Annotated in this window: 50 protein-coding genes and 2 pseudogenes (2 of these 52 only partly in view); 34 read left to right on the top strand and 18 right to left on the bottom strand. The window is 73.2% G+C overall.

Annotated elements, in window-relative coordinates; genetic code table 11:
* Positions 1–2196 carry the 5' portion of a helicase C-terminal domain-containing protein gene (locus AB0946_RS12640; RefSeq protein ID WP_366760554.1) on the bottom strand. It extends 354 nt beyond the left edge of the window, so only the first 2196 of its 2550 coding nucleotides appear in the window; the start codon lies at positions 2194–2196; its stop codon lies beyond the left edge, outside the window.
* A gap of 97 nt (positions 2197–2293) precedes the next feature.
* Here AB0946_RS12640 and AB0946_RS12635 point away from each other — a divergent pair, with 97 nt between their 5' ends.
* Positions 2294–3283, top strand: a complete 990-nt coding sequence (locus tag AB0946_RS12635; protein ID WP_366760553.1) for a hypothetical protein — start codon at positions 2294–2296, stop codon at positions 3281–3283.
* A 148-nt stretch (positions 3284–3431) separates the two neighbouring features.
* The gene (locus AB0946_RS12630; protein ID WP_366760552.1) at positions 3432–4076 is read left to right on the top strand and encodes an HAD family hydrolase; all 645 of its coding nucleotides are present in this window, start codon (positions 3432–3434) and stop codon (positions 4074–4076) included.
* On the opposite strand, the gene AB0946_RS12625 is transcribed toward AB0946_RS12630, so the two are convergent.
* Positions 4040–4303: a hypothetical protein gene (locus AB0946_RS12625; protein WP_030989395.1), complete on the bottom strand. Its 264-nt coding sequence runs from the start codon at positions 4301–4303 to the stop codon at positions 4040–4042. The two genes, AB0946_RS12630 and AB0946_RS12625, sit on opposite strands and share 37 nt — an antisense overlap.
* A 166-nt stretch (positions 4304–4469) precedes the next feature.
* Between AB0946_RS12625 and AB0946_RS12620 the strand changes: the two genes are divergently transcribed.
* Positions 4470–4853 (top strand): cold-shock protein, encoded by a 384-nt coding sequence (locus AB0946_RS12620; protein WP_014673396.1) that lies wholly within the window; start codon positions 4470–4472, stop codon positions 4851–4853.
* Positions 4854–4878: 25 nt separating this feature from the next.
* Here the strand turns inward: AB0946_RS12620 and AB0946_RS12615 are convergent, their stop codons facing one another.
* The 4 genes from AB0946_RS12615 to AB0946_RS12600 form a co-directional block, all read right to left on the bottom strand.
* Entirely contained in the window at positions 4879–5724 is an 846-nt protein-coding gene (locus tag AB0946_RS12615) for a 1,4-dihydroxy-6-naphthoate synthase (protein WP_366760551.1), read from the bottom strand.
* Positions 5714–6466: a futalosine hydrolase gene (locus AB0946_RS12610; protein ID WP_366760550.1), complete on the bottom strand. Its 753-nt coding sequence runs from the start codon at positions 6464–6466 to the stop codon at positions 5714–5716. The genes AB0946_RS12615 and AB0946_RS12610 overlap by 11 nt, the downstream gene beginning before the upstream one ends.
* On the bottom strand, positions 6439–6936 hold the full coding sequence (locus AB0946_RS12605) for a DUF2771 domain-containing protein (RefSeq protein ID WP_366760549.1): 498 nt from the start codon (positions 6934–6936) through the stop codon (positions 6439–6441). The genes AB0946_RS12610 and AB0946_RS12605 overlap by 28 nt, the downstream gene beginning before the upstream one ends.
* 94 nt (positions 6937–7030) lie before the next feature.
* Complete coding sequence (locus tag AB0946_RS12600; protein ID WP_366760548.1) at positions 7031–8431, bottom strand: MFS transporter; 1401 nt, start codon at positions 8429–8431, stop codon at positions 7031–7033.
* Positions 8432–8698: 267 nt separating this feature from the next.
* Between AB0946_RS12600 and AB0946_RS12595 the strand changes: the two genes are divergently transcribed.
* Positions 8699–9625, top strand: coding sequence for a DUF3027 domain-containing protein (locus AB0946_RS12595; protein WP_366760547.1), 927 nt, complete (start codon positions 8699–8701; stop codon positions 9623–9625).
* Positions 9626–9630: 5 nt separating this feature from the next.
* Here the strand turns inward: AB0946_RS12595 and AB0946_RS12590 are convergent.
* Positions 9631–10050: pseudogene (locus AB0946_RS12590) on the bottom strand (ATP-binding protein); the annotation flags it as partial.
* 83 nt (positions 10051–10133) lie between these two features.
* Between AB0946_RS12590 and AB0946_RS12585 the strand changes: the two are divergent.
* Both AB0946_RS12585 and AB0946_RS12580 read left to right on the top strand, forming a co-directional pair.
* Positions 10134–11003: a helix-turn-helix transcriptional regulator gene (locus AB0946_RS12585; RefSeq protein WP_366760546.1), complete on the top strand. Its 870-nt coding sequence runs from the start codon at positions 10134–10136 to the stop codon at positions 11001–11003.
* Positions 11000–11194: a DUF397 domain-containing protein gene (locus tag AB0946_RS12580; protein ID WP_366760545.1), complete on the top strand. Its 195-nt coding sequence runs from the start codon at positions 11000–11002 to the stop codon at positions 11192–11194. The genes AB0946_RS12585 and AB0946_RS12580 overlap by 4 nt, the downstream gene beginning before the upstream one ends.
* Position 11195: 1 nt before the next feature.
* On the opposite strand, the gene AB0946_RS12575 is transcribed toward AB0946_RS12580, so the two are convergent.
* Complete coding sequence (locus AB0946_RS12575; RefSeq protein WP_366760544.1) at positions 11196–12821, bottom strand: alkaline phosphatase D family protein; 1626 nt, start codon at positions 12819–12821, stop codon at positions 11196–11198.
* Positions 12822–12963: 142 nt separating this feature from the next.
* Between AB0946_RS12575 and ppk2 the strand changes: the two genes are divergently transcribed.
* Positions 12964–13983, top strand: a complete 1020-nt coding sequence (gene ppk2 / locus AB0946_RS12570; RefSeq protein ID WP_366760543.1) for a polyphosphate kinase 2 — start codon at positions 12964–12966, stop codon at positions 13981–13983.
* A gap of 15 nt (positions 13984–13998) precedes the next feature.
* Positions 13999–14961 (top strand): YihY/virulence factor BrkB family protein, encoded by a 963-nt coding sequence (locus tag AB0946_RS12565; protein ID WP_366760542.1) that lies wholly within the window; start codon positions 13999–14001, stop codon positions 14959–14961.
* A 22-nt stretch (positions 14962–14983) separates the two neighbouring features.
* Here AB0946_RS12565 and AB0946_RS12560 read toward each other — a convergent pair whose 3' ends face one another.
* Entirely contained in the window at positions 14984–15478 is a 495-nt protein-coding gene (locus AB0946_RS12560; protein ID WP_366760541.1) for a hemerythrin domain-containing protein, read from the bottom strand.
* Between the two features lie 137 nt (positions 15479–15615).
* On the opposite strand from AB0946_RS12560, the gene AB0946_RS12555 reads away from it, so the two are divergent.
* From AB0946_RS12555 to AB0946_RS12545, 3 genes are all read left to right on the top strand, one after another.
* Entirely contained in the window at positions 15616–18774 is a 3159-nt protein-coding gene (locus AB0946_RS12555) for a molecular chaperone Hsp90 (RefSeq protein ID WP_366760540.1), read from the top strand.
* Between the two features lie 147 nt (positions 18775–18921).
* Complete coding sequence (locus tag AB0946_RS12550) at positions 18922–19680, top strand: calcium-binding protein (RefSeq protein ID WP_366760539.1); 759 nt, start codon at positions 18922–18924, stop codon at positions 19678–19680.
* Positions 19681–19883: 203 nt separating this feature from the next.
* Positions 19884–20714, top strand: a complete 831-nt coding sequence (locus tag AB0946_RS12545) for a hypothetical protein (RefSeq protein ID WP_366760538.1) — start codon at positions 19884–19886, stop codon at positions 20712–20714.
* A 16-nt stretch (positions 20715–20730) separates the two neighbouring features.
* Here the strand turns inward: AB0946_RS12545 and AB0946_RS12540 are convergent, their stop codons facing one another.
* Together AB0946_RS12540 and AB0946_RS12535 are read right to left on the bottom strand one after the other, a co-directional pair.
* Positions 20731–23127: an HAD-IC family P-type ATPase gene (locus AB0946_RS12540; protein WP_366760536.1), complete on the bottom strand. Its 2397-nt coding sequence runs from the start codon at positions 23125–23127 to the stop codon at positions 20731–20733.
* A gap of 72 nt (positions 23128–23199) precedes the next feature.
* Positions 23200–23466, bottom strand: a complete 267-nt coding sequence (locus tag AB0946_RS12535) for a DUF2530 domain-containing protein (protein ID WP_171155232.1) — start codon at positions 23464–23466, stop codon at positions 23200–23202.
* 150 nt (positions 23467–23616) lie between these two features.
* On the opposite strand from AB0946_RS12535, the gene AB0946_RS12530 reads away from it, so the two are divergent.
* Positions 23617–25068: an NCS2 family permease gene (locus AB0946_RS12530; RefSeq protein ID WP_366760535.1), complete on the top strand. Its 1452-nt coding sequence runs from the start codon at positions 23617–23619 to the stop codon at positions 25066–25068.
* A 10-nt stretch (positions 25069–25078) separates the two neighbouring features.
* Here AB0946_RS12530 and AB0946_RS12525 read toward each other — a convergent pair whose 3' ends face one another.
* On the bottom strand, positions 25079–25261 hold the full coding sequence (locus AB0946_RS12525; RefSeq protein WP_189884864.1) for a ribbon-helix-helix protein, CopG family: 183 nt from the start codon (positions 25259–25261) through the stop codon (positions 25079–25081).
* A gap of 155 nt (positions 25262–25416) precedes the next feature.
* Here AB0946_RS12525 and AB0946_RS12520 point away from each other — a divergent pair, with 155 nt between their 5' ends.
* The 3 genes and pseudogenes from AB0946_RS12520 to AB0946_RS12510 all read left to right on the top strand — a co-directional run.
* A complete protein-coding gene (locus AB0946_RS12520) occupies positions 25417–25854 on the top strand; it encodes a MarR family transcriptional regulator (RefSeq protein ID WP_171155238.1) in 438 nt (145 codons plus the stop codon).
* 26 nt (positions 25855–25880) lie between these two features.
* A complete protein-coding gene (locus tag AB0946_RS12515; protein ID WP_366760534.1) occupies positions 25881–27227 on the top strand; it encodes an MFS transporter in 1347 nt (448 codons plus the stop codon).
* 248 nt (positions 27228–27475) lie between these two features.
* Positions 27476–27616, top strand: a pseudogene (locus tag AB0946_RS12510) (MFS transporter); the annotation flags it as partial.
* A gap of 30 nt (positions 27617–27646) precedes the next feature.
* Here the strand turns inward: AB0946_RS12510 and AB0946_RS12505 are convergent.
* The gene (locus tag AB0946_RS12505) at positions 27647–28192 is read right to left on the bottom strand and encodes a GNAT family N-acetyltransferase (RefSeq protein WP_366760533.1); all 546 of its coding nucleotides are present in this window, start codon (positions 28190–28192) and stop codon (positions 27647–27649) included.
* Between the two features lie 40 nt (positions 28193–28232).
* On the opposite strand from AB0946_RS12505, the gene thpR reads away from it, so the two are divergent.
* A complete protein-coding gene (gene thpR / locus AB0946_RS12500; protein WP_366760532.1) occupies positions 28233–28805 on the top strand; it encodes an RNA 2',3'-cyclic phosphodiesterase in 573 nt (190 codons plus the stop codon).
* Between the two features lie 223 nt (positions 28806–29028).
* Here thpR and AB0946_RS12495 read toward each other — a convergent pair whose 3' ends face one another.
* The 3 genes from AB0946_RS12495 to AB0946_RS12485 form a co-directional block, all read right to left on the bottom strand.
* The gene (locus AB0946_RS12495; protein ID WP_366760531.1) at positions 29029–30024 is read right to left on the bottom strand and encodes an aldo/keto reductase; all 996 of its coding nucleotides are present in this window, start codon (positions 30022–30024) and stop codon (positions 29029–29031) included.
* Between the two features lie 56 nt (positions 30025–30080).
* Positions 30081–30665, bottom strand: a complete 585-nt coding sequence (locus AB0946_RS12490; RefSeq protein ID WP_366760530.1) for a Uma2 family endonuclease — start codon at positions 30663–30665, stop codon at positions 30081–30083.
* Between the two features lie 87 nt (positions 30666–30752).
* Entirely contained in the window at positions 30753–31436 is a 684-nt protein-coding gene (locus AB0946_RS12485) for a GDSL-type esterase/lipase family protein (RefSeq protein WP_366760529.1), read from the bottom strand.
* Between the two features lie 120 nt (positions 31437–31556).
* On the opposite strand from AB0946_RS12485, the gene AB0946_RS12480 reads away from it, so the two are divergent.
* Positions 31557–32537 carry a WD40 repeat domain-containing protein gene (locus AB0946_RS12480; protein WP_366760528.1) on the top strand — a complete coding sequence of 327 codons (981 nt, stop codon included), beginning with the start codon at positions 31557–31559 and terminating at the stop codon, positions 32535–32537.
* Between the two features lie 102 nt (positions 32538–32639).
* Here AB0946_RS12480 and serC read toward each other — a convergent pair whose 3' ends face one another.
* Positions 32640–33758 carry a phosphoserine transaminase gene (gene serC, locus AB0946_RS12475; protein WP_366760527.1) on the bottom strand — a complete coding sequence of 373 codons (1119 nt, stop codon included), beginning with the start codon at positions 33756–33758 and terminating at the stop codon, positions 32640–32642.
* A 327-nt stretch (positions 33759–34085) separates the two neighbouring features.
* On the opposite strand from serC, the gene AB0946_RS12470 reads away from it, so the two are divergent.
* From AB0946_RS12470 to AB0946_RS12405, 14 genes are all read left to right on the top strand, one after another.
* Positions 34086–37307: an FAD-linked oxidase C-terminal domain-containing protein gene (locus AB0946_RS12470; protein ID WP_366760702.1), complete on the top strand. Its 3222-nt coding sequence runs from the start codon at positions 34086–34088 to the stop codon at positions 37305–37307.
* Positions 37304–38077, top strand: a complete 774-nt coding sequence (locus AB0946_RS12465; protein WP_366760526.1) for a metallophosphoesterase family protein — start codon at positions 37304–37306, stop codon at positions 38075–38077. Before AB0946_RS12470 ends, AB0946_RS12465 begins: the two co-directional genes overlap by 4 nt.
* A gap of 143 nt (positions 38078–38220) precedes the next feature.
* Complete coding sequence (locus AB0946_RS12460) at positions 38221–39354, top strand: peptidoglycan bridge formation glycyltransferase FemA/FemB family protein (protein WP_366760525.1); 1134 nt, start codon at positions 38221–38223, stop codon at positions 39352–39354.
* Between the two features lie 191 nt (positions 39355–39545).
* On the top strand, positions 39546–40493 hold the full coding sequence (locus tag AB0946_RS12455) for an EamA family transporter (protein WP_366760524.1): 948 nt from the start codon (positions 39546–39548) through the stop codon (positions 40491–40493).
* A gap of 153 nt (positions 40494–40646) precedes the next feature.
* Entirely contained in the window at positions 40647–42359 is a 1713-nt protein-coding gene (locus AB0946_RS12450) for an NAD-dependent malic enzyme (protein ID WP_366760523.1), read from the top strand.
* Between the two features lie 129 nt (positions 42360–42488).
* Positions 42489–43283, top strand: coding sequence for a TIGR03084 family metal-binding protein (locus AB0946_RS12445; RefSeq protein WP_366760522.1), 795 nt, complete (start codon positions 42489–42491; stop codon positions 43281–43283).
* Positions 43280–44956 carry an acyclic terpene utilization AtuA family protein gene (locus AB0946_RS12440; RefSeq protein WP_366760521.1) on the top strand — a complete coding sequence of 559 codons (1677 nt, stop codon included), beginning with the start codon at positions 43280–43282 and terminating at the stop codon, positions 44954–44956. Before AB0946_RS12445 ends, AB0946_RS12440 begins: the two co-directional genes overlap by 4 nt.
* Positions 44953–46551: a carboxyl transferase domain-containing protein gene (locus tag AB0946_RS12435; RefSeq protein WP_366760520.1), complete on the top strand. Its 1599-nt coding sequence runs from the start codon at positions 44953–44955 to the stop codon at positions 46549–46551. Before AB0946_RS12440 ends, AB0946_RS12435 begins: the two co-directional genes overlap by 4 nt.
* 8 nt (positions 46552–46559) lie before the next feature.
* Positions 46560–48401, top strand: coding sequence for a biotin carboxylase N-terminal domain-containing protein (locus AB0946_RS12430; RefSeq protein ID WP_366760519.1), 1842 nt, complete (start codon positions 46560–46562; stop codon positions 48399–48401).
* Positions 48402–48454: 53 nt separating this feature from the next.
* Positions 48455–49615: an acyl-CoA dehydrogenase family protein gene (locus AB0946_RS12425; protein ID WP_366760518.1), complete on the top strand. Its 1161-nt coding sequence runs from the start codon at positions 48455–48457 to the stop codon at positions 49613–49615.
* A 22-nt stretch (positions 49616–49637) separates the two neighbouring features.
* Entirely contained in the window at positions 49638–51206 is a 1569-nt protein-coding gene (locus tag AB0946_RS12420) for a 4-coumarate--CoA ligase family protein (RefSeq protein WP_366760517.1), read from the top strand.
* Positions 51203–51949, top strand: coding sequence for an enoyl-CoA hydratase family protein (locus tag AB0946_RS12415; protein WP_366760516.1), 747 nt, complete (start codon positions 51203–51205; stop codon positions 51947–51949). The genes AB0946_RS12420 and AB0946_RS12415 overlap by 4 nt, the downstream gene beginning before the upstream one ends.
* A complete protein-coding gene (locus AB0946_RS12410; protein ID WP_030642938.1) occupies positions 51937–52542 on the top strand; it encodes a TetR/AcrR family transcriptional regulator in 606 nt (201 codons plus the stop codon). The genes AB0946_RS12415 and AB0946_RS12410 overlap by 13 nt, the downstream gene beginning before the upstream one ends.
* 251 nt (positions 52543–52793) lie before the next feature.
* Positions 52794–53819 carry a 2-oxoglutarate and iron-dependent oxygenase domain-containing protein gene (locus AB0946_RS12405; RefSeq protein ID WP_366760515.1) on the top strand — a complete coding sequence of 342 codons (1026 nt, stop codon included), beginning with the start codon at positions 52794–52796 and terminating at the stop codon, positions 53817–53819.
* A 62-nt stretch (positions 53820–53881) separates the two neighbouring features.
* Here AB0946_RS12405 and AB0946_RS12400 read toward each other — a convergent pair whose 3' ends face one another.
* Positions 53882–54982 (bottom strand): citrate synthase 2, encoded by a 1101-nt coding sequence (locus AB0946_RS12400; protein ID WP_171155279.1) that lies wholly within the window; start codon positions 54980–54982, stop codon positions 53882–53884.
* A gap of 176 nt (positions 54983–55158) precedes the next feature.
* Here AB0946_RS12400 and pdxH point away from each other — a divergent pair, with 176 nt between their 5' ends.
* The 3 genes from pdxH to AB0946_RS12385 form a co-directional block, all read left to right on the top strand.
* The gene (pdxH, locus tag AB0946_RS12395; protein WP_366760514.1) at positions 55159–55845 is read left to right on the top strand and encodes a pyridoxamine 5'-phosphate oxidase; all 687 of its coding nucleotides are present in this window, start codon (positions 55159–55161) and stop codon (positions 55843–55845) included.
* A gap of 332 nt (positions 55846–56177) precedes the next feature.
* Complete coding sequence (locus tag AB0946_RS12390) at positions 56178–56636, top strand: GNAT family N-acetyltransferase (protein ID WP_366760513.1); 459 nt, start codon at positions 56178–56180, stop codon at positions 56634–56636.
* A 112-nt stretch (positions 56637–56748) separates the two neighbouring features.
* Positions 56749–57062, top strand: the beginning of a protein-coding gene (locus tag AB0946_RS12385; protein ID WP_366760512.1) for a PAS domain-containing protein. It continues 1099 nt past the right edge of the window; only the first 314 of its 1413 coding nucleotides appear in the window; its start codon is at positions 56749–56751; its stop codon lies beyond the right edge, outside the window.

The following is a 57062-nucleotide window of genomic DNA, read 5'->3' as shown; positions in this document are numbered from 1 at the left end:
CACGGGTTCGGGCGCGGTGCGCGGCGGGGTGCGGTGGGCGTGCGCCCGGGTGATCAGGACATCGCCCTCGGCGGACTCGGCGGCGGGCGCGTACCCCATCGCGCGCAGCCCCTCCAGCAGCGTCGCCGGGTCGGCCGGGGCGGCCAGCACGGTCGGTGCCAGGCGGCGCAGGCGCAGGGCCGCCGCACGCTTGTCGGCGAGGATCTCGCTCAGCAGGGCGTCGTCGTCGCAGCGGACGTACGCCGAGGCCGCGCCGACCCGGAGGTGGCCGTGCCGGCGGGCCACGTCGTCGATCAGGTAGGCGAGCGGCTGCGGGACCGGGGTACGGGAGTGCTCGGCGAGGAAGGCGTGCAGGTCGGCGGCGGTCCGGCCGGCGTCCAGGGCACGGCGGACGGACGCCGGTGTGAACCGGTACACGGTCGCGCCGCCCTTGGACTCCACGTCCGCGAGCACCCCCAGCATGTCCGCGAGCGGGCGCCGCAGCGGACCGGGCGCCACCGCCGTCAGGTCGGCCTGGAGCAGCACGTGGTCCAGCGGCTCGGGCAGCAGGGGGGCGAGCAGCCGGGCAGCGGCGGCGGCCGCGACGCCCCGCTCGGCGGGGGAGAGGGGCGCGGGCCGCTCGGGGATTCGGTGGTGGTGCACCGGAAGCTTGTCACCGGGGCCGGTGGGCTCGGCGGGATCGGTGCCCGGGGTGGCGGGGGCAGCCGGTGCCCCCAGCAGCGCGCGCCCCTGGGACGACAGCGCGCCCCGGCCCGTCACCCCCAGCAGTTCCGCCTCCGACAGGGTCCAGCGGGCCAGCCGGGAGCGCAGGTCGTCGTCGCGGGCGCCGTCGCGCTGGGCACCCCGCAGGGGCCGCTCCCAGCGCAGCCGGGCCAGCACCGACTCCGCGTCCGGCGCCGCGCCCTGCGGCAGCGCGGCCAGCAGCGACAGCACCCGGTGCCGTACCTCGGGCGCGGCGGAGCGGTCGAGGCCCGGACCGAGCGCCGACAGCGTCCGGTCCTTGGCGTCCCGCCCGCCGACCAGCCCCGGCGTCCGGGTGGCCGTCAGCCAGGTCTGGGCGAGCCGGGCCCAGCGCTCGGCCGGGGGCAGCTCCAGCCACTCGTCGTAGGCCGGGGTGGCCGCGTACCGCTCGTCGGCCTCGCCGTCGGAGGCGATCAGGCCGGCCGCGTAGGCCAGCTCGGCCCAGAACGCGGCGACCGGCTCGGACACGTCCAGTGCCACGGCGGTCCGCTTCAGGTCACGGACGCTCAGCCCGCCCGCCCGCAGCACCGCGGGCCCGCCCTCGTCCCAGTCCTTCAGCAGCTCCTCGACGGTGGCCAGCGCGGTGTACGCCTGCCCGGCCGCCGTCGCGTCGACCACCTGCGGGCTGTGGGTCGCGGCCGGCGACACGGCGGGCGGCAGCGGCTCGGGCGTGCGGTGGGCGCGGCCCTCGCGCAGGTGCAGGGCGACCTCGCGGGGCAGCACGACCGTGCCGGGTGCAGTCGGCAGCAGCAGACCGCGGTCCAGCAGCCAGCGCAGGTGCGCCGCCGGATCTGCGGTGACCTGCCCGTACGGCGGCCCCCACACCAGCCGGGACAGCACCTCGCGGGCCGCCTCCGGGGCCTCGGCGAGCAGCTTCGCCATCTTCCTGCGGTGGGTGAACAGCCCGGTCAGCGCGGCCACGGCGGACACCGAGTCGTGGGTCGAGGGCAGTCCGGCCGTCGTCACGATCTCCTGGATCCGCCCCGGCGACATGCCCGAGGTGGCCTCCTGCACGGTCGGGCCCAGCCCGGTCGGGGACGGGTGCTGCGCGGACGGCGCGAGCAGCTCACGGGCGGTCCGCACCAGCCGCAGCCGGTCGTCGCCGCCCCACACCAGCGCCTGCTCGCGCAGGGTGGCGACGGCCCGGGGCAGCGCGCGGGCGACCGTCTCGTCGCCGGTGTCCCCGGCCATCAGACCGAGCAGCGTGTCGTACGACGCCGGGTCCGGGGCCACGGCCAGCGCCTCCGCCGTCTGCAGCGCGAACCGGTCCAGCCGCTCCAGGGCGCGCAGCACCGAGGCACGGGTGCCGGCGCGGGTGGCGAGCTGGGTGAGGTCGGTGGGGACGGGGGTGATGAGGTCGGGGCGGCTGCGCAGCAGCGCGGCCAGGGAGGCGTCGTCCCGCGCGCGGAGCGCCTCCGCGAGGGACCGAGGGGCTGAGTGGGCCTCGGGGCTCATCCGGCCAACGGTAGCGGACTTCCATATGCCTGGGGCATCCGCGAGAAGCGGTACGGTCCTCACGGAGTATCAGTCGGCGTCACCCCGGAGGGGTCGCGTGGGGATCGAGAGCGACCAGGTCGTCTACGAGTATCTGAGCCGCGTCGGAGACATCGCCCAGCAGCGCCAGCTGCCGTCGGCGACGCGGATGCGGCTCGTGTCGGAGCTGCGGAACGAGATCGACCGGCACCGGGCGCAGGCGACGGTGGACTCGCCCGCCGCCGTCCGCCGCATCCTGGACCGCCTGGGCAGCCCGGACGAGGTGGTCGCGGCGGCGGGCGGCACCGGCGGCCTTCCGCAGACCCCGCCCACCGCCGTACCGGAGCAGCCCTCCTCGCGGGAGCGGGCGCCGGAGCCGGCCGGGCGGGAGCGGCCGAAGGGGTTGCGCCGGGTGGTGCCGCGCCCGCGCCCCGCCGAGCCGGAGCCGCCGGCCGCGCGGGACGCAGCGGCACCGCCGCACCTCGCCCCCGCGCACGAGCTGGGGGACGCCACGGCACCGCCCGACTGGTGGCGCGTCGGCACCGCGGGGCCCGTCGGGGACACCGACCCGGTGCCGGGGTTCGTCGGCGGCGTGGAGATCCCGGAAATGCTCAGACGGCCCCCGCGGGCGGCTCCCGCCGAGAAGGCCGAGCCGGCGCCGGAGCCCGCCGTGGCCGCACCGGAAGCGGCGCCCGCCAAGCGCCGCCGCCGTCTCCTTCCCCTCCCGTCCGCCGGCTGGTCCAACCCCCTCCTGCTGCTGGCCGCCGCGGCGCTCGTCGCCGGTGCCGTGCTCGGCAACTGGTTCGCGCTGCTCCTCGGCTGGGCCATCGCCTACGGCTCCCGGCGGCTGACCCCCGCCGAGACCAAGTGGGCGGTGATGGTCCTGCCGGGCACGGCGGTCGCGGCGGGACTGGTGTGGCTGTGGGGCCGCAACGAGGGCCGCTGGGGCGCCCCGATCGCCGAGGGCCACATGAACGACGCGGTGAGCGCCACCTGGCCGTGGGTGGTCAGGGGCGCGGCGCTCGCGTCGGCGGCCTACCTGGTCTGGCGCTCCCAGCGGAAGGGGTAGTCACGGCACTCTTCGGCAAGCGGCGGCTGACCCGCCCAAGGGACGCGGGGAACTACGCGACCAGCCCCCACGCACCCGCACCCGGCGCACGACGGGCACCCCCGCGGCGCAACCCCACCCGGCCGAACCGCCGGAGGCACCCGGCACAATGGCCCGCATGGCCTCCTCGCTGACCGTCGGTTTCGACCTCGACATGACCCTCATCGACTCCCGCCCGGGCATCCGTGCCTGCTACCTGGCCCTGGCGGAGCGGACGGGGACGTTCATCGACGCCGACCTGGCGGTGACCCGGCTGGGCCCGCCGCTCGCGGAGGAGCTGATCCACTGGTTCCCGGCCGACGAGGTGCCGGCGGTGGCCGACCTGTACCGGGAGATGTACCCCTCCATAGCCATCGCCGCGACGCCCGCGATGGACGGCGCCCGGGAGGCGATCGAGGCGGTGCGGGCGGCCGGCGGGCGGACGATGGTGGTGACGGCGAAGTACGAGCCGAACGCCAAGCTGCACCTGGCCCACCTCGGCATCGAGCCGGACGTGGTCGTCGGCGACCTGTGGGCCGAGCAGAAGGCGGCGGCGCTGCGCGAGTACGGCGCGGGCGTGTACGTCGGCGATCACGTCGGAGACGTCCGCGGCGCCCGTGCGGCGGATGCGTTCTCGGTCGCCGTGGCGACCGGCCCGTGCCCGGCCGACGAGCTGCGCGCGGCCGGCGCGGACGTCGTCCTGCCGGACCTGTCCGCGTTCCCCGCGTGGCTCGGCGGCTACCGTGAGGCGCCCGGCGCCGCACCCCTGGCCTGACGCCGCCCGGCGGCGACGGAGCGCAGGACACCCGCGCCGGCCACGAGGAATCCCACGGCCATGAGCATGCTCAGACCGAACATGTAGGTCGGAAAAGGCTTCGCTCCGAGGAAGAGCGGGGCCACCGTGACGAGGGTGGCCACGGCCCCGAGGAAGAAGACGACGGCACCGGCGCGGATCAGTCGGTCACCGGGCGCGGCGGAATTCGTTTGGGTTTTGTCACGCACCGGACCAGGGTAGTTCCCTGCGCGAGAGAACAACCGGGGGACGTCTTGTCACCCGCCCCAAGACCATTAGCCTTGGTACCGGCGGGTCGTGGTCGACCCGCTCTAGTGCTATCAAGAGCCGTTTCCCAAGCAGTTTTCCCGACGAGATACGAGGACGAGGACAGACGTGCCTACCGGCAAGGTCAAGTGGTTCAACAGCGAGAAGGGCTTCGGCTTCCTCTCCCGCGACGACGGCGGTGACGTCTTCGTCCATTCCTCGGTTCTCCCCGCCGGAGTCGATGCGCTCAAGCCGGGACAGCGCGTGGAGTTCGGTGTCGTCGCCGGTCAGCGCGGCGACCAGGCGCTGTCGGTGATCGTGCTCGACCCGACCCCCTCCGTCGCCGCCGCCCAGCGCAAGAAGCCGGACGAGCTGGCGTCGATCGTGCAGGATTTGACGACCCTTCTCGAGAACATCACGCCGATGCTGGAGAAGGGCCGTTACCCCGACAAGGCTTCCGGCAAGAAGATCGCCGGTCTGCTCCGCGCGGTCGCCGATCAGCTGGACGTCTGAGCGGTATCCGGAGATCCGGCCGGCATTACGGGAAAGCGAGCGCGTCGGGGCCGAGGGGCGGCACCAGTCCCTCGGCCGCCGCGCGGGTGAGAAGGCCCCGGACCGCCGCGTAGCCGTCCTCGCCGAGACCGGCCGTGAACTCGTTGACGTACAGCCCGATGTGCTGGTCGGCGACGGCCGGGTCCATCTCCTGCGCGTGCTCCATGACGTACGGCCGGGAGGCCTCCGGGTCGTCCCACGCGGCGCGCACGGAGGCCCGGACGGCGTCGGCGAGCCGGCCGAGCCGCTCGGCGCCCAGGGACCGCTTGGCGATGATCGCGCCCAGCGGGATCGGCAGCCCGGTGGTGTGCTCCCAGTGCTCGCCCATGTCGGCGAGCTTGTGCAGTCCGTAGTTCTGGTAGGTGAAGCGGGCCTCGTGGATGACCAGGCCCGCGTCCACCTTGCCGTCCCGCACGGCCGGCATGATCTCGTGGAACGGCATGACCACGATCTCGCCCACTCCCGACAGGGTGTCGGCGGCCCACAGCCGGAACAGCAGGTACGCGGTCGACTTCTCGCTCGGCACCGCGACCGTACGCCCCGTGAGGTCGACATCCGCCTCCCGGGTGAGCACCAGCGGTCCGCAGCCCCGGCCCAGCGCACCGCCGCACGGCAGCAGCGCGTACTCGCCGAGGACGTACGGCAGGACGGCGTACGACACCTTCAGCACGTCGAACTCGCCGCGCTCGGCCATGCCGTTGGTGATGTCGATGTCGGCGAAGGTCACGTCCAGCGCGGGGGCGCCGGGGACGCGGCCGTGCGCGAGGGCGTCGAAGACGAAGGTGTCGTTCGGGCAGGGGGAGTACGCGATCTGCAGCGGTTCAGCGGTCATGTGCGTTCCAACTCTCCAATGCGGGCGCGAGCTTCCCGAAGCCCCCGGTGAGGGCGGCGAGGGCGTCACCGATGCGCCAGGCGGCGCGGTCGCGGGGCCCGACCGGGTTCGAGATCGCGCGGATCTCCAGCACGGGCACCCCGTGCGCGGCGGCGGCCTCCGCCACCCCGAACCCCTCCATGCCCTCGGCGAGCGCGCCGGGGTGCCGGTCGCGCAGGGCGGCGGCGCGGGCGGCGGTGCCGGTCACCGTGGAGACGGTCAGGATCGTGCCGGTCCGGGCACCGGTGGCCTCGGACACGACTCGTACGAGTGATTCCGGCGGCCGGTGGGTGACGGTCCCGAATCCGAGTTCGGTGACCGGCAGGAACCCGTCGGCGGTCTCGGCGCCGAGGTCGGCGACGGTGATCGCGTCCGCGACGACGAGTGAGCCAAGCGGCGCCCCGGGCGCGAAACCGCCGCCGATCCCGGCCGAGACGACCAGACCGTAGGGGCGGCCGGCCAGCGCGGCGGCGGTGAGGGCGCCGGCGGTCGTGGCGGCGGCGAGCGCCGGGCCGACGCCGGCGGCGACCAGGTCCCAGCCCGCGGCCGTACGGACCAGGGACGCGCCCGGCAGCCGTACCTCCTCGGCCGGTCCGGGCAGCGCCCCGGCCACCGCGTCCCGCTCGACGGGGACCGCGGTGGCGACGAGGACCGGGACCGGAAGGGACGTCGTGATCAGGCCTTCTTCAGCTTGAAGGACCACATGCCCTTGTTCGTGTTCTCGCCCATCCGGATCGACAGGGTGTTGGTGTTGCCCTGGGTGCCGTACTGGACGTTGAAGAACGCGCTGCTCGGGATCGTGCGGTACGTCTCCTTGCTGGAGTCGCTGAACTGGCGGCCGTTGACCAGCACGATCCAGCCCGCGTCCGCGATCTTCGGGTCGACGCCGATGCGGACGGTCTCGTCCTGGCCGACCTTGAGCGACTTGACGTCGTCGGCGTTCTTGACGCACTCCTTCAGCGCCTTCTCGTCCAGCGCCTTGCCGTCGTTGTAGCAGACGGCCTCGGAGTTGACCGAGTCCCCGCCGACGGTGATCGTCGCGACGGGGCTCGGCTTGTCACAGGCCGACAGGACGAGCAGTCCGGCGGAAACGGCGCCGGCGACGGCGACGACGCGGCGGCGTCGCGCAACGCGGGGTACATCAGCGGCTTCGCCGCGGGGCAGCGTGGTCATGGCCGAAGGCTATCGGGCGCCCCGAGTCGTCCCCCCACGTGGGGTACGGCGTGCCCGGTTCGTTACGCCACGCGTGCCCGCACCCCCCACGGCGTCACGCCACCCGGGTCCGGGTCCGGCCGCCCTGCCGGGCCGAGGCGAGCAGCCCCTTGAGCGTGCTCAGCCAGCCGACGGCCACGAACACGGCGCCGACCAGCAGCCCGACCGTGCCGTTGAGCGGCATCACGATGCCGACCGCGCCGCCGAACACCCACGCCATCTGAAGCAGCGTCTCGGAGCGGGCGAACGCCGAGGTGCGCACCAGCTCGGGCACGTCCCGCTGGATCAGCGCGTCCAGCGCCAGCTTGGCCAGCGCCTGCGCGAACCCGGCGACCGCGGCCAGGCAGGCCACCAGGAACGCCCCGAAGAGGATCGCCGCGACGACCGCCGTGCCGAGCACCACCGCCACGACGGTCACGATGATGATCTCCGGCGCCCGGGATTTCAGCCAGGCGCCCACGGCCGTGCCGAGGGCGTTGCCCGCCCCGGCCGCGACGCCCACTATCCCCAGCGACACCGCCGCGCTCTCCCCGGTCAGCGGGTGCTCGCGCAGCAGGAAGGCGAGGAAGAAGATCAGGAAGCCGGACAGGCAGCGCAGGGCGGCGTTGGCGCCGAGCGCGTGCGTGACGGCCGGCCCGACCGTCCGCAGCCCCGGCCGCTTGAGCTGCCCCCGGTGCGGCCCGTGCAGATGCTGCTCGTCGGCCGCGAGCAGCGCCACGTCCTCGCCCTTGGCCGAGTCGACCTTGGGCGGCAGGGAGAACGACAGGAACGTACCGCCGACGAAGATCACGAAGGCGCCGTAGAGCGGCCACGGATCGCCGAGGGCGTGCAGCCCCGCCGCGACCGGCGCGGCGGCACCGGTGGCCAGCAGCCCGGCGAGGGTCACCCGGGAGTTGGCCTTCACGAGCGAGAACCGCGGCGGCAGCAGCCGCGGCACGACGGCACTGCGGACCACCCCGTACGCCTTGGACGCCACCAGCACGCCCAGCGCGGCCGGATACAGCTCCAGGCTGCCGCTCGCCACCGCCCCGGAGATGATCAGCGAGAGCAGCGCCCGTGCCAGCATCGCCCCGGCCATCGCGGCCCGCCGCCCGTGCGGCAGCCGGTCCAGGAGGGGGCCGATCACGGGCGCGAGGACCGTGAAGGGCGCCATGGTGATCGCCAGGTAGAGGGCGACCCGGCCGCGCGCCTCGTCGGTCGGCACCGAGAAGAACACCGTGGACGCGAGCGCCACGGTGACCATGACGTCCCCCGCGCCGTTCACCGCGTGCAGCTCGATCAGCTTGCCCAGACCCGACTCGCCCGCGCCGTGCGCGTGCGTGGCCCTGCGGATGCCGCGGGCCGTGCCGGTCACGGGAAACTGCAGGGCACGGCCGACCGAGCGGACGGCACCACCCACCCGGCCCGAACCGCCGCCCCGACCATTCGCCCTGTCCGCGGCTGCCACGACGTTCATAGTGCCCCGAGATCCGGCCGGATAGTGCGGATCGGACGGGTGTGGCGGCTCACGACCCCGGTCGGCGCAGGCAGAGGGGCGGGTGGGAATATGCATGAATCCCGTCCGGTGTAGCGTGCCTATCTCAGCCATAACGCAGAATGGATGGCAGAGGTGCGCCCAGGCGCGCGGATGCAGACGTCGATGCGGTCCCCAGGTCCGCTCCGTCGGCGAAACCGCCGGAGGCAGCCGCACTCGACGAGACGGCGTAGGAGAGAAGCGATACCTGTGAGCGCAGCGACCACGCGAAGCCGCACCCCCGACCGCCTGTGCGCCGAGGCCGTCGACCTCGCCCGCTCCGCCGCCGAGGAGGCCGCCGCGCCCGGCGTGGTCGGCGAGCACGCCGGCCTGGTGTCGGAGGGCGACCGCGTCGTCACGCACTTCTTCGCGTGCGAGGAGCTGGGCTACCGCGGCTGGCGCTGGGCGGTGACGGTGGCCCGCGCATCCCGCGCCAAGGTCGTCACGCTCGACGAGGTCGTCCTGCTGCCCGGCCCCGACGCCCTCCTCGCCCCCGAGTGGGTCCCGTGGAGCGAGCGCCTGCGCCCCGGCGACCTCGGCCCCGGCGACCTGCTCCCCACCGACCAGGAGGACCTGCGCCTGGAGCCCGGTTACACGGGCGAGGACGAGCCGCCGCCGAACTCGGCGGTGTCCGAGGAGATGCGGGAACTGGCGGAGGCGGAGGACGCCGACGTCACGCCGGGCGCCCCGGCGGCGCAGCCGACGGCCCCCTCCCGCGGCTCCATCGCGTCCGTCGCCGAGGAACTGGGCATGCGCCGCGCCCGCGTCCTGTCCCGCTACGGCCTGCACAGTGCCGCCGACCGCTGGGAAGAAGCCTTCGGCCCGAAGACGCCGATGGCCCAGGCCGCCCCCGCCACCTGCATGAGCTGCGGCTTCCTCACCCCCATCGGCGGCTCCCTCGGCCAGGCCTTCGGCGTCTGCGCCAACGAGTTCTCCCCGGCCGACGGCCGCGTGGTCTCCCTCGCCTACGGCTGCGGCGGCCACTCGGAGGCGGCGGTCATGCCCAAGCCCCCGCAGCCGGCCCCGCCGGTCGTCGACGAGACCCGGGTCGACGCCTTCCCGCTCCGCCCGGCCCGCGACTCCGGTTCGGTACCGGAGACCGGTGACGACGAGACGGCGGAACTCGGACACTCCTGACCCCTCACGCGCACCTCGGCCCACACCGTCTTGCGCGGCGCGGGCCCCGGCGCCGTACCCCAGCGCTCCGCCAGCGCCTCCACGAGGAGCAGCCCCCGCCCGCCCTCGGCGTCCGGTTCGGAACGGACCAACTCGGGCAGCCGGTCACCGCGCGTGTCGGTCACCTCGATGCGGAGCGTGTCCCCGACGGCGTACAGCGTCAGCCGGAAGTCCCGTCCGGCCACCCGGCCATGACCGGCCGCGTTGGCGGCGAGCTCGGCCACGATCAGCTCCGCCGGGTCCAACGGCAGCCCCCAGGACCGCAGTTGCTCCCTGGCGAGCAGCCGGGCCAGACGGGCCCCGCGGGGCGTGGGGGAGAGCCGCACCGTGAAGTGCGGGACGGGGGTGGAGATGTGGGTGGAGATTTCCTGGTTCACATCACTCAGGGTGGCTGTGCCTGTTACTCCTGAACAGTGACGACGCGGTTGCGTAGGGTCACTGTCCAGCGCGTGTCCGGTGGTGTCCGGGCATGTCGGGAAGGGGGTGGTGCGGCGTGGGTGAGGAAGAGGAGCCGGGCTGGGAGGTCGAGCCGGACGACGAGTGGGGTGTCGCCGTCATCGCCACCGTCGGCCGCCAACTCAGGCTGCGCCGGGAAGCGGTGGCGCTGCGCGCCGCCGACTTCGCCAAGGCCGTGGGCTACAGCGAGGACATGGTCTACAAGGTCGAGTCGGGCAAGCGGATTCCTCGGCCGGAGTACCTGGACAAGGCGGACAAGGTTCTCGACGCGGGTGGGTTGCTCGCGGCGATGAAGGAGGACGTGGAGAAGGTCCGCTATCCGAAGAAGGTTCGGGCTTTGGCGGAGGTGGAGGCGAAGGCGGTGGAAATCGGGGTGTACGTCTGCAACAGCATCAACGGCTTGCTGCAGACGCCCGAGCATGCACGCGTCGCCTTCGAGTCACGGCAGCCTCCCTACTCGCAGGGCGAGGTCGAGCGCCTGGTGGCCGCGCGCATGGCCCGACAGTCCATCTTCGAGCGGGACCCGGCGCCTGCCCTCAGTTTCGTGCTGGAAGAGGCTTTGGTACGACGCCCCCTCGGCGGGAGAATGGTGTGGCGACGACAGCTTGAACGGCTCCTGGAAGTCGGGCACTTGCGCAACGTCTCACTCCAGGTCATGCCACTGCACAGCGAAGTTCATCCCGGACTGGATGGCAGGATCGAGGTGCTGAAGTTCGCGGACGGCACGGCAACGGGCCGCTCGGACGGGGCCTTCAACGGTCGCCTGGTCTCTGACCTGAGGCAGGTCCGCGTCCTGGAACTGCGGTATGGCACGATCCGGGCTCAGGCTCTCCCCCCGAGGGAGTCGTTGGCCTTCATCGAGCAACTGCTGGGAGAGACATGATCCGTTGGTTCAAGAGCAGCTACAGCGATGGCAACGAAGGCGACTCCTGCGTCGAAGTCGCCCTGGACTGGGTCGCCGCCCCCACCCCCGCCACCATCCACATCCGCGACTCCAAGCAGGACGACGGCCCCCTCCTCACCGTCGCCCCCGCCACCTGGACGGAGTTCGTCACGTACGCCGCCCGGCGCTGAATCAACCGGTGACGCTCGCCTCGTGGACCGTTTCGAGGCTCGCCTCCTTGCCGGTGCGTTCCAGGCGCAGGCGGGCCGAACGGCCGCGCAGCGTCAGCGTCATGAGCTGGTTGCCGAACCACGGCCCACCCCGCTTGCGCCACCGCACCGGCGGCTTGGGCGTGCGGCCGTGCCGGGCGAGGAGGCGGCCCAGGACGCGGGCCGGCGCGCTCCAGCCGACGCGGAAGCCGACCCGCATGGCCGCCGGCACGGAGTTGTGCACGGGTGAGCAGGTGAGCTGGACGACGGGGACGCCGAGGTCGCCGGAGCGCCAGGTGGCCTCGGCGACGTAACCGTGGTGCACGTCCCCGGACAGCACGCACACGCTCGCCGGGGCGCCCGGTGCCGTCGCGGCCTCGGCTATGAGGCCGGCGAGGTCGGCGAAGGAGCGGGGGAAGGCCGCCCAGTGCTCCAGGTCGGCCCCGCGGCGCAGCCACTCGCCGAAGCGGGCCCAGCGGTCGCCGCGTTCCCCGGCGCACAGGGCCGCGTCCCAGCCCTCGGCGTCGTGCACCAGGTGCGGCAGCAGCCAGGGCAGGGAGGTGCCGATCAGGAGGTGGTCGTAGGCACCCTCGTCGCCCAGGACCTGTGCGCGCAGCCAGTCGGCCTCGCCCGGGTCCAGCATGGAGCGGCGGCCCTCCTCCAGGACCCGCGCGGCCCGGGAGTCGACCATCACCACCCGGACCCGGCCGAAGTCGCGCCGGTAGCTGAAGCGGACCGTGGAGGAGTCGGCGTCGGCCTGTTCGGCCAGCGCGCGCAGCGCCTTCGTGCCGTCCGGGGTGGCGCGTACCGCGGCCCAGGTCGGGTCGTCGGCCAGTTCGGCGGGGGAGAGGTTGCCGATGTGCTGGTGGACCCAGTAGGACATCAGGCCGCTCAGCAGCCGTTCCTGCCACCAGTCGGTGGCGCGCATGTCGGCGAGCCAGGAGGCGGAGGTGTTCCAGTCGTCCACGATGTCGTGGTCGTCGAAGATCATGAAGCTGGGCACGGTGGACAGCAGCCAGCGGACCTCCGGGTCGAGCCAGGACTCGTAGTAGAGGTGGCAGTACTCCTCGTAGTCGGCGACCTGGCCGCCGGGCGGCTCGTCCAGGTTCCGGCGGCCGGCCAGCCAGCGCCGGGTCTCCTCGGAGGTCTCGTCCGCGTAGATCTGGTCGCCCAGGAGCAGCAGGACGTCGGGGCGTTCGGCGCCGGGGTCGTCCGACAGCCGGCGGGCCAGGGTGTCGAGGGCGTCGGGGCCGACCGGGTCCTTGCCGTCCGCCGGGGGCGCGGCCCAGCGGCACGACCCGAAGGTGACGCGGACGGTGTCGCCGGCGCCGGGCGTGCGGATGACGGAGGGCGGGAAGCGGGAGTCGGGCAGGGGCCACACCGGGGTGTCGTCCAGGAGCACCTGGTAGGAGGGCGAGGTGCCCGGTTGCAGTCCGGTCACCGTGACGAGCGCGTAGTGGTGCCCGGCCACCTGGAAGGTGGGGGCCGTGCCGCCCGCGCCGTCGGAACAGCGCACCTCGGCCGTGCAGGGCGCGCTCGTCTCGACCCACACGGAGGCGCGGGAGCCGTCGGTGTACCTCAGCAGCGGTCCCAGGCGCAGTTCGGCCATGTGATCGCCTCTCTGTCTCGTCCGGCACGGGAAGGAACGACCCCAGCGACGGTACAGGCGTCTGGGACCCGTCCGGGCGGGCACGTGTGAGGAGACCGGGGCGGGGCGGCCCCGGCGCGGGGCGAGGCGGAAAGGTGGTGTCGTGGCCGAGCACGGGCGGGCGACGGAGGCACGGGAGACCCGGGACACGGCGGGCGAGGACGACCTGCTGCGCGGGTTCGAGGTGGACGACCGGCAGCCGGAACGGCCGGTGCTGCTGGACGCCGGCGGCCGGCCGGTCGGGACCTGGCGGGAGAACCACCCCTACGACCACCTGATCGGCCGGCGCGAGTACGAGCGGACCAAGCGGATCCTCCAGATCGAACTCCTCAAGCTCCAGCGCTGGGTGAAGGACACGGGGCAGCGGATCGTCGTGGTGTGCGAGGGGCGGGACGCGGCCGGCAAGGGCGGCACCATCAAACGGTTCACCGAGCGGCTGAACCCGCGGGGAGCGCGCGTGGTGGCGCTGGACAAGCCGACCGAGCGGGAGGCGGGGCAGTGGTACTTCCAGCGGTACGTCACGCACCTGCCGGCCCGCGGGGAGATGGTCTTCTTCGACCGGTCCTGGTACAACCGGGCCGGCGTCGAGCGGGTCATGGGGTTCTGTTCGGAGGCCGAGCACCGGCAGTTCCTGCGGCAGGCCCCGCTGTTCGAGCGGCTGCTCACCGACGACGGCGTCCTGCTGGTCAAGTTCTGGTTCTCGGTGTCCCGCGCCGAGCAGCGGACCCGGTTCGCCATACGGCAGGTCGACCCGGTGCGCCGCTGGAAGCTCTCCCCCACCGACCTGGCCTCGCTCGACCGCTGGGACGAGTACACCGCGGCCAAGGTCGACATGTTCCGGGCGACCGACACCGCGCACGCCCCCTGGACGGTCGTGAAGAACAACGACAAGCGGCGCGGCCGGCTGGAGGCGATGCGCAGCCTCCTGGACCGTTTCGACTACCCCGCCAAGGACCACGGGGCGGTCGGCACCCCCGACCCGCTGATCGTCGGCGCGGCGGACACCCTGCTCGAACCGGGTGAGGAACCCACGGCCCTGTCGCCGACCCCGCTGGCCGGACCGGGCGGCGGACCCGGGAACCACCCGGACCCCGCGGTGCCGGCCGGCCGCCGCCACAGCTGAGGAGGGACCCGGACCATGGGAACGGTGGTGCACGTCCCGCAGACCCGGGACATGATCGGCGACGAGCTCTCCGGCGACGAGGCCTTCACCGCGCTGCGCCGCTACGGGGGCACGCGCCTGCTGCTCGACGCCTTCTCCCGGTTCCGCTACGCCGACGGCTTCACCAACGCCCGCGCCCTCGGCTTCCAGATCGTGCTGGGCCTGGTGCCGTTCACCATCGCGCTCGTCGGCCTCGCCACGGCCGCGCACACGGAGAGCGTGGGGCGGATCATCGAGCTGACCCTGGGCAGGATCGTGCCGGGCGCCAGCGCCGACGTGGTCCGCGAGGCGCTGCGCGGCACCCGCCGCACCGCCGGCTCCGACGCGTGGAGCACCGTCGCGCTGTGCCTGGGCCTCGCCTTCTCCGTCCTCAACCTGGCCTCCGCCATGGGCCAGGTGGAACGCGGCGCCAACCGGATCTACGGCATCGAACGGGACCGGCCCTTCCCACGGAAGTACGGCCGGGCCGTGCTGCTCGCCTTCGCCGCCGGCGTCCCCATGGTCCTGGGCTTCCTGGTCCTGGTCGCCGGCCGGGCCGTGACCGCCGCGACGGCCGAGGCGCTGGGCACCTCCCGGCCCCCGGCGTGGTGGGGCGCCCTGGAGGTGCCCGTGGGAACGGCCCTCGCCTGGATCGCCTCCGCCGTCATCTTCCGCTGGTCGCCGCGCCGGGACCAGCCCGGGTACACCTGGCTGGCGTTCGGTTCCGCCGTCCACCTGGTGCTGTGGGTCACCGCGACCTGGCTGCTGACGCTCTACGTCTCCCGCAGCGGTTCCTTCGGCGCCGTGTACGGGCCGCTCACGGCCTTCGTGGCCCTGCTGCTGTGGGCCAACCTGACGGGGATCGCCCTGTTCCTCGGCATCGCGTTCGCCGCGCAGCTGGAAGCGGCCCGGGCCGGTCTGGGCCGCGCCGTCAAGCCGGACCCGGGGCCGGGCCCCTGAGCCCCGGCCCCGCGGGCGCGCGTCAGGACGACTTCACGATCCGGCGCACGTTGTCGACCGAGCCGCACCCGGACTTCAGCTGACGCTCACGCTCCTCCCAGAAGGCCGTGCCCAGCTCCTCGCGCCGCTCCGCCGCCACGTTCTCGCGCGCGCCGTTGAGGATCGTGCGCTCCTCCTCGTCGGCGTGGTGGGTGACGGCCTCCACCAGCGCCTCCAGCTTCTCGTCCCACTCCTCGGAGCCGACCTCCTCGACCTCCAGGAGCTCCAGCAGGGCCTCGTTGCCCTCGTCGTGCTCGTGCTCGCCGTGCTCGACCTCTTCGTCGTCGATGTTCTTGTACCGCTTCAGGGCGGGGTAGACCTCGGCCTCCTCGGCCAGCGCGTGCGCGACCAGCAGGTCCGCGAACTCCTCCAGCGCGGCCGCACGGTCGGCCTCCACGCTGCGCATGAGGCGGAACAGGTCCTCCATGCGGCGGTGGTCCTTCAGGATCAGCTCGACGACATCCCGGGTTTCGGCCATGGAACGGGCACCACTTTCGTACGGACCGGCACTACCGTGCCAACGGATGGTCCCTACCGCCTACCCTCACCGTCCGCGTTGATGGCCTCCCCGCTGCGCGCTGTACCTTCGTCCTCACGTCGTAGAGGAGAGTCAACGTGAGCAAGTTCGTGCGGCCGGCGGCCGAGGGCGCCGACCCCTTCGGCACCGCCCGTCTGCGTCGCGGTGTCCTCGACGCCTGGGCGACCAGCCCCGCCCGGTTCCGGGAGGACGCCAACGCCGAGGAGGACCTGGTCCTCGGGGGCTACCGGGACCGGCTCGTCGTGGAGCTGGCCCAGAACGCCGCCGACGCCGCCGCGCGGGCGCACGTGCCGGGCCGGTTGCGGCTCACCCTGCGCGACGGCGTGCTCGTGGCCGCCAACACCGGGGCCCCGCTGGACGCGGCCGGTGTCGAGTCGCTGTCCACGCTGCGGGCCTCCGCGAAGCGGGACGCCGAGGCGACGCACGGTGCCGTCGGCCGGTTCGGCGTCGGGTTCGCCGCCGTGCTCGCCGTCACCGACGAACCGGCGATCGTGGGGCGGCACGGAGGGGTGCGCTGGTCCCTCGCCGAGGCCAGGGAGCTGGCCGCCGACACCGCCCGGCACAGCCCCGGGCTCGGGGACGAGGTGCGGCGGCGCGACGGGCACGTACCCCTGCTGCGGCTGCCCTTCGCCGCCGAGGGCACCGCTCCGGAGCCCTACGACACCGCCGTCATCCTGCCGCTGCGCGACGCCGCCGCCGCCGACCTCGCCGAGCGGCTGCTCGACGGCGTCGACGACGCCCTGCTCCTCGCGCTGCCGGGGCTGGCGGAGGTCGTCGTGGAGGTCGGCGACGAGGCCCCCCGCACGATCAGCCGGCGTACCGACGGCCCCTTCACCATCGTGGAGGACTCCCGGGACGGCATCACCAACTGGCGCACGGTCTCGGCCGGCGGGCCGCTCACGCCCGACCTCCTCGCCGACCGGCCGGTCGAGGAACGGCTGCGGCCGCACTGGTCGGTGACCTGGGCCGTGCCCGTCGACGCCTACGGCGCCCCGGCCCGGCCCCGTACGAGCCCCGTCGTGCACGCGCCGACGCCGAGCGACGAGCCCCTCGGCGTGCCCGCCCTGCTCATCGCCTCCTTCCCGCTGGACACCACCCGCCGGCACGCGGCGCCCGGTCCGCTCACCGACTTCCTGGTGGAGCGCGCCGCCGACGCCTACGCCGACCTGCTCGGCTCCTGGCGGCCGGTGCTGGCCGGGATCATCGACCTCGTGCCGGGACCGCTCGGCAAGGGCGCGCTGGACGGGGCCCTGCGACAGGCCGTGCTGGAGCGGCTGCCGCGCACCGCCTTCCTGCCCCCGGCCGTCGAGGCCAAGGGCGACGACGAGCTGCCTCAGGCGCTGCGGCCCCGCGACGCCGAGATCGTGGAGGGCGCCGGCGCCGACACCGTGCGGGTGCTCGCCGAGGTGCTGCCCACCCTGCTCCCGGCGGGGCTGGAGCGGCGCGCCGAGCTACGCACCCTCGGGGTGGCCCGGCTGCCGCTCGCCGACGCCGTCGACCGGCTCGCCGGGCTGGAGAAGGAGCCGCGGTGGTGGTGGCGCCTGTACGACAGCCTCGCCGGGGTCGACCCCGAGCGGCTGTCCGGGCTGCCGGTGCCGCTGGCTGGGGGCACCTCCCAGGCTTTCGGCTCTGGGGGAGCGCGGACGACCATCGGGCCCCGGCAGGTGCTGCTGCCGACGCCGGACGCCGCCCGGATCGACCCGGACGTGCTGGGCCGGCTCGGGCTGAAGGTGGCGCACGCGGACGCCGCGCACCCGCTGCTGGAGAAGCTGGGCGCCCTGCCCGCGACCCCCCGCGCGGTGCTGACCACCCCTCAGGTGCGGGCCGCCGTCGCGGGCTCGCTGGAGGACGACGGCGCCCTCGGCTGGGAGGAGGACGCGCCGGACGCCGAGGAGCTGGCCGACACGGTGCTCGCCCTGGTGCGGGACGCGGCGCTCGAACCGGGGGACGAGCCCTGGCTGGGCGCCCTCGCGCTGCCCGACGAGGACGGGGAACTCGCGCCCGCCGGTGAGCTGGTGTTCCCCGGCAGCCCCTTCGCCCGGGTCATCCGGGAGGGTGAACTGGCCGCCGTGGACGCCGACCTGGCGCGGAAGTGGGGCGAGCAGCCCCTCACCGCCTGCGGGGTGCTCGCCGGCTTCGCGCTCGTCCGGGCCACGGACGTCGTCCTGGACCCCGACGAGCTGGAGCCCCGGGACGGCGACTACGCCGAACCCGACGACGCCGGTCTGCTGGACGCCGTGGACGTGTGGTGCGAGGACATCCTCGACCGGTTCCCGGACAGCCCGGTGCCGCCGGTCGCCACCGAACTCGTCGCCGTCCGCGACCTGGACCTGGTGGACGACGACCACTGGCCCGAGGCGCTCGCCCTGCTGGCCCGCCCGCCGCTGCGGGACGCCCTCACCCAGCCCGTGCGCATCCTGCTGCCCGACGGCACCCACGAGGCCGTACGGCCGTACACCGCGTGGTGGCTGCGCGGGCACCCGGTGCTCGCCGGCCGGCGCCCGGCCGGGCTGCTCGCGGCCGGCGGCGACCCGCTGCTGCGCGGGCTGTACGACGAGGCCGACGCCACCGGGTTCGAGGACGAGCAGGTGCTGCGCGCGCTCGGCGTGCGCACCTCGGTCGGCGCGCTGCTGGACGAGCCCGGCGGCGCCGCCGAACTGCTGGACCGCCTCGCCGACCCCGAGCGGCCCGTCACCCCCGCCCAACTGCACGGCTTGTACAGCGCGTTGGCGGAACTCGATCCCGAGCGGGTGACCCTCCCCGACGAGCTGCGGGCCGTGGTCGACGGGCACGTGCGGGTGGTGGACGCCGGATCGGCCGTCGTGGTCGACTCGCCGGACCTGCTGCCGTTCACCGCGGGCGTGCCGCTGCTGCCGGTCCGGCCGGCGCGGGCCGCCGAGCTGGCCGAGCTGTTCCAGGTGCGCCGGCTGAGCGAGTCCGTCACCGGCGAGGTGCACTCCGAGGGGAGCGAGCACGACGTACCGGACGCGGTGCGGGTGCTGCTCGGGCCGCGTACGCCGGGCACCTACGTCGAGCACGAGGAACTCGTCGTGGACGGCGTGGAGATCGACTGGCGGCTCACCGACGACGGTGTGCTGCACGCGGCCACCCTGGAGGGGGTCGCGGCGGGGCTGGCCTGGGCGGCGGGGCAGTGGCCCCGGCGGTTCGAGGTGGCCGCGCTGCTGGAGGATCCGTCGCGGACGCAGGAGCTGGCGCGGGACCGGTGGTTCGACTGACCCCGGCCGTTTCAGCCGGGGCCGGCGGCCCCGGCTGGAACGGGCCCGCACAGAATTTTCACCACTCGTACAACCTTTCACTTTGTTCCCGCGTCACATCTGCGGAGTCACCCGACTCCCCAGAACTCAACGTGGGGACACCAACACATGCGCATCCGTGCCTCTGTCGCCGTCGTCGGCGGCGCCCTGGCCCTGTCCGCCCTCGCCGTCCCGGCCGCCCAGGCCGATGGCGGCTACGGCGACACGAAGATCACCAAGGTGGTCGTCGACGGCGACAACAAGGTGCAGATCGGCACCTCCAGCGCGGTCACCGTGAAGGTCAGCGTGACCGCCACGGACAACTCGGGCATCAAGGGTGCCGACGAGTTCACCCTCTACGGCCCCGACAACGGGTACGCGGACACCGGCAAGCCGACCTGCACCAAGGTCAACGCCACCACCTCCACCTGCACCGCCTCGGTGAAGATCGACCCGAAGACGGACTACCTCACCAACAAGAGCGCCGGCACCTGGTACGTGGACGCCTGGATCGACGCCAACGACGGTGACTTCCTCTGGAAGGAGAAGGCCGGCTCCTTCTCCTTCCAGCGCGCCGCCAAGCTCACCGCCAACGCCTCCCCGGAGCCGGTGAAGAAGGGCAAGACCGTCACCGTGACGGGCGCCCTCACCCGCGCCAACTGGGAGTCGCTGAAGTACGGCGGCTACGGCTCGCAGTCCGTGAAGCTCCAGTTCCGCAAGAAGAGCTCCAGCACCTACACCACGCTGAAGACCATCAAGGCGGACACCAAGGGCAACCTGAAGACGACGACCACCGCCACGGTCGACGGCTACTACCGCTTCTCCTTCGCGGGCGGCTCGACCACCTCGGCGGTCAGCTCCGCCGCCGACTTCGTCGACGTGCAGTAAGCGGCACGGCTCCGGCCCCGGGAGTGCCTGCCGTCGCTCCCGGGGGCGGAACGTTCCTTCTCAGTTGTGTCATGTTCCGGTAATCCCCGGCCCAAATCTGGCCGGAAAGCGGTCTTGCCGTACAACCTCTCCCCTGCTTCGCGGATCTGATCGGCCGAGTCGACCGACTCCACGATCCACTCCTCCCTCCAGGGGAAACGCACATGCGCATACGTGCCACCGTGGCCGCCGTCTCCGGCGCCCTGGCCCTGTCCGCCCTCGCCGTCCCGGCCGCACACGCCACCGGCGACTCCGGCACGCCGTACACGCTGAACGTCAGCTTCTCGAACGTCACCATCGCCAAGGCGATCAAGGTGGGCACCACCAACGAGGTCAGTGCCACCTACTCGTACACGCTGACGCACGGTTCGGACGTGAACATCGCGGCGAAGGACTTCTCCACCGACGCCTTCCTCTACAAGGGCTCGTACGACACCTCGACCACCGAGCTGTACGGCGACGACGACGCGACCTGCACCCCCGTCACGACGACGACGGCCACCTGCAAGGGCACCGTCGACATCTACCCGGCCGACGGGGACCTGGAGAGCGCCTGGGCCGGTTCCTGGGGCGTGGCCGCCGAGGCTGTCGCCTTCAACGGCCAGGACCCGAACAACCCCGACCTGAGCAAGGTCGGCTACAAGGACAAGAGCGGCCTCGGCAGCACCCTGGTGCAGCGCTACTCCAAGCTCACCACCAACGCGGGCCCCGAGCCCGTCGGCAAGGGCAAGACCCTCACGGTCACGGGCAAGCTGACCCGGGCGAACTGGGACGACCACCTGTACCACGGCTACACCAGCCAGCCGGTCAAGCTCCAGTTCAAGAAGGCGGGCACGACCACCTGGACCACCCTCAAGACGGTGACCACGGACTCGTCCGGCAACCTGAAGACCACCACCACCGCGAACTACGACGGTTACTGGCGTTACAGCTTCGCGGGCACCTCGACCACCCCGGCGGTCAGCGCCACGTCCGACTACGTCGACGTGCAGTAGCGGTACCCCCCCGGACTCAGTCCGGGAAGCGGCGGCCGACCCACCTCCACAGGTACTCCAGGGCGGCCGCCGCCACCGCGGCCACGCCGACCGCCGTCCACGGCAGCTCCATGCCGACCAGCTTCAGCGCGAAGAAGTCCTGGAGCGCCGGGACGGCGAGGACGAACAGGAAGGCCACGGCCATCGCGGCCACCAGGGCCACCCGCCACCAGGTGTAGGGGCGGGCGATGATCGCCAGGACCCACATGGAGATCAGGAACAGGGTCAGGGTGGCCGCGCTCGTCTCCGCGGCCAGCGCGCCGGGGCCGGTGTAGTGGTGCCGCGCGAGCAGGTACGTGGCGAAGGTCGCGACCCCGGCCAGCACCCCGCCGGGGATCGCGTACCGCATCACCCGGCGCACGAAGTGCGGTCTCGCCCGCTCCGTGTTCGGCGCGAGGGCCAGGAAGAAGGCCGGGACGCCGATGGTGAGCGTGGACAGCAGGGTCAGGTGCCGGGGCAGGAACGGGTACTCCACCTGCCAGCACACCACCAGCACCGCCAGCAGCACCGAGTAGACCGTCTTCACCAGGAACAGCGTCGCCACGCGCGTGATGTTGCCGATCACCCGGCGGCCCTCGGCGACCACCGACGGCAGGGTCGCGAAGCTGTTGTCCAGCAGCACGATCTGGGCCACCGCCCGCGTGGCCTCCGAACCGGAGCCCATGGCGACCCCGATGTCCGCGTCCTTCAGGGCCAGCACGTCGTTCACGCCGTCCCCGGTCATCGCGACCGTGTGCCCGCGCGACTGGAGCGCGCCCACCATGTCCCGCTTCTGCTGCGGGGTCACCCGCCCGAAGACCGTGCCCGCCTCCAGGGCCCGCGCCATCGCCGGCCGCTCGGCGGGCAGCCGCCGCGCGTCCACCGCCGCACCGTCCAGGCCCAGCTTCGCCGCGACCGCGCCGACCGACACCGCGTTGTCACCGGAGACGACCTTGGCGCGGACGTCCTGCTCGGCGAAGTAGCGCAGGGTGTCGGAGGCGTCGGGCCGCAGCCGCTGCTCCAGGACGACCAGGGCGGTGGGGCGGGCGCCCCGGGCCGGCTCGGAGTCGTCCAGGTCCCGGTGCGCGCGGGCCAGCAGCAGCACGCGCAGGCCCTGTTCGTTCAGGCGCGCGGTCTCGGCCAGCGCCGGGTCGTCGGCGCCCAGGAGCACGTCCGGGGCGCCCAGCAGCCAGGTGCTGGTCTCGCCGTCGCCCTCGCTGAACGCGGCCCCGCTGTACTTGCGGGCGGAGGAGAAGGGCAGCGACTCGACGCAGCGCCAGTCGTCGCTGTCCGGGTAGGCGTCGATGATGGCCTGGAGGGAGGCGTTGGGGCGCGGGTCGGACTCGCCGAGCGCGCCGAGCACCTTGCGGACGTACGTCTCGTCCGCTCCGTCCAGCGTCCGCAGCTCGGTGACGTCCATGCCGCCCTCGGTGAGCGTGCCGGTCTTGTCCAGGCAGACGGTGTCGACACGGGCCAGGCCCTCGATGGCCGGCAGCTCCTGCACGAGGCACTGCTTGCGGCCGAGCCGGATGACGCCGATCGCGAAGGCCACGGAGGTGAGCAGCACCAGCCCCTCGGGCACCATCGGCACGATCCCGCCGATCGTGCGGGCGACGGAGTCCTTCAGGTCGTCGTTCTTGACGACGACCTGGGTGATGACGAGTCCGACCGCCGCCGGCACCATCATCCAGGTGACGTACTTGAGGATCGTGGAGATGCCGGTGCGCAGCTCGGAGTGGACGAGCGTGAACCGGGACGCCTCCTCGGCGAGCTGGGCGGCGTAGGCCTCGCGGCCGACCTTGGTGGCCGTGAAGGCGCCGCCGCCCGCGACCACGAAGCTGCCGGACAGCACCGGGTCGCCGGGGCGTTTGACGACGGGATCGGCCTCGCCGGTGAGCAGCGACTCGTCGATCTCCAGCCCGTCCGCCTCCGCGCACACCCCGTCGACCACGATTCTGTCGCCCGGGCCGATCTCGACGAGGTCGTCCAGGACGATCTCGTGGGTGGCCACCTCGGTCGCGATCCCGTCCCGCCGTACCGTGGGCCGGGCCTCCCCGATCACCGCGAGCGAGTCCAGGGTCTGTTTGGCCCGCCACTCCTGGACGATGCCGATGCCGGTGTTGGCGAGGATCACGAAGCCGAAGAGGCTGTCCTGGATCGGCGCGACGAACAGCGTGATCAGCCACAGGACGCCGATGATCGCGTTGAACCGGGTGAAGACGTTGGCCCGGACGATCTCCCCGAGTGACCGGCTGCTGCGCACCGGTATGTCGTTGACGAGGCCCCGGCCGACGCGGTCCGCGACCTCGGCACCGGTCAGCCCGGTCGCGGCGCGCCCCGGCAGGGCCATGGGACGCACGGGGTCGATCTCGGCGCCCGCGTCTATATGGCTCATGCAGTCGACGGTACGTGCGATGCCGCCCGCCCGCCCACCAAACGGGGCCCGGGGGGCGTAGCCTCCGGCCGGCTATTCGGCGGACGCCGCCTCGAGATCCGCCGCCCGCTTGATCGCGGCGTCCCTCCTGCGCACGTACCAGACCCCGATCAGTCCCAGCCCGCCCCCGGCCAGGCACGTCCACAGCCACCACAGGTGCCCGTGGTCCTCGAACCAGCCGTAGAAGGGGAGCTGGACCAGGAAGAGGACGAACCACACGAGGGTGCCGCCGGTGATCGTGGCGACCACGGGCCCCTCCAGGGGCTCCGGCGCCTCGTGCTTGGGGGTCCATTTAGCCATGCGCACAGCTTAAGCGCCGCCGCTGTCTACGCGCGGAGATAGCGATCTCTTCCTCATACGTTCATACTGAAACGGTTTGCCATTGACCGCTTCTGATCGTAGGAAACTCCAACGGGGCTCGGGGGAACCCCGCTGGTGATGAGGTCCCGCATGTCCACCTCGGCACCCGCCAAGGTCCCCACCCCCGAGAAGCCGGGTGGCGCGCCCGCCCATGGCGCCCTCGACCGCTACTTCAAGATCTCCGAGCGCGGCAGCACCCTCGCCCGTGAGGTCCGTGGCGGTTTCGCCACCTTCTTCGCCATGGCGTACATCATCGTGCTGAACCCGATCATCCTCAGCAGCGCGAAGGACATGTACGGCCACCACCTGGACAACGGCCAGTTGGTGACGGCGACCGCGCTGACGGCCGCGTTCTCCACGCTGCTGATGGGCGTCATCGGCAACGTGCCGATCGCGCTCGCCGCCGGCCTCGGCGTGAACTCGGTCGTCGCCCTCCAGCTCGCGCCGCGCATGTCCTGGCCGGACGCCATGGGCATGGTCGTCCTCGCCGGCTTCGTGGTCATGCTGCTGGTCGCCACCGGGCTGCGCGAGCGCGTGATGAACGCCGTGCCGTTCGGCCTGCGCAAGGCGATCGCCATCGGCATCGGCCTGTTCATCATGCTGATCGGCCTGGTCGACTCCGGCTTCGTCACCCGGGTGCCGGACGCCGCCCAGACCACCGTCCCGGTCCAGCTCGGCACCGGCGGCCACCTCACCGGCTGGCCGGTGCTGATCTTCATCCTGGGCGCGCTGCTCACCTTCGCGCTGATCGTCCGCAAGGTGCCGGGCGCGATCCTCATCTCCATCGTCGGCATGACCGTCCTCGCGGTGATCATCAACGCGGTCGCCACGATCCCGTCCTGGGGCCTGACGGTCCCGAAGTGGCCGGGCAACCCGGTCGGCACCCCCGACTTCGGCCTGGTCGGCCAGATCAGCCTGTTCGGCGGCTTCTCCAAGGTCGGCGTGCTGACCGGCATCCTCTTCGTCTTCACGGTCCTGCTGTCGTGCTTCTTCGACGCGATGGGCACGATCATGGGCATCAGCGACGAGGCCAAGCTGACGGACGCCGAGGGCTACATGCCGGGCATCAACAAGGTCCTGTTCGTGGACGGCCTCGCGGTCGCGGCCGGCGGTGCCAGCTCCTCCTCGGCCACCACCGCCTTCGTGGAGTCCACGGCCGGCGTCGGCGAGGGCGCCCGCACCGGCTTCGCCAACGTCGTCACGGGCGGCCTGTTCGCCGTCGCGCTGTTCCTCACCCCGGTCGCCACGATGGTCCCGTCCCAGGCGGCCACCCCGGCGCTGGTCGCGGTCGGCTTCCTGATCCTGTCGAACTCCGTCAAGGAGATCGACTGGGCTGACTACACCATCGCGATCCCGGCGTTCGTGACGATGCTGATGATGCCGTTCACCTACTCGATCACGAACGGCATCGGCATGGGCTTCATCACCTTCACGGTGCTGCGCCTGGTCGCCGGGCGGGCCCGGGAGATCCCGGCGGCGATGTACGTCGTCTCGGCGGTCTTCGCCTTCTACTACCTGATGCCGGCCCTGGGCCTGACCTGACCGGCGGGCGTCAGGTGACGCCGTAGAACCTCTCCGTCTCCTCGACGGCGGCCTGGAACCGCTCGTCGAAGTCATCCCGAATGAGCGTCCGGACGACATAGTCCTGGACGCTCATTCCTCTTCTCGCCGCGTGCTGCCGGAGCCGTTCGAGCAGCTCCCCGTCCATCCGCAGGCTGAGCACACTGGTCCCCATGCCTACGAGGGTCGCCACAGCCGGCCGCCCGGTGCGTCACTTTCCGGACCCGGCTCACCCGTTCGGGTGATCGCGGGGTTCAGTGGCGGGCGTCACGGGCATCCTGGGCACGCCCGAGTGGTCTTTAGCGAGAGTAATGAGTTACGCTAAGGAACATGCCGGACCTTACCCATGGCGACGACGCGGCCGCCGTGAACGCACTCCGCTCCGCAGTGATGCGGCTGTCCCGTCGGCTCAAGCACCAGCGGGTCGACGAGTCGCTGAGCCCCACCGAGATGTCGGTGCTCGGCACCCTCGCGCGCTGCGGCTCCGCCACCCCGGGCGAACTGGCCCGCAAGGAGCACGTCCAGCCGCCGTCGATGACCCGCATCGTCGCGCTGCTCGAAGCCAAGGGCCTGGTCAGGCTGGAGCCGCACCCCGAGGACCGGCGCCAGAAGGTCGTCACCCAGACCGAACAGGCCGAGGCCATGCTCGAAGAGAGCCGCCGCAAGCGCAACGCCTTCCTGGCCGGCCTGGCCGACGGCCTCGACGACGACGAGTGGGCGACCCTGCGCGCCGCCGCCCCCGTGCTGGAGAAACTCGCACACCTGTAAGCGCGCCATCCGAGGAGGCGAACCCTTTGAGTACGGGATCCGGAACACCTTCCGCCCCCGCACCGACCACCCCTACCCCCCGTGTCACCCGCAAGTCGTCGATGTTCAGCTCGCTGAGGATCCGTAACTACCGCCTCTTCTTCATCGGCCAGGTCGTCTCCAACACCGGCACCTGGATGCAGCGCATCGCCCAGGACTGGCTGGTGCTCAGCCTCACCGGCTCCTCCGCGGCCGTCGGCATCACGACGGCCTTGCAGTTCCTGCCGATGCTGCTGTTCGGCCTGTACGGCGGCGTCCTCGTGGACCGCCTGCCCAAGCGGCCCGCTCTGCTGGTCACGCAGACCGCGATGGCCCTCACCGGTCTCGCGCTCGCCGCGCTGACCCTCTCCGGGCACGTCCAGGTCTGGCACGTCTACGTCGCCGCCTTCGCCGTCGGCCTCGCCACGGTGGTCGACAACCCCGCCCGGCAGTCCTTCGTCTCCGAGATGGTCGGCCCCGAGCAGCTCCAGAACGCGGTCAGCCTGAACTCGGCGAACTTCCAGTCCGCCCGGCTCGTCGGCCCCGCCGTCGCCGGCCTGATGATCACCGGTGTGGGCACCGGCTGGGCGTTCCTCGCCAACGGCCTGTCCTTCGCCGCGCCGATCGCCGGCCTGCTGCTGATGCGCGCCCGCGAGCTGCACGTGGTGGAGCGCGCCCCGCGCGGCAAGGGCCAGCTGCGCGAGGGACTGCGGTACGTGGCCAAGCGGCCGGAACTGATCTGGCCGATCGTGCTGGTCGGCTTCATCGGCACCTTCGGCTTCAACTTCCCGGTGTGGCTGTCCGCCTACGCGGACCACGTCTTCGACGCCGGAGCCGGTGCCTACAGCCTCTTCAACACGCTGATGGCCGTCGGCTCCCTGGTCGGCGCCCTGCTGGCCGCCCGGCGCGGCACGGCCCGGCTGCGCGTGCTGATCGCCGCCGCGCTGGCCTTCGGCCTGCTGGAGACCGTGGCCGCGGTGGCCCCGTCCTACTGGCTGTTCGCGCTGCTCATGGTCCCGATCGGGGTCTTCGGCCTGACGGTGAACGTCACCGCGAACACCGCCGTGCAGATGGGCACCGATCCGGCCATGCGCGGCCGGGTGATGGCCCTGTTCATGATGGTCTTCATGGGCGGTACGCCGCTGGGCGCGCCGGTGGTCGGCTGGATCACCGACACCTACGGCGCCCGCGTCGGCTTCGCGGCCGGCGGTGTGGTGTCGGCGGTGGCGGCCGGGGCGATCGGTCTGGTGCTGGCCCGTGTCGGTGGCCTGCGGCTGTCGGTGGGCTGGTACCGCGGTCATCCGCGGGTGCGGTTCGTGCCGCGCGAGCGGGAGCGGTTGGCGACCGCCGCGTGAGCCTGCCGGCCGGTTCCGGGAGGGGTTCTTCCGGAGGGGCCTCGTCGGCTTGCCGGTAGGCGGGCGAGCCGACGGTTGTGGCTTCATGGCCGGCGGTGTGGTCCTGGCCCGTGTCGGTGGGCCGGCATCACGGTCATCCGCGGGAGCGGTTGGCGACCGCCGCGTGAGCCTGCCGGCCGGTCGCGGGAGGGGTTCTTCCTGAGGGGCCTCGTTGGCCTGGTGGCAGGCGGCGAGCCCGCGGTTGCCGCTTCGCGGCCGGCGGTGTGGTGTCGGCCGCTGCGGCGGCGGCGATCGGTCTGGTGCCGGCCCGTGTCGGCGGCCTGCGGCTGTCGGTGGGCCGGCATCGCGGTCATCCGCGGGAGCGGTTCGTGCCGCGTGAGCGGGAGTGACCGGCGGCGTGAGCCGCCCGGCCGCCCCTGTCAGCGCTCGCCCGGAGGGTCCTGGTCGACCCTCCGGGCCAGCACCTGTCCCGGCCACTCGTCCGGTCCGTGGGTGTAGGTGTGCGTCGGCGTGAAGCCGTTGGCCTCGTAGTAGGCGACGAGCCGGCGGTCGCCTCCCGCGTAGCAGTCCACCCGGAGCAGGCCCACGCCGGCCCGCCGGGTCACCTCGGCGGCGTGCTCGAGCAGCGCGCTGCCCACGCCCCGCCCCTTGAAGCGGCGGTCGGAGGCGAGCCAGTGGATGTACCGCTCGGGCTCGCCGGGCGACGGGAGGTGGGACAGGTAGGCGCCGGGGCCGTCGGTCAGGGTGAGCGTGGCGGCCGGAACGCCGTCCACCTCGGCGATGTACGTGGTGCCCTCGTCCAGGGCGCGCGTGACCGCCTCGACGGTTTTGGTGTGCTCCGACAGCGGCTCGGTGCCCCACTGGCCGGTCCGGCCCTGTGAGACGAGCCACTCCACACTGCTGTCGAGCATGCCCAGTATCGCGGGCAGGTCGTCCCGGCCACCCTCTCGGATGATGATCGTCATCAGCCCATCATGCCCGCCGGGGTCTGCGATCGTCAGGGGCATGAGACTCTTCGCCGCCGTACTGCCGCCCGGGGACGTCGTGGAGGAACTCGCCGCGGAGGTGGACCGGCTGAGGCGGCTGCCGGATGCCGGCCGGCTGCGCTGGACCGCCCGCCCCGGCTGGCACTTCACCCTCGCGTTCTACGGCGAGGTCGCCGACGACGTCGTCCCCGTCCTGACGGACCGCCTGGCCCGCGCCGCCCACCGTACGGACCCCTTCCCGCTCTCGCTCGCGGGCGGCGGCCAGTTCGGCCGGGGCCGGGCGCTGTGGACGGGCGCGCGGGGGGACGTGGAGGCGCTGCGGCTGCTGGCCGACCGGGCGGAGGCGGCGGCCCGCAAGGCCGGGGTGCCGATGGGGGAGCACCGGCGGTACAAGGCCCATCTGACGCTGGCCCGCAGCCGGGACGCGGTGGACGTGCGGCCGTACGTGTCGGCCCTCGCGGAGTTCGCCGGCGAGACCTGGACCGTGGCCGACCTGGCGCTGGTGCGCAGCCGGCTGCCGACGTCCGGGGCGCCGGGGGAGCAGCCCCGGTACGAGGTGGTCGAGCGGTGGGCGCTGGGCGGAGCCGGTTAGTCTCGGATGCGTGGACCCGAAAACCCGGAACCGGATCATGGCCGGTGCGCTTGTCTTGATGTTCGTGGTGGTGGCCTTGGCGTCGGCCGTCAGGTAGCGGTTCGTCCGGGCGCCCAGGGCGCGGGCGCTGCGGCTGCTTCGGCGGCCCCGGGCCTTCCTCGGCTGGTCGCGCCCGCGCGGCGGGGCCGCAGGTCGCACGCGGCCCCGCCACCCCTTGGGGCGCTTACCAGGCGAACGCCTCCGGGGACGGGCCCGGGCCGGGGAAGATCTCGTCCAGGCCGGCCAGCAGGTCCTCGCCGAGCTCCAGCTCGACCGCCCGGAGGGCCGACCGGAGCTGGTCGGCGGTGCGCGGGCCGACGATCGGTCCGGTCACGCCGGGGCGGGTCAGCAGCCAGGCCAGGGCCACCTCGCCGGGCTCCAGGCCGTGCTTGTCGAGCAGGTCCTCGTAGGACTGGATCTGCGCGCGGGCCGTCGGGTCCTTGAGGGTGTCGGCGGCCCGGCCGGAGGCGCGCCGGCCGCCCTGGACCTCCTTCTTGATGACCCCGCCCAGCAGACCGCCGTGCAGCGGCGACCAGGGGATGACCCCGAGGCCGTAGTCCTGCGCGGCCGGGATGACCTCCATCTCGGCGCGGCGCTCGGCCAGGTTGTACAGGCACTGCTCGCTGACCAGGCCGATGGTGCCGCCGCGCCGGGCGGCGGTCTCGTTGGCCTGGGCGATCTTGTAGCCGGGGAAGTTGCTGGAACCGACGTAGAGGATCTTGCCCTGCTGGACGAGGACGTCGATCGCCTGCCAGATCTCCTCGAACGGGGTGCTGCGGTCGATGTGGTGGAACTGGTAGAGGTCGATGTAGTCGGTCCGGAGCCGCTTCAGGCTGGCGTCCACCGCGCGCCGGATGTTCAGCGCGGAGAGCTTGTCGTGGTTGGGCCAGACGGCCGCGCCGTCCGCGTCCATGTTGCCGTACACCTTGGTGGCGATGACCGTCTTCTCGCGCCGGCCGCCGCCCTTGGCGAACCAGTTGCCGATGATGGACTCGGTCCGGCCCTTGTTCTCGCCCCAGCCGTACACATTGGCGGTGTCGAAGAAGTTGATGCCCGCGTCCAGCGCCGCGTCCATGATCGCGTGACTGTCGGCTTCGTCGGTCTGCGGACCGAAGTTCATCGTCCCGAGGACGAGCCGGCTGACCTTGAGTCCCGTGCGTCCGAGCTGCGTGTACTCCATGGTCCACCAGCCAACGGCTTCGAGTGCGCTCTATGCAAGGCCCTGCGGGGGCGGGGTCAGTCGCGGGGGAAGTCGGCGGTTTTCAGGACGAGGTCGACGACGGTGCCGGTCAGGTCGATGTCGGTGCCGAAGTCCACCCGCGTACTCACGGCGTAGTCGCCGTCCTTGGGGTCGGTGTGGATGTGGCATCGCCGCTGGTAGGGGTCGGCGATGAGGTAGACGGGGACCTCGGCGGTGGCGTAGGCCGTCAGCTTGGGGCCGTAGTCGTTGTGCGCCGTGCCCTTGGAGACGACCTCTGCGACGAACTCGACGTCGTCACAACGCCAGAGCCCTCCGGGCGTCTTCTCGGCGCCCTCGGCCACAAGAGTGACGTCGGAGCAGAATCCGTTGAGATGGCCCGGGTAGTCGATGCGGACGTCCGACTTGACGCGCTTGCGCGGGTACTTGGTGCGCAGCTGCTCGTAGATATCGGCGATGATCTCCCAGTGGGTGTCCCGCTGTGGCGTCATGAAGATGGCCCCCCCGACGATGTCGACCTTGTATCCCTCGGGGGTGGTCCGCTCAAGCGACTCGAACAGGGCGTCCAGAGTCAGCTCGCCGCTCTCCTCGGCCATCTCGATCCTGTCTTCGAGGACGGTCATCGTGGCGCTCCTCCCCGGCTGCCCACGCAAAGGTGCAGCCGCGCAGTACAACGATAGGCAGCACGCCGAGGGGACGCCGGGTTTCGGTCAGCCTGTTCCCGCCACGTACGCCTGTCCGACCCCCCACGCCTCCCTCATCGCCCCCGCGAACGCCTCCGCTATCAGGTGCTCCCCGCGCGCGTTGGGATGCGTGCCGTCGTAGGTGTCGGTGTGGAGGTCGTACCCCTCGGGCGGCGAGGCGAGCAGGAGCGGCGAGCGCGGCTCGTCCAGGTCGGCCACCGACTTGGCGAGCAGCACGTTGAACCGGTCGACCTGCTCGGCGAAGGGCGCGTCGTCCGCCGCCCGGATGTTCGGGATGACCGGCAGCAGCACCATCCGGATGCGCGGGTCCGCCTCCCGGGCGCCGGCCACGAAGGCCCGTACGTTCTCCGCCGTCTGCTCGGCGTTCGTGTAGAAGCCGAGGTCGATCAGGCCCAGGGAGACCAGGAGGACGTCGGGGCGGTGGGCGCGCACCGCGTCGCCGATCAGCGGGGCCATGTGCAGCCAGCCCTCGCCCCAGCCGGCGAGGTGGGCGCGCGGGAAGGCGGGGTCGGCGTAGGCGAGGGACGTCGGGGCGTCGGCCTGCTTGTCGTACAGCGTCTCGCGCGGTCCGACGAAGGTGAACGGGCCGTCGTACGCCACGCGCAGGTGCCGCCACAGCCGGTAACGCCATGTGTGTTCGCCCGCGCTCCCGATCGTCATGGAGTCGCCCACGGGCATGAACCTAAGCATCCGGTCATGATGGACGATCTCCCTGACGCACGGGACCGGTGGTGCCTGTGAGGCCGACCACGTCCCCGGTCCACGGGGCCATGTGTCCTGAACCCCCGCCGGGAATGGCAGGCTTGGGGCATGCGTCGATCGTTCGCCGTCCTCGCCGGGTTGCTGCTCGCCGGTGCCTGCGCGCTGCCCGCCTCCGCCGCCGACGGAACCGCCGACGGGGCGGGCGACCAGGGGTTCACCCTCAAGGACCCGCGGATCACCGAGTCCAGCGGGCTCGCCGCCTCCCGGCTGCACCCCGGCGTCTACTGGACGCACAACGACAGCGACGACGGGCCCTACCTGTACGCGGTGGACAGCGCGACCGGGAAGACCGTCGCCCGGATCACCCTGCGCGGGATCGGTTCCCCGCGTGACGTCGAGGCCATCTCCATCGGGCCGCACAACGAGATCTACGTCGGTGACATCGGCGACAACTTCGGCGGCAAGTGGCCCTACGTGTGGATCTACCGGCTGCCCGAGCCGAAGAACCTCACGGACCAGACGGTCACGGCCACGCAGTACGTCGTGAAGTACTCCGACGGGCCGCGCGACGCCGAGTCGCTGCTCGTCCACCCGAAGACCGGGCGCGTCTACATCATCGACAAGAAGGAGGACGGCGGGCACCTGTACGAGGGCCCCGCCACCCTGTCCACCTCGGGCGCGAACGTCTTCAGGCCCATCGCCGCCGTCGACCTGTGGGCCACCGACGCCGCCTTCTCCCCGGACGGCCGGGACCTCGCCGTGCGCGGCTACTTCGGCGGCATCCACTACCGCTGGAACGGCGGCCGCATCAAGCGCGAGGGGCGCCTGGACGTCCCGTTGCAGGGGCAGGGGGAGTCCGTGTCGTACTCCGCCGACGGCACCAAGCTGATGTACGGCAGCGAGGGGGCCCAGAGCGCCGTACAGGCCGTCGACGCGCCCGGCCGGCCCGACGCCGGGTCACCGTCGGCGAAGGGGGGCTCCGGCGCGTCGTCGGACGAGGGCGGCGGGGGCGGCCTGAAGGTCGGTGCCGTGATCGTCCTGGTCGGTGCGGCGGCCCTGTTCGGCCTGCGGCGGCTGCGGCGCGGCTGACCGGGGCGACATCCGCCCGGAAGCGGTGAAAGGGCGCCTGGCAGCGACGAAGGGGCGCCCGGTGGTGCCGGGCGCCCCTTCGGTGAGCCGTGTCCGGGACGGTCAGAGCTTCTCGATCACGTAGTCGACGCACTTCGTCAGCGCCTCGACGTCCGCCGGGTCGATCGCCGGGAACATCGCGACGCGCAGCTGGTTGCGGCCGAGCTTGCGGTACGGCTCGGTGTCCACGATGCCGTTCGCGCGCAGCACCTTGGCGACGGCGGCGGCGTCGATCTCGTCGGAGAAGTCGATCGTGCCGATGACCTGCGAGCGCTTGGCCGGGTCCGAGACGAACGGGGTGGCGTACTTGGCCTCCTCCGCCCAGCCGTACAGCCGGGTCGAGGAGTCCTTCGTCCGGGCCGTGGACCAGGAGAGGCCGCCCTGGCCGTTGAGCCACTCGAGCTGCTCGTTCAGCAGGAAGAGGGTGGCGAGGGCCGGGGTGTTGTACGTCTGGTTCTTGCGCGAGTTGTCGATCGCGGTCGGCAGGCTGAAGAACTCCGGGACGTGCCGCCCGGACGCGTGGATCCGCTCGGCGCGCTCGATCGCGGCCGGGGAGAAGACGCCGATCCACAGGCCGCCGTCGGAGGCGAAGGACTTCTGCGGGGCGAAGTAGTAGACGTCGGTCTCGGCGATGTCGACCGGGAGGCCGCCCGCGCCGGAGGTGGCGTCCACGAGGACGAGCGCGCCCTCGTCGGCGCCGGCCACGCGCCTGATCGGCATGGCGACACCGGTGGAGGTCTCGTTGTGGGTGAAGGCGTAGACGTCGACGCCGGCCTCGGCCCGCGGCTCCGGGTGGGTGCCGGGGTCGGAGGCGATGACGGTGGGCTCCGCCAGCCAGGGCGCGAGCTTCGCGGCCTTGGCGAACTTGGAGGAGAACTCGCCGAAGTTCAGGTGCTGCGACTTGTTCTCGATCAGGCCGTGGGTGGCGATGTCCCAGAAGGCGGTGGAGCCGCCGTTGCCGAGGACGACCTCGTAGCCCTCGGGGAGGGAGAACAGCTCGGAGATGCCCTCGCGGACCTTGCCGACCAGGTTCTTCACCGGCGCCTGCCGGTGGGAGGTGCCCAGCAGGGAGGTTCCGGTGGCGGCGAGGGCGTCCAGCGCCTCGGTGCGCACCTTGGAGGGGCCGGCGCCGAAACGTCCGTCGGCGGGCTTGATGTCTGCGGGAATCTGGATGTCGGCCACGGGACGAGGTTAGCCCGTGGCGGAGAGCGAGGTGGAGAGGTGTCCGTCGGATGAGACGAGATCACCGGGACGCGGACTTGTGAGGTTGTACGACGATACGTGCGGGCTTGTGGAAAACTCGCGGTGACGGTGCGTGAGCGGATGCATCCTGGACGCATGACGGATCGAGCGGGTGGTGCGGGGGCGGCCGGGAGAGCGGGCAGCGGGCCCCGGGGTGCGCGGCGTGCCGGTGCCGGTGGCGACGGCGCCGCCGAGCTGGCCCGTGCGCTGCGCGGGGCCGTGCGCGGCGAGGTCGGGTTCGACGCCACCGCCCGGGCCCTGGTCACCATGGACGCGTCCAACTACCGGCGGGTGCCCCTCGGCGTCGTGGCCCCCCGGGACGCGGACGACGTGGCCGCCGTGCTGGAGGTGTGCCGGGCGCGCGGGGTGCCGGTGGTGGCGCGGGGCGGGGGCACGTCGATCGCCGGGCAGGCGACCGGCACCGGCGTGGTCCTGGACTTCACCCGGCACATGGCCGGCCTGCTGGAGCTGGACCCAGGCAGCCGCACGGCCGTCGTGCAGCCGGGGCTCGTGCTCGACCGGCTCCAGGACGCCGCCGCACCGCACGGGCTGCGCTTCGGCCCCGACCCGTCCACGCACAGCAGGTGCACGCTCGGCGGGATGATCGGCAACAACTCCTGCGGTTCCCACTCGGTCGCCTGGGGCACGACCGCGGACAGCGTGCGGGAGCTGTCCGTGCTCACCGCGCGGGGGCAGCGGCTGCGGCTCGGGCCGGGCTGGGCGGGCGCCCCGGACGGGCTGCGGGAGCTGGCCGAGGGCGAACTGGCCCGGCTGCGCACGGGTTTCCCGGACCTGCCCCGCCGCATCTCCGGGTACGCGCTGGACGCGCTGCTGCCCGAGAAGGGCGCGGACGTCGCCCGCTCCTTCTGCGGCTCCGAGGGCACGCTGGGCATCCTCACCGAGGCCGTGGTCGGCTTGGTCGAGGCTCCGCGCGCGCGGGCCCTGGCCGTGCTGGCGTACGCCGACGAGAGCGCCGCCGCCGAGGCCGCCGCCGGCCTGCTGCCGCTGCTGCCGCTCACGGTGGAGGGCATGGCCGCCGACCTGGTACCGGCCGGCGCGGGCCTGCCGGCGGGCGGCGCCTGGCTGTTCGTGGAGACCGGCGGGCGGACGGCGGCGGAGGCACGCGCGCGGGCGGAGGAGATCGCGCGCGCCGCCGACGTCGTGTCCGCGCTGGTCGTCACCGACCCGGCGGACCAGCGGACCCTGTGGCGCATCCGCGAGGACGCGTCCGGCACGGCCACCCGGATGCCGGACGGCACGGAGGCCTGGCCCGGCTGGGAGGACTGCGCGGTGCCACCGGCCCGGCTCGGGGCCTACCTGCGCGACTTCCGCGCGCTCCTCGCCGCCCACGGACTGCGCGGCACGCCGTACGGCCACTTCGGCGACGGCTGCGTCCACGTCCGCGTCGACTTCGACCTGCTCACCGAGGCCGGTGTCGGCCGCTTCCGCCGCTTCTCCGAGGAACTGGCCGACCTGGTGGTGGCCCACGGCGGCTCCCTCTCCGGGGAGCACGGCGACGGCCAGGCCCGCGCGGAACTGCTGCCCCGCATGTACGGCGAGGAGACGGTCCGGCTCTTCGAACGGGCCAAGGCCCTCTGGGACCCCGACGACCTGCTCAACCCCGGCATGCTGGTCCGCCCGGCCCCGCTCGACACCAACCTCCGCTTCTCCGTCCTGCCGGGCCGCCCGGTCGACGTCGCCTTCGGCTACCCGGCGGACGGCGGCGACTTCGCCGCGGCCGTCCGCCGCTGCGTCGGCGTCGCCAAGTGCCGTACGACCACGGCGGCCGGCCCCGCCGTGATGTGCCCCTCCTTCCGGGCCACCGGCGAGGAGGAACACTCCACACGCGGCCGGGCCCGGCTGCTGCACGAGATGCTCGCGGGCGAGCTGATCACCGACGGCTGGCGGTCCCCGGAGGTCCGGGACGCCCTGGACCTGTGCCTGTCCTGCAAGGGCTGCCGCTCGGACTGTCCGGTCGGCGTCGACATGGCCACCTACAAGGCGGAGTTCCTGCACCACCACTACGCCGGCCGCCGCCGCCCCGCCGCCCACCACACCCTGGGCCGGCTCCCGGAATGGCTCCGCTGGACCGCCCGCACCCGGACGGCTCCCCTGGTCAACGCCCTGGCCCGGGTGGGCCCACTGGCCGCCCTCGGCAAACGGCTGGCCGGGATCACCCCGGAACGGCAGATCCCACGGCTGACGACACGGACGTTCACGGCGTGGTGGCACGACCGGAACCCTGCGGAGGCGGGGGACCTTCCTGTGCCGGGGGCGGGGGATCTGCCCGCGCGGGGGCTGGGGGAGCTGCCCGCGCCGGTTGCGGGGGGCCTGCCGGCACCGGGCGCCGAGGATCTGCCTGCGCGGGGTGCCGGTGCTCTGCCTGGCCCTGGGGCGGGGAAGCTGCCCGCGCCGGGTGCTGAAGAGTCGCCCGCATCGGGTGCCGGTGGCTTGCCTGAGCCGGGTGCGGGGGGCCTGCCGGTACCGGGCGCCGAGGGTCTGCCTGCGCGGGGTGCCGGTGCTCTGCCTGGCCCTGGGGCGGGGGATCTGCCCGCGCCGGGTGCTGAAGAGTCGCCCGCATCGGGTGCCGGTGGCTTGTCCGCGCCGGGGGCGGGGGGCCTGCCCGCGCGGGACGCCGAAGACGCGCCCGCACCGGGTGCCGCCGATCTGCCCGTGCCCGGCGGCGGAAACCTGGTCGTCCTCTGGCCGGACACCTTCACGGAGTACCTGGCGCCTTCCGTCGGCCGGGCCGCCGTGCGGGTGCTGGAGGCCGCCGGGCTGCGCGTGACCCTGCCGCCGACGCTGCTGCTGCGCCGGGGAGCGATCGCCGACGGCCGGACCAGGGCGGCGACCGCGCTGCTCGCGGCCCGCCGGGCCCGGGTCTGCTGCGGACTGACCTACCTGTCCACCGGCCAGCTGGACCGCGCCCGCGCAGTCCTGCGCCGCACGCTGGAGCTGATGGAACCGGTGCTGGAGGCCGGGCTCCCGGTCGTCGTCCTGGAACCGAGCTGCGCCGCCGCCCTCCGCACCGACCTCCCGGAGCTGCTGCCCGACGACCCGCGCGCCGCCCGGCTGTCCGCCGCCGTCCGCACCTTCGCCGAGACCCTGGAACGGCACGCCCCGCACTGGACCCCGGCCGCCGTCGGCCGCCCGGTCGCCGGCCAGACCCACTGCCACCAGCACGCGGTGCTCGGCGACAACTCCGACCGCCGGCTGCGCGCCGCCGCCGGTCTCACCGGCGAGCTGAGCGGAGGCTGCTGCGGCCTGGCGGGCAACTTCGGGTTCGAAAAAGGCCACTTCGAGGTCTCCCGGGCCTGCGCGGAGGAACAGCTCCTGCCCTCGGTCCGGCAGGCCCCGCCCGACACGGTGATCCTGGCGGACGGCTTCTCCTGCCGCACCCAGCTCGAACAGCTCGCCGGGGTCCGGGGCCGGCACCTGGCGGAGGTGCTGGCGGACGCGCTGGATTCCCCGGCGGGAGGTGCTGGGTGAACGAGGACGAGGAGTACACGCGGCTGGCGGTCCTCTCCGACATCCACGGCGTGCTGCCCGCCCTGGAGGCGGTCCTGGCGGAGCCCGAGGTGGCCGCCGCCGAGCGGATCGTCCTCACCGGGGACATCACGGCGGGCCCGCAGCCGGCCGAGGTGCTGGACCTGCTGCGCGAGCAGGGCGACCGGGTGCTGTGGATCGGCGGCAACGCGGACCGGGAACTGGTGGAGTACCGGCGCGGCGAGCGCGCGGAGATCCCGGACCCCATCGGCCCCTACGCCGCCCGGGCGCTGCGCCGGGACCAGGTCGACTTCCTGGCCGCGCTGCCGCGCACCCGCACCCTGCGCGTGCGCGGACTGGGCCCGGTCCTCTTCTGCCACGCCACCCCGCGCGACGACGAGGAACTGGTCCTGGTCGACTCGCGCCCGGCCCGCTGGGCGGAGGTCTTCACCGGCCTGCCGGCCGGCATCGGCACGGTCGTCTGCGGCCACACCCACATGCCCTACGTCCGCCTGGCCCACGGCCGCCTGGTGGTCAACCCCGGCAGCGTCGGGATGCCCTACGGCCGCCCCGGCGCCCACTGGTGCCTCCTCGGCCCCGGTACCGACCTGCGCGTGACGCCGTACGACATACCGGCGGCGGTGGCCCGGCTGACCCGGGAGTGCGCCTATCCGGACATCGCCGCGTGGGCCGAGTACTTCCTGTACGCCCGGGCGACGGACACGGACGTGCTGGAGGCGTGGGGGCCCAAGGACGGACGGGACGCTTCGTAGGGTGAGGGCACCAGCGATCTCCACGGACGCCGGCGGCACCGTCACCGACGCAGCCGCACCGAAGCGGCCGCCGGCACCGTCCTCACCGTCGTAGGACCGGCCTCGCCACCGGGACCGGCCCCGTCCCCGAAGGAGCCCCGCCCATGTCGCTGACCCCCCGTCCGCTGACCCTCCGCCCCCTCACCCGTGCCGAGCACCTCGCCTTCGTGGCGGAGCGTCCCTCGGTCAGCCACACGCAGGTGCCGTCGTGGGGGGACGTGAAACCGGACTGGCGGGCCGAGAGCCTGGGGTGGTTCGAGGCGGACGGGCGGCTCGTGGGGGCCGGGCTGGTGCTGCTGCGGCCGTTGCCCAGGCTGAAGCGGTATCTGGCCTACCTCCCCGAGGGGCCCGTCATCGACTGGGACGCGCCCGATCTGGAGCGCTGGCTGGAGCCCTTGCTGGCGCACCTCAAGGCCCGGGGTGCCTTCGCGGTGAGGATGGGGCCGCCCGTGGTGGCCCGGCGGTGGAGCCCGGAGGCGGTCAAGGCCGCGATCGCCGACCCCGGCACGCGCCGGCTGCGTGACGTGCCGGCGACGTCCTGCGGGCCTGGCCTCGGCCTCGCCGAGCGGCTGCGCCGCATGGGCTGGCGGCAGACCGCGTCCGGCGGGGAGGAGGGGTTCGCCGCCGGGCAGCCCCGGTACGTGTGCCAGGTCCCGTTCGCGGACCGGTCCCTGGAGGACATCCACCGCGGGCTCAACCAGCAGTGGCGGCGCAACATCAAGAAGGCCGAGAAGGCGGGCGTGAAGATCGTCCGGGGCGGACCGGAGGACCTGCCGGTCTTCTACGGCCTCTACGCCGAGACCGCCGAACGGGACCGCTTCATCCCGCGCCCCCTGCCGTACTTCCAGCGCATGTGGACCGCGCTCACCGCGGAGCACCCCGACCGGATGCGGCTCTACCTCGCCCACCACGACGGGGACGTCCTCGCCGCGGCCACCATGCTGATCGTCGGCGGGCACGTCTGGTACTCCTACGGCGCCTCCACCAGCCGCAAGCGCGAGGTGCAGCCCAACAACGCCCTGCAGTGGCGGATGATGTGCGACGCCCATGAACTCGGCGCCCACGTCTACGACTTCCGGGGCATCACCGACACCCTGGAGGAGTCCGACCACCTGGTGGGCCTGCTCCGCTTCAAGGTGGGCGCGGGCGGTGAGGCCGTCGAGTACGCGGGGGAGTGGGACTTCCCGCTGAACCGGCTGCTGCACAAGGCGTTCGACATCTATCTGGCCCGCCGCTGAGGCCGCTCTCGGGTTCTTCGAGGGCGTCCGCCCCGACGGCCCCGCCGTTCCGCGACGAGGAGGCGTGACCGGGCGGCTGATCCCAGCATCCAAGACAGTGCCGTGAAGGGTTCACGCACCTGTCGAAGTCCATTACCCTGGACCTGGTAGTACATCGAGATGCACGAATCCGATCAAGCCCAGGACCGCTCGTGACCGCCCCGCTCAGCACCACCACGCCGACCCCGACCACCTCGGGCGACGGCGCGCGTCCCTCCGCCCCGCGCGGCCCGCTCGGCTCACTCGGACCCGTGGGGCTGGTGCTGGCCGGCGGCGTCTCGGTCCAGTTCGGCGGCGCGCTGGCCGTCACGCTGATGCCGCGGGCCGGTGCCCTGGGCGTCGTGACCCTGCGCCTGCTCGCGGCGGCCGTCGTCCTCCTGCTGGTCTGCCGGCCCCGGCTGCGCGGGCACTCCCGGGCCGACTGGGGCACGGTCGTCGTCTTCGGCATCACCATGGGCGCGATGAACGGCCTGTTCTACGAAGCGGTCGCCCGTATCCCGCTGGGCCCGGCGGTCACCCTCGAAGTCCTCGGCCCCCTGGCCCTGTCCGTCGTGGCCTCCCGCCGCGCGATCAACGCCCTCTGGGCCGGCCTCGCCCTCGCCGGCGTCTTCCTGCTCGGCGGCGGAGGCTTCGGCAATCTGGACCCCACAGGTGTCGGCTTCGCCTTGGGCGCGGGCACCATGTGGGCTGCCTATATAGTCTTCAGCGCCCGTACGGGCCGGCGCTTCCCGCAGGCGGACGGTCTGGCGCTGGCCATGGCGGTCGCGGCCCTCCTCTTCCTCCCCCTGGGCATCGCCGACGCCGGCAGCCGGCTCCTGAACCCCACCACCGCCGCCCTCGGCTCGGCGGTGGCCCTGCTCTCCTCGGTCCTGCCCTACACCCTCGAACTGCTGGCCCTGCGCCGGTTGCCGGCCCCCACCTTCGCCATCCTCATGAGCCTGGAACCGGCCATCGCGGCCACGGCCGGCTTCCTGATCCTCGGCCAGTCCCTCACCCCCACCGAGGCCGCCGCGATCGCCCTGGTCATCGCGGCGACGATCGGCGCGGTACGCACCCAGACCTCCCGGGCGAAGCCCGCCCTGCGGGCACCGGAAGCGTAGGGAGTCCTTCCGGCCATTCCGACCGGAAGGAGACTCGCCGGGCCCGCCCGTCTCCACGGAACCCCCTCCCCGCTCACCCTGCGCCCCCCGCTCCTCTCCCGCACACTCCTGAGTGTGGCCTGAAAGGGCGCAGCCGGACGGAAGGCGGATCTCGTGACCGACGCTCGTGACACCCACCCCGGCCCGTTGCAGGTCACCGCCCGGGGCCGGGCCGTTCTCGCCGATCCCCGGATCAACCGCGGTACCGCCTTCACCGAGGAGGAGCGCCGCGCCCTCGACCTCGTCGGGCTGGTCCCACCCCGTGTGCTCACCCAGGACGAGCAGGCCGAACGCGCCTACCGCCAGTTCCGGGACCAGCCGGGCGACCTGGCCAGGAGCGTCAATCTGACCGCGCTGCACGACCGCAACGAGGTGCTGTTCTACCGGCTCGTCGGCGACCACCCCGAAGAGATGCTGCCCATCGTCTACACCCCCACGGTGGGCACGGCGATCCGCCGCTACAGCACGGAGTACCGGCGCCCGCGCGGCGTCTACCTCTCCGTGGACGCCCCCGAGGACATCGAACGCTCCCTGCGCGCGCACGGTCTCGGCGCCGACGACGTCGACCTGATCGTGGCCACCGACGGCGAGGGCATCCTCGGCATCGGCGACTGGGGCGTCGGCGGCATCGACATCGCCGTCGGCAAGCTCGCCGTCTACACGGCCGCCGCCGGCATCGACCCGCGCCGCACCCTGCCCGTCATGCTGGACGTCGGCACCAACCGCCGGGAACTCCTCGACAACCCCCTCTACCTCGGCAACCGCCACCCGCGCGCCGACCGCGACACCTACGACGCCTTCATCGACGCCTACGTCACCACCGCGAACCGGCTCTTCCCGCACGCCCTGCTGCACTGGGAGGACTTCGGCACCGCCAACGCCCGCCGCATCCTCGACCGCTACCGCGACCAGGTCTGCACCTTCAACGACGACATCCAGGGCACCGGCGCCGTCAACCTCGCCGCCGTCCTGTCCGGTGTCCGCGCCACCGGCACGCCGCTGCCCGAGCACCGGATCGTCGTCTTCGGCGCCGGTACCGCGGGCATCGGCGTCGCCGACCAGTTGCGCGACGCCCTGATCGCCGAGGGTCTGTCCGCCGGGCAGGCCACCGCCCGCTTCTGGTGCGTGGACCGGTACGGCCTGCTCACCACCGACCAGGGCGACCAGTTGCGGGACTTCCAGAAGCCGTACGCCCGTCCCGCCGACGAGGTCGACGACTGGCGCCGGGACGAGGACCTGCCCGGCATCCCGCTGGACGAGGTGGTCCGCCGGGTCCGACCGACCATCCTGATCGGGACGTCCGGCCAGGGCGGCTCCTTCACACAGGACATCGTCCGCGAGATGGCCCGGCACACCGAGCGCCCGATCATCCTGCCCATGTCCAACCCGACCGACCTCGCCGAGGCCACCCCCGCCGACCTGCTCGACTGGACCGACGGCAAGGCCCTCGTGGCCACCGGCAGCCCCTTCGCCCCGGTGGAGCGGGACGGCACGACGTACGAGATCGGCCAGGCCAACAACGCGCTGGTCTTCCCGGGCCTCGGTCTCGGTGTGATCGTCGCCCGCGCCTCCCGCGTCACCGACCGCATGCTCCGCGCGGCGGCCGACGCGGTGGCCCGCCGGACCGGTGACACGGAGGTCGCCCGTTCCGGCGCGCCGGTCCTGCCGCCGATCCGGGACCTGCGCGCCACCTCGGAGGCGGTCGCCGTGGCCGTGGCCCGCGTGGCGGTGGAGGAGGGCGTCGCCCGGACCGGCCTCGACGACGTCGAGGCGGCGGTACGGGCGGCCCGGTGGGAGCCGGTGTACCCGCCGGTGGAAGCGGTGTGACCCCGGGTCCGGGCGGTGCGGGCGGCGCCGTCCGGACCGCCCCGCTCCGTCCGGACCCGGGGTCCTGTCGGGCATCAATTCATGCAAGCACGCTTGATTGTTTCTCCTCCCGCTGCCATGCTCCCCCTCATGGCCGACCCGACGCCCGTCATCGACGACCTGCGTGCCGAGAGCGGTGAACTCGACCGGCTGGTGGCCGAGTTGGGTCCCGGTCAGTGGGCCCTGCCCACCCCGGCACCCGGCTGGACCGTCGCCCACCAGATCGCGCACCTCGCCTGGACCGACCGCTCGGCCCTGCTGGCCCTCACCGACGCCGACGCCTTCCGGGCGCTGGTCGAGAAGGCGCTCGCCGCACCCGACGCGTTCGTGGGCGAGGGAGCGGAGGAGGGCGCCGTACTCCCGCCCGCCGAGCTGCTGGCGGCCTGGCGCGGCGGACGCACCGCCCTCGACCGGGCCCTGCGCGACGCACCGGCCGGCGCCCGTTTCCCCTGGTACGGACCGCCCATGTCGGCCGCCTCCATGGCCACGGCCCGGCTGATGGAGACCTGGGCCCACGGGCTGGACATCGCCGACGCGCTGGGTGTGGTGCGCCCACCCACCGACCGGCTCCGGCATGTGGCCCGGCTCGGGGTGCGGACCCGTGACTTCGCCTTCGGAGTGCATGGACTGACCCCGCCGGCCGAGGAGTTCCGGGTGGAACTGACCGCGCCCTCCGGCCAGCTGTGGGCGTACGGCGACGAGCGCGCCGCCCAGCGCGTCACCGGCCCCGCCCTCGACTTCTGCCTCCTGGTCACCCAGCGCGCCCACCGGGACGACCTCGCGCTGACGGCCGCGGGCCCGGACGCCGACCGCTGGCTCGGCATCGCCCAGGCGTTCGCGGGCCCGCCCGGCACCGGCCGACCGCCGAAGGGGACCGGCCGGTGAACCCGCTGCGCATCGGCAACTTCTCCGGCTTCTACGGCGACCGCGCGGACGCCCTGCGCGAGATGCTCACCGGTGGCGAGGTCGACGTCCTCACCGGTGACTACCTCGCCGAACTCACCATGCTCATCCTCGGCCGCGACCGGCTGAAGGACCCGGCCGCCGGCTACGCCCGCACCTTCCTGCGCCGGCTGGAGGACTGCCTGGGGCTCGCCCACGAACGCGGCGTGCGGATCGTCACCAACGCCGGCGGCCTCAACCCCGCCGGACTCGCCGGCCGGATACGGGAGCTGGCGGACCGGCTCGGCATCCCGGCGCGGGTCGCGCACGTCGAGGGCGACGACCTGACCGCCGCCCACCCGGGCGCCCTCGCCGCCCACGCCTACCTCGGCGGCTTCGGCATCGCCGCGTGCCTGCGGGCCGGCGCCGACGTGGTGGTCACCGGGCGGGTGACCGACGCCGCGCTCGTCACCGGCCCCGCCGCCGCCCACTTCGGCTGGGGGCCGGCGGACCACGACCGCCTCGCCGGCGCCGTCGTCGCCGGTCACGTGCTGGAGTGCGGGACCCAGGCCACAGGCGGCAACTACGCGTTCTTCGGCGAGGGGGACGTACGGCGTCCCGGCTTCCCGCTCGCCGAGGTCCACGCCGACGGCACCAGCGTGATCACCAAGCACCCGGGCACCGGAGGCTTCGTGGACGTGGGCACGGTCACCGCGCAACTGCTGTACGAGACCGGCGGCGCCCGCTACGCCGGGCCCGACGTCACCGCCCGGCTGGACACCGTACGGCTGAGCCAGGACGGACCGGACCGGGTGCGGATCGAGGGGGTGCGCGGGGAGGCGCCGCCGCCCACGCTCAAGGCCGGGGTCAACCGGCTCGGCGGCTTCCGCAACGAGGTCGTCTTCGTCCTGACCGGACTGGACATCGAGGCCAAGGCGGCCCTGGTGCGGGAGCAGCTCGCCGACGCGCTCGCCAAGTCGCCGCCGCGGGAGGTGCGCTGGGAACTGGTGCGCACCGACCGGGCCGACGCGGACACCGAGGAGACGGCCAGCGCGCTGCTGCGGCTCGTCGTCCGCGACCCGGACCAGCGGGTCGTGGGGCGGGCGCTCAGCGGGGCCGCCGTGGAGCTGGCCCTCGCCAGTTACCCCGGCTTCCATGTGCTCGCCCCACCCGGAAAGGGCGCCCCCTATGGGGTGTTCGAGGATGTGTACGTACCCCATGGGGACGTAGACCATATGGCCGTCCTCCACGACGGACGCCGTGTCTCCGTGCCGCCGCCCCAGGACACCCGGCCCCTCGACGCCGTACCGCCCCCGCCCCTTCCGGAACCCCTCCCGCCCGGCCCGGCCCGCCGGGCGCCCCTCGGACTGGTCGCCGGGGCGCGCAGCGGGGACAAGGGCGGGAACGCCAACGTGGGGGTGTGGGCGCGGTCGGACGAGAGCTGGCGGTGGCTCGCCCGCACCCTGACCACCGACGCCTTCCGGCAGTTGCTCCCCGAGACCCGCGACCTGCCCGTCACCCGGCACCTGCTGCCGAACCTGCGCGCGCTCAACTTCGTCGTCGAGGGCATCCTCGGTGCCGGAGTCGCCGCGCAGGCCCGCTTCGACCCGCAGGCCAAGGCCCTCGGCGAATGGCTGCGCTCCCGCCACCTGGACATCCCGGAGACTCTGCTGTGACGGTTCTGCGGACCGCTGTCGACCCCACCGGCCCCGACCACCAGGCCCACCGCGCGGCCATGCTCGCCAAGCTCGCCGAGCTGGAGGCCGAGCACGCCAAGGCGCTCGCGGGGGGCGGTGAGAAGTACGTCCAGCGGCACCGGGCGCGCGGCAAGCTGCTGCCCCGCGAGCGCATCGAGCTGCTGCTGGACCCCGACACCCCGTTCCTTGAGCTCTCCCCGCTGGCCGCCTGGGGCAGCGAGTACCCCGTCGGCGCCTCCCTCGTCACCGGGATCGGCGTGGTCGAGGGCGTGGAGTGCCTGATCACCGCCAACGACCCGACCGTGCGCGGCGGCGCCAGCAACCCGTGGAGCCTGAAGAAGGCCCTGCGCGCGAACGACATCGCGCTCGCCAACCGGCTGCCCTGCATCAGCCTGGTGGAGTCGGGCGGTGCCGACCTGCCGTCCCAGAAGGAGATCTTCATCCCCGGCGGCGCCATCTTCCGCGACCTCACCCGGCTCTCCGCCGCCGGCGTCCCGACCATCGCCGTCGTCTTCGGCAACTCCACCGCCGGCGGCGCCTACATCCCCGGCATGTCCGACCACGTGATCATGGTCAAGGAGCGCGCGAAGGTGTTCCTCGGCGGGCCGCCGCTGGTCAAGATGGCCACCGGCGAGGAGAGCGACGACGAGTCGCTAGGCGGCGCCGAGATGCACGCGCGCGTGTCCGGCCTCGCCGACCACTTCGCCCTGGACGAGCCGGACGCGCTGCGCCAGGCCCGCCGGGTCGTGGCCCGCCTCAACCACCGCAAGGCGTACCCGGACCCCGGCCCGGCCGAGCCGCCCAAGTACGACCCGGAGGAGCTGCTGGGCATCGTCCCCGGGGACCTGAAGATCCCGTTCGACCCGCGCGAGGTCATCGCCCGCGTCGTGGACGGCTCCGACTTCGACGAGTTCAAGCCGCTGTACGGCACCAGCCTGGTCACCGGCTGGGCGGCCCTGCACGGCTACCCGGTCGGCATCCTGGCCAACGCCCGGGGCGTCCTCTTCAGCGCCGAGTCGCAGAAGGCCGCGCAGTTCATCCAGCTCGCCAACCAGCGCGACATCCCGCTGCTGTTCCTGCACAACACCACCGGCTACATGGTCGGCAAGGAGTACGAGCAGGGCGGCATCATCAAGCACGGCGCGATGATGATCAACGCGGTCAGCAACAGCAGGGTCCCGCACCTGTCGATCCTCATGGGCGCGTCGTACGGCGCCGGGCACTACGGCATGTGCGGCCGGGCCTACGACCCCCGCTTCCTGTTCGCCTGGCCCAGCGCCAAGTCCGCCGTCATGGGCCCGCAGCAGCTCGCCGGTGTGCTCTCGATCGTCGTCCGGCAGTCGGCGGCGGCCAAGGGGCAGCCGTACGACGAGGACGCGGACGCGGCCCTGCGCGCCATGGTGGAGCAGCAGATCGAGTCCGAGTCGCTGCCCATGTTCCTGTCCGGGCGGCTGTACGACGACGGCGTCATCGACCCGCGCGACACCCGCACCGTCCTCGGCCTGTGCCTCTCCGCCCTGCACACCGCGCCCTACGAGGGCGCGCGCGGTGGCTTCGGCGTCTTCCGGATGTGAGGGATCCCGTGATTTCCAGTGTGCTCGTCGCCAACCGGGGCGAGATCGCCTGCCGTGTCTTCCGCACCTGCCGCGCGTCGGGAATCCGGACGGTCGCGGTGCACTCCGACGCCGACGAGAACGCGCTCCACGCGCGCGTGGCCGACACGGCGGTACGGCTGCCGGGCGCGGCGCCCGCCGAGACGTACCTGCGCGCCGACCTGATCGTGGAGGCGGCCCTGGCGTCCGGCGCCGACGCCGTGCACCCCGGCTACGGCTTCCTCTCCGAGAACCCCGGCTTCGCCCGCGCCGTCCTCGACGCCGGCCTGGTCTGGATCGGCCCGCCCCCGGAGGCCATCGAGGCCATGGCGTCCAAGACCCGCGCCAAGCGGCTGCTGGGCATCGAACCCCTGCGGGAGGTGACCGAGGCCGACCTGCCCGTCCTGGTGAAGGCGGCGGCCGGCGGCGGAGGGCGCGGCATGCGGATCGTGCGCCGCCTGGACGAGTTGCGGGACGCGCTGGAGGGCGCGCGCGCCGAGGCCGCGAGCGCCTTCGGCGACGGCGAGGTGTTCGTGGAGCCGTACCTCGAACACGGCCGGCACGTGGAGGTGCAGATCCTCGCCGACACCCACGGCACCGTGTGGGCGCTCGGCACCCGCGACTGCTCCCTCCAGCGCCGTCACCAGAAGGTCGTCGAGGAGGCCCCGGCGCCGGGACTGCCCACGGCGCTCAGGGAGGAGCTGCGCACGCTGGCCGTACGCGCCGCCCGCGCCGTCTCCTACACCGGCGCGGGCACCGTCGAGTTCCTGGTCGCCGACGGCCGCGCCCACTTCCTGGAGATGAACACCCGCCTCCAGGTCGAACACCCCGTCACCGAGGCGGTCTTCGGCCTCGACCTGGTCGCGGAACAGATCCGGATCGCCGAGGGCCACGCCCTCGGCACCGAGCCCCCGCGCGCGCGGGGCCACGCCGTCGAGGCCCGCCTCTACGCCGAGGACCCCGCCCGTGACTGGGCCCCCCAGACCGGCACGCTGCACCGCCTCGCCGTACCGGAAGGCGTCCGCCTGGACACGGGGTACACCGACGGCGACACCATCGGCGTCCACTACGACCCGATGCTCGCCAAGGTCGTCGCCCACGCCCCCACGCGCGCGGAGGCCGTTCGCAGGCTCGCGGGCGCGCTGGAGTCCGCCGTGGTCCACGGCCCGGTCACCAACCGCGACCTGCTCGTACGCTCCCTGCGCCACCCGGAGTTCACGAGCGGACGCATGGACACCGGCTTCTACGACCGTCACCTCGACGCCCTCACCGAACCCGCCCGCGACCCCCACGCCCCCCTGGCCGCCGCCCTCGCCGACGCCCACGGCCGCTCGCGCTTCGGCGGCTGGCGCAACGTCCTCTCCCAGCCGCAGGTGAAGCGGTACGAGACGGACGGCGAGGAGCACGAGGTCCGCTACCGGCACACCCGACAGGGCCTGGCCGCCGACGGGGTCCGGGTCGTGCACGCCGACGCGGCCTTGGTGGTCCTGGAAGTGGACGGCGTACGGCGGAGGTTCGACGTCACGCGGTACGGCGACCAGGTTCACGTCAACGGCACCCGTCTCACCGCCCTGCCCCGCTTCCCCGACCCGGCGGCCCAGCTCGCGCCGGGGTCCCTGGTGGCCCCGATGCCGGGCACGGTGGTCAAGGTCGCCGACGGTCTCACGGAAGGGGCAACGGTTCGGGCGGGCCAGGGCCTCATCTGGTTGGAGGCGATGAAGATGCAGCACCAGATCTCGGCGCCGGCGGCAGGAACGCTCACGGCCCTCCACGCCAAGCCCGGGCAGCAGGTGGAGCCCGGCATGTTGCTGGCGGTGGTCGAACCAACCTAGGAGCGCGGGGAACCGCGCCCAGCCACGGAACACCCGCAGCCCGAAGGAGTCCGATGACCACCCTCGTCGAGTCCGAAGAACACAAGGCCCTACGGTCCGCAGTGGCCGCCCTCGGCAACCGCTACGGCCGCGACTACCTCACCCGCGCCGTCGCCGAGGGCAAGCCCCCCACCGAACTCTGGAGCGAGGCGGGCAGGCTCGGCTACCTCGGCGTCAACCTCCCGGAGGAGTACGGCGGCGGGGGCGGCGGCATAGCGGAACTCTCCATCGTGCTCGAAGAACTGGGCGCCGCGGGCTCCCCCCTCCTCATGCTCGTCGTGTCGCCCGCCATCTGCGGCACGGTGATCGCGCGCTTCGGCACGGAGGACCAGAAACGGAACTGGCTGCCCGGTCTGGCCGACGGCACCCGCCTCATGGCCTTCGGCATCACCGAGCCCGACGCCGGCTCCAACAGCCACCGCATCACCACCACGGCCCGCAGGGACGGCGCCGACTGGCTGCTCACCGGACGCAAGGTCTTCATCTCCGGGGTCGACATGGCCGACGCCGTGCTGATCGTCGGCCGTACCGAGGACGCCCGCACCGGACGCCTCAAGCCCTGCCTGTTCATCGTCCCGACGGACGCGGAGGGCTTCCAGAAACGCCCGATCGACATGGAACTCAACGCGGCCGAGAAGCAGTTCGAGCTGGTCCTCGACGACGTACGGCTGCCCGCGGACGCGCTGGTCGGCGACGAGGACGCGGGGCTCCTCCAGCTCTTCGCGGGGCTCAACCCCGAGCGGATCATGACCGCCGCGTTCGCCATCGGCATGGGCCGCTACGCGCTCGCCAAGGCCGTCGCGTACGCCCGCGACCGCACGGTGTGGAAGGCCCCCATCGGCGCCCACCAGGCCATCGCCCACCCCCTGGCGCAGGCGCACATCGACCTGGAGCTGGCCCGGCTGATGATGCAGAAGGCGGCCCGTCTCTACGACGCCGGCGACGACATCGGCGCGGGCGAGGCCGCGAACATGGCCAAGTACGCGGCGGGGGAGGCCTGCGTACGGGCCGTGGACCAGGCCGTGCACACCCTCGGGGGCAACGGGCTCACGCGCGAGTTCGGGCTCGCCTCGCTGATAACGGCCGCGCGCGTGTCTCGTATCGCCCCGGTGAGCCGGGAGATGATTCTCAACTACGTCTCCCACCAGACCCTGGGCCTGCCCAAGTCGTACTAGGCGCCCTGTGCGAGGAGGAACCGTGTTCCGCAGCGAGTACGCAGACGTTCCGCCCGTAGAACTCCCCATCCACGACGCCGTCCTGGGCCGGGCCGCCGACTTCGGCGACCAGCCGGCCCTCGTCGACGGCACGGACGGCACCACCCTCACGTACGAGCAGGTGGACCGGTTCCACCGGCGCCTGGCCGCCGCCCTCGCCGAGACGGGCGTCCGCAAGGGCGACGTCCTCGCCCTGCACAGCCCCAACACGATCGCGTTCCCGACCGCCTTCTACGCCGCCACGCGCGCGGGCGCCGCCGTCACCACCGTGCACCCGCTGGCCACCGCGGAGGAGTTCGCGAAGCAGCTCGGCGACAGCGCGGCCCGCTGGATCGTCACCGTCTCCCCGCTGCTGGAGACCGCCCGCCGGGCCGCCGAACTCGCGGGCGGCATACGGGAGATCCTCGTGTGCGACAGCGCGCCCGGCCACCGTTCGCTGGTCGACCTGCTCGCCACCACCGCCCCCGAACCGGAGACCGGGATCGACCCGGCCGAGGACATCGCCGCGCTGCCGTACTCCTCCGGCACCACCGGCACCCCCAAGGGGGTCATGCTCACCCACCGGCAGATCGCCACCAACCTCGCCCAGCTGGAGCCCGCCGTCCCGGCCGGACCCGGCGACCGCATCCTCGCCGTCCTGCCGTTCTTCCACATCTACGGCCTCACCGCCCTGATGAACGCGCCCCTGCGCAAGGGCGCCACGGTCGTCGTCCTGCCGCGCTTCGAGCTGGAGACGTTCCTCGCCGCGATCGAGAGGCACCGCATCACCGGCCTGTACGTGGCCCCGCCGATCGTCCTCGCCCTCGCCAAGCACCCGGCGGTCAGCCGCTACGACCTCTCCTCGCTGCGGTACGTGATCAGCGCCGCCGCCCCGCTGGACGCGCGGCTCGCCGTCGCCTGCGCCGAGCGCCTGGGCCTGCCCCCGATCGGCCAGGCGTACGGCATGACGGAACTGTCCCCCGGCACCCATGTCGTCCCCCTGGACCGGCTGCGCGAGGCCCCCGCCGGCACGGTCGGCAGACTCATCGCCGGCACCGAGATGCGGATCGTCTCCCTGGACGACCCCGGCAAGGACCTGGGCACCGGCGAGTCCGGCGAGATCCTGATCCGGGGCCCCCAGGTGATGAAGGGCTACCTCGGCCGCCCCGACGCCACCGCCGCGCTGATCGACGCCGACGGCTGGCTGCACACCGGGGACGTCGGCCGCGTCGACGCCGGCGGCTGGCTGTTCGTGGTCGACCGGGTGAAGGAACTGATCAAGTACAAGGGCTTCCAGGTGGCCCCCGCCGAACTGGAGGCACTCCTGCTCACCCACCCGGAGATCGCCGACGCGGCCGTCATCGGCGCGTACGACACCGACGGCAACGAGGTCCCGCACGCCTTCGTCGTCCGCCGGCCCACCGCCGACGGGCTGACCGAGAACGACGTCCTGCTGTACGTCGCCGAACGCGTCGCCCCGTACAAACGCGTCCGCCGGATCACGTTCATCGACACCGTCCCCCGTGCCGCCTCCGGCAAGATCCTGCGCCGACAGCTCAGGGAGCACACGTGACGCACCCGACCGCACGGATCGGCCGCACACGCGCGCGTGCCGTCGACACCCTCAGCCTCGACTCCACGGGCACCCGCAACGCCCTGTCCGCCGCCCTCGTCACGGAACTCGCCGAGGCCCTGACCGACTGCGGCAAGGACCCGGACGTACGGGCCGTGGTCCTCACCCACAGCGGTACGACGTTCTGCGCCGGCGCCGACCTGCGCGACCCGCCCGACCCCGACGCCCTGGTGGCCCTGCTCCGGCAGATCGTGGAGCTGCCCAAACCCGTCGTCGCCCGGGTCACCGGCCATGTCCGCGCCGGCGGCCTCGGCCTGCTCGCCGCCTGCGACATCGCCGCCGCCTCCGCCGACGCCACCTTCGCCTTCACCGAGGTGCGCATCGGCGTCGCCCCCGCCGTGATCTCCCTGCCGGTGATCCCGCGCACCGACCCGCGCGCCCTGGCCCGCTACTACCTCACCGGCGAACGCCTCGGCCCGGCCGACGCCGTGCGGCTGGGCCTGCTGACGGTGGCGGCGGACGACGTCGACGACGCCCTGGCCCCCGTCCTGGACGGTCTGCGCCGCTCCTCCCCCCAGGCCCTGGCCGAGACCAAACGGCTGCTCACGGCTAGGGTGCTGGAGACATTCGACCGGGACGCGGCCGAGCTGACCGCGCTCTCGGCCCGGCTGTTCTCCTCCCCCCAGGCCCGGGAGGGGATGACGGCCTTCCTGGAAAGACGTGATGCGGCATGGGTGGTGTGAGGACGACGGAACGCGAGCGCGTGCCCAAACAGGACCGCAGCCGCGCCACCCGGCAGCGGCTCCTGGAAGCCGCCGTGGCCTGCCTCGCCGAGCGCGGCTGGGCGGGCTCCACGGTCGCCGTCGTGGCCGAGCGGGCCGGTGTCTCCCGGGGCGCCGCCCAGCACCACTTCCCGACCAGGGAAGACCTGTTCACCGCCGCCGTCGAGTACGTCTCCGAGGAACGCTCCCTCGCCCTGCGGGCCCTGTTCCCGGACGGCGCCGCCGACCGCCGGGCCGTCGTGTCCGCCCTGGTCGACCTCTACACCGGCCCCCTGTTCCGGGCCGCCCTGCACCTGTGGGTCGCCGCCTCCGACGAGGAACAGCTGCGCCCGCGCGTGACCGAGCTGGAGGCCCGCGTCGGCCGCGAGACCCACCGCATCGCCGTCGACCTCCTGCGTGCCGACGAGTCCCGCCCCGGCGTCCGCGAAACCGTCCAGGGCCTGCTGGACATGGCCCGGGGCCTGGGCCTCGCCAACCTCCTCACCGACGACACCGCCCGCCGCGAACGGGTCGTCGCCCAGTGGGCGGCGCTGCTGGAGGAAGCGCTGGGCTGAGGCCGGGTCTGGTGGGCGCGGGCCCGGGATCGTGCCGAGAGGGGCCACCAGGAGGGCGCGTTACCCTTGGCCCATGCTTCCGATGCTCGTTCGCCGCCGCCACGTGGACTACGTGCGCGTCACGAGCATGGGCTGTCGGCGCCTCTCCGCCTGACCAGCCCCCTTTCTTCTCCTCCTCCCTTTTCCGGCACCCGGGGGCCGCCACCACCCCTCGGCGGTCACCCGTGCCCCGTACACCCCGCGGACGCATCATGACCACGCACACAGTGACGTCGTACGACCAGCTCCCGATCATCGACCTGTCGGCCGCCGACGGCGACCCGCAGGCCCGCGCCCTGCTCCACGCCCGGCTGCACAGCGCCGCCCACGACGTCGGCTTCTTCCAGCTCGTCGGCCACGGAGTGACCCGCGCCGAGACCGAAGCGCTGCTCACCGCCATGCGCGCCTTCTTCGCCCTCCCCGAGGCCGACCGGCTCGCCCTGGACAACGTCGGCTCCCCGCACTTCCGCGGCTACACCCGCACCGGCGACGAGCGCACCGGCGGCGCCCGCGACTGGCGCGACCAGCTCGACATCGGCGCCGAACGCCCCGCCCGTGTCCCCGGCCCCGGCGAACCGCCGTACTGGTGGCTCCAGGGCCCCAACCAGTGGCCGGCGGCCCTGCCCGGACTCCGCACGGCCGCCCTCGCCTGGATCGACAAGCTGAGCGGGGTCGCCCACCGGCTCCTGCGGGAACTGCTGACCGCCATCGGCGCCCCGGCCGGCTTCTACGACCCGGTCTTCGGCGACCACGCCCACCCGCACCTCAAGCTCGTCCGCTACCCCGGCAGCGCGGACGACGGCACCGGCCAGGGCGTCGGCGCCCACAAGGACTACGGCTTCCTGACCCTGCTCCTCCAGGACACGGTCGGCGGTCTCCAGGTGCAGCGCGAGGACGGCCGCTTCCACGACGTCCCGCCCATCGAGGGCGCGTTCGTGGTCAACCTCGGCGAACTCCTGGAGGTCGCCACCAACGGCTACCTGCTGGCCACCAACCACCGGGTCGTCAGCCCGCCCGGCGCCACCGAGCGCTTCTCGGTCCCGTTCTTCTACAACCCCCGCCTGGACGCGCGGATCGAGCCGCTCCCCTTCCCGCACGCGTCCAAGGCCCCCGGCGTCACGACGGACCCGACGAACCCGCTGTACGCCGAGTACGGCTACAACGAACTCAAGGGCAAGCTGAGGGCCCACCCGCTGGTGGCGCAGCGGCACCACGGGAACTTGCTGACCCCGGCGTGATCGACTGCCCGGGGCGCGGGGCCGTACCGTGTGCAGCCGCCCACGCGCCCCGGCCGCCCCGCTCAGTGGGCGATGTCGGCGTACCCCTCGATGTCCTGGGGCCGGCGCGGTCCCGGGCCCACGTACCGGGCGGAAGGACGCACGAGCCGCCCCGTCCGCTTCTGTTCGAGGATGTGCGCCGACCACCCGGCCGTACGGGCGCACGTGAACATCGACGTGAACATGTGCGCCGGAACCTCGGCGAAGTCCAGCATGATCGCCGCCCAGAACTCCACGTTGGTGGCGAGCACCCGGTCCGGCCGCCGGTTGTGCAGCTCCTCCAGCGCGGCCTTCTCCAGCGCCTCGGCGATCTCGAACCGCGGCGCCCCCAGCTCCCGCGCCGTACGCCGCAGCACCCGGGCCCGGGGGTCCTCGGCCCGGTACACCCGGTGGCCGAACCCCATCAGGCGCTCGCCCCGGTCGAGCGCCTGCTTGACGTACGCCTCCGCGTCCCCCGTGCGTTCGATCTCCTCGATCATCCCGAGCACGCGCGAGGGCGCGCCGCCGTGCAGCGGCCCGGACATCGCGCCCACCGCGCCGGACAGCGCGGCGGCGACGTCCGCGCCGGTGGAGGCGATGACCCGGGCGGTGAAGGTGGACGCGTTCATGCCGTGCTCGGCGGCGGAGGTCCAGTAGGCGTCCACGGCCGCCACGTGCTTGGGGTCCGGCTCGCCCCGCCACCGGATCATGAACCGCTCCACGACCGAGTTCGCCTTGTCGATCTCCCGCTGCGGCACCATCGGCAGCCCCTGGCCGCGCGCGGACTGGGCGACGTACGACAGGGCCATGACGGCGGCCCGCGCCAGGTCCTCCCGGGCCTGCCCCTCGTCGATGTCGAGCAGGGGCCGCAGCCCCCACACGGGGGCGAGCATGGCGAGCGCCGACTGGACGTCCACGCGGATGTCACCGGAGTGCACGGGGATCGGGAACGGCTCGGCGGGCGGCAGACCGGGGTTGAAGGCGCCGTCGACCAGCAGCCCCCACACGTTCCCGAAGGAGACGTGGCCGACCAGGTCCTCGATGTCGACGCCCCGGTAGCGCAGGGCGCCGCCCTCCTTGTCCGGTTCGGCGATCTCCGTCTCGAACGCGACGACTCCTTCGAGCCCGGGTACGAAATCGGACATCAGGCGGCTCCTCGTGATGTGCGGGCGGCGGTCACACCGGTGATGCCCCGATCTTTCGGTGGTCACCCGTGGTCAACCCAACCGCAAAGGGAGCAGCACGATAACCCCCGGTGCCATAGTTGGGGAGACCACGCGACACTGAGTGCCATACCCGTTCGATACGGCAAGATGACCGCGTGACCGACCGCGACCCGCTCCTGGATCCCGTCCTCGATCCCGCCGCCATGCGCAAGCAGTACCGGGCCGACGGCCTCGCCGAACAGGATCTCGCCACGCATCCGATGGACCAGTTCACCCGGTGGTTCGAGGACGCCGCCCGCGCGGCCCTGCACGGCACGCTCTACGAGCCCAACGCGATGGTGGTCTCCACGGCGGACGCCGAGGGCCGCCCCAGCTCACGCACGGTGCTGATGAAGCAGTTCGACACCGACGGCTTCGTCTTCTTCACCAACTACGGCTCCCGCAAGGGCCGTGACCTGACGGAGAACCCGCACGTCGCCCTGCTCTTCCCCTGGCACCCGCTGGCCCGCCAGGTCATCGTCACCGGCACCGCCCGGCGCACCGGCCGCGACGAGACCGCCGCCTACTTCCGCACCCGCCCGCACGGCTCCCAGCTGGGCGCCTGGGCCAGCGCCCAGTCCTCGGTGATCGCCTCCCGCACGGAGCTGGACACCGCCTACGCCGCGCTCGAGGCCCGCTACCCGGAGGACGAACAGGTCCCGGTCCCCCCGCACTGGGGCGGTTTCCGCGTCGTCCCGGAGACGATCGAGTTCTGGCAGGGCCGCGAGAACCGCCTCCACGACCGCCTGCGCTACGTCGCCCGGCCGGACGGCACCTGGAAGGTCGAACGCCTCAGCCCCTGACCGGCGCCCGGCGGACACGGGCGGGAACGCAGACGACCCGCGGGCTGGGTTCCTCCAGGAGGAGCCGGCCGGACGTACCGGCAGCCCGCGGGTCGGGTGACTGCTTGGGATTGGGCCGGCTGCACGCACTGTTCGCGTGCTGGTCCGGCACCGCACATGGTGTGGTGACGGGCCGCTAGCCCGCAGCCACCTCACGCGTCCGGTTCTCATACATCTGCCGAACCACCTCCCTTCTCGTGTAACCGACACCCTAGGAAACCGCCGCGACGGGCTCAACTGTTTTTTTCACGCGCCGTCCGCCGGCCGGTGCGGCGACTGGTATAGGTGCTCGCGTGACGGATCTTCGAATAGCGGGCGTCGACGGCGACGGGATGCTCGAACAGTGGCGGCACGTCCACAACGTGGTCGTCCCGCCCGCCGCGATGTCTCTCGCGGAGGCGCGCGAGCGGCAGGACCGGTACCGGTTGGCCAACGCGTATCTCGGCGAGGTGCTCGTCGGGTGTTCGACCGTGCGTCCGCCGGCGGGGGAGCGGAGGGTGGCGACCGTCATCGCGCGCGTGCTGCCCGGGTTCCGGCGGCGGGGTTTCGGCACGGCGATCCACGACGGCGCGCTGGCCCACGCGCGCCTGCTGGGGGCGGAGGCCGTCGAGACGTGCGTACTGGCGGTCAACGAGGACGGGCTGCGGTTCGCCGAGCGGCACGGGTATGCGGAGATCGACCGGTATGTGCTCGACGGCGAACGCGACGAGTGGGTGGACCTGCGGCTCTCACCGGGCGGCCCGCCGCATTGATCCCCGCAATCTTGCGGGAACAGGGTGTGGGGTGTGTCACGTTCCAGTTGAATGAGGGCAGTGAGCGAACCGAGCGCCGTGCGTGCGCGGACGCGGTCTCCAGGGGGTCCAGGTGAGTGCTTCGCGGCGGAGTGGGACCACTGACGAGCTGGGGCCGGACGAGCCCGGTGAGTCCGGCGGCTCCGACCTGCTCGCCGCGCTGCTCGACGGCATGGACGCGGCGCTGTGCGCCTTCGACGCCGACGGGGTCGTGACCCACTGGAACCGGGAGGCCGAGCGGATCCTCGGCTGGACGGCCGCCGAGGCCGTCGGGCGGCGCGGGTTCGCCGGCTGGGCGGTGCGCAGCGCCGACGCCGAGGAGGTGCAGGCCCGGCTGATGTCGGCGATGCGGGCGCCGGGCCGGCAGGTGCACGAGTTCGCGCTGGT

The sequence above is a fragment of the Streptomyces sp. NPDC046870 genome, from assembly GCF_040704595.1.
Lineage (GTDB): Bacteria > Actinomycetota > Actinomycetes > Streptomycetales > Streptomycetaceae > Streptomyces > Streptomyces argyrophylli.
The sequence above is the reverse complement of the archived record's forward strand: the minus strand, read 5'-3'. Positions and strand labels throughout refer to the sequence as shown.

Coding starts and splice junctions, on each gene's coding strand:
- AB0946_RS12630 (WP_366760552.1), top strand. CDS start 3,432: ATGGCCCGCATGGCCTCCTCGCTGACCGTCGGTTTCGACCTCGACATG.
- AB0946_RS12585 (WP_366760546.1), top strand. CDS start 10,134: ATGTCGGGAAGGGGGTGGTGCGGCGTGGGTGAGGAAGAGGAGCCGGGC.
- AB0946_RS12480 (WP_366760528.1), top strand. CDS start 31,557: ATGCGTCGATCGTTCGCCGTCCTCGCCGGGTTGCTGCTCGCCGGTGCC.
- AB0946_RS12410 (WP_030642938.1), top strand. CDS start 51,937: ATGGGTGGTGTGAGGACGACGGAACGCGAGCGCGTGCCCAAACAGGAC.
- AB0946_RS12495 (WP_366760531.1), bottom strand. CDS start 30,024: ATGGAGTACACGCAGCTCGGACGCACGGGACTCAAGGTCAGCCGGCTC.
- AB0946_RS12405 (WP_366760515.1), top strand. CDS start 52,794: ATGACCACGCACACAGTGACGTCGTACGACCAGCTCCCGATCATCGAC.
- AB0946_RS12525 (WP_189884864.1), bottom strand. CDS start 25,261: ATGGGGACCAGTGTGCTCAGCCTGCGGATGGACGGGGAGCTGCTCGAA.
- AB0946_RS12565 (WP_366760542.1), top strand. CDS start 13,999: ATGGGAACGGTGGTGCACGTCCCGCAGACCCGGGACATGATCGGCGAC.
- AB0946_RS12575 (WP_366760544.1), bottom strand. CDS start 12,821: ATGGCCGAACTGCGCCTGGGACCGCTGCTGAGGTACACCGACGGCTCC.
- AB0946_RS12605 (WP_366760549.1), bottom strand. CDS start 6,936: ATGACCACGCTGCCCCGCGGCGAAGCCGCTGATGTACCCCGCGTTGCG.
- AB0946_RS12580 (WP_366760545.1), top strand. CDS start 11,000: ATGATCCGTTGGTTCAAGAGCAGCTACAGCGATGGCAACGAAGGCGAC.
- AB0946_RS12535 (WP_171155232.1), bottom strand. CDS start 23,466: ATGGCTAAATGGACCCCCAAGCACGAGGCGCCGGAGCCCCTGGAGGGG.
- AB0946_RS12425 (WP_366760518.1), top strand. CDS start 48,455: ATGACCACCCTCGTCGAGTCCGAAGAACACAAGGCCCTACGGTCCGCA.
- AB0946_RS12530 (WP_366760535.1), top strand. CDS start 23,617: ATGTCCACCTCGGCACCCGCCAAGGTCCCCACCCCCGAGAAGCCGGGT.
- AB0946_RS12600 (WP_366760548.1), bottom strand. CDS start 8,431: ATGAACGTCGTGGCAGCCGCGGACAGGGCGAATGGTCGGGGCGGCGGT.
- AB0946_RS12545 (WP_366760538.1), top strand. CDS start 19,884: ATGCGCATACGTGCCACCGTGGCCGCCGTCTCCGGCGCCCTGGCCCTG.
- AB0946_RS12445 (WP_366760522.1), top strand. CDS start 42,489: ATGGCCGACCCGACGCCCGTCATCGACGACCTGCGTGCCGAGAGCGGT.
- AB0946_RS12460 (WP_366760525.1), top strand. CDS start 38,221: ATGTCGCTGACCCCCCGTCCGCTGACCCTCCGCCCCCTCACCCGTGCC.
- thpR (WP_366760532.1), top strand. CDS start 28,233: ATGAGACTCTTCGCCGCCGTACTGCCGCCCGGGGACGTCGTGGAGGAA.
- AB0946_RS12540 (WP_366760536.1), bottom strand. CDS start 23,127: ATGAGCCATATAGACGCGGGCGCCGAGATCGACCCCGTGCGTCCCATG.
- AB0946_RS12490 (WP_366760530.1), bottom strand. CDS start 30,665: ATGACCGTCCTCGAAGACAGGATCGAGATGGCCGAGGAGAGCGGCGAG.
- AB0946_RS12485 (WP_366760529.1), bottom strand. CDS start 31,436: ATGCTTAGGTTCATGCCCGTGGGCGACTCCATGACGATCGGGAGCGCG.
- AB0946_RS12615 (WP_366760551.1), bottom strand. CDS start 5,724: ATGACCGCTGAACCGCTGCAGATCGCGTACTCCCCCTGCCCGAACGAC.
- AB0946_RS12505 (WP_366760533.1), bottom strand. CDS start 28,192: ATGACGATCATCATCCGAGAGGGTGGCCGGGACGACCTGCCCGCGATA.
- AB0946_RS12400 (WP_171155279.1), bottom strand. CDS start 54,982: ATGTCCGATTTCGTACCCGGGCTCGAAGGAGTCGTCGCGTTCGAGACG.
- AB0946_RS12470 (WP_366760702.1), top strand. CDS start 34,086: ATGGACGCGTCCAACTACCGGCGGGTGCCCCTCGGCGTCGTGGCCCCC.
- AB0946_RS12550 (WP_366760539.1), top strand. CDS start 18,922: ATGCGCATCCGTGCCTCTGTCGCCGTCGTCGGCGGCGCCCTGGCCCTG.
- AB0946_RS12520 (WP_171155238.1), top strand. CDS start 25,417: ATGCCGGACCTTACCCATGGCGACGACGCGGCCGCCGTGAACGCACTC.
- AB0946_RS12560 (WP_366760541.1), bottom strand. CDS start 15,478: ATGGCCGAAACCCGGGATGTCGTCGAGCTGATCCTGAAGGACCACCGC.